This window comes from Roseibium sp. SCP14 (assembly GCF_040329475.1).
Lineage (GTDB): Bacteria > Pseudomonadota > Alphaproteobacteria > Rhizobiales > Stappiaceae > Roseibium.
Map to the genome: position 1 here is coordinate 743,427 of NZ_JBDZYH010000001.1, position 57,223 is coordinate 800,649.

53 protein-coding genes and 2 tRNA genes (2 of these 55 only partly in view) are annotated in these 57,223 nt (G+C 56.3%); 27 read left to right on the forward strand and 28 right to left on the reverse strand.

The window, feature by feature from the left end; translation table 11 throughout:
• The 6 genes in view from ABLQ08_RS03430 to ABLQ08_RS03455 are tightly spaced (at most 10 nt apart) and all read left to right on the forward strand, a layout consistent with a single transcriptional unit that may run on beyond the window.
• Window positions 1-330, forward strand: the final stretch of a protein-coding gene (locus ABLQ08_RS03430) for a phage tail tip lysozyme (RefSeq protein ID WP_352939618.1). It extends 2,868 nt beyond the left edge of the window; only the last 330 of its 3,198 coding nucleotides appear in the window; its start codon lies beyond the left edge, outside the window; the stop codon is at window positions 328-330.
• Window positions 327-746, forward strand: coding sequence for a hypothetical protein (locus ABLQ08_RS03435; RefSeq protein WP_352939620.1), 420 nt, complete (start codon window positions 327-329; stop codon window positions 744-746). The genes ABLQ08_RS03430 and ABLQ08_RS03435 overlap by 4 nt, the downstream gene beginning before the upstream one ends.
• Complete coding sequence (locus tag ABLQ08_RS03440; RefSeq protein WP_352939622.1) at window positions 743-1,267, forward strand: hypothetical protein; 525 nt, start codon at window positions 743-745, stop codon at window positions 1,265-1,267. Before ABLQ08_RS03435 ends, ABLQ08_RS03440 begins: the two co-directional genes overlap by 4 nt.
• Window positions 1,264-1,686, forward strand: coding sequence for an NlpC/P60 family protein (locus ABLQ08_RS03445; RefSeq protein WP_352939624.1), 423 nt, complete (start codon window positions 1,264-1,266; stop codon window positions 1,684-1,686). The genes ABLQ08_RS03440 and ABLQ08_RS03445 overlap by 4 nt, the downstream gene beginning before the upstream one ends.
• Window positions 1,679-4,675, forward strand: coding sequence for a TipJ family phage tail tip protein (gpJ, locus tag ABLQ08_RS03450; protein ID WP_352939626.1), 2,997 nt, complete (start codon window positions 1,679-1,681; stop codon window positions 4,673-4,675). The genes ABLQ08_RS03445 and gpJ overlap by 8 nt, the downstream gene beginning before the upstream one ends.
• Before the next feature lie 10 nt (window positions 4,676-4,685).
• On the forward strand, window positions 4,686-7,283 hold the full coding sequence (locus tag ABLQ08_RS03455; protein ID WP_352939628.1) for a hypothetical protein: 2,598 nt from the start codon (window positions 4,686-4,688) through the stop codon (window positions 7,281-7,283).
• A 43-nt stretch (window positions 7,284-7,326) separates the two neighbouring features.
• On the opposite strand, the gene ABLQ08_RS03460 is transcribed toward ABLQ08_RS03455, so the two are convergent.
• Window positions 7,327-8,004: a hypothetical protein gene (locus tag ABLQ08_RS03460; protein ID WP_352939630.1), complete on the reverse strand. Its 678-nt coding sequence runs from the start codon at window positions 8,002-8,004 to the stop codon at window positions 7,327-7,329.
• A gap of 44 nt (window positions 8,005-8,048) precedes the next feature.
• Window positions 8,049-8,591: a hypothetical protein gene (locus tag ABLQ08_RS03465; protein ID WP_352939632.1), complete on the reverse strand. Its 543-nt coding sequence runs from the start codon at window positions 8,589-8,591 to the stop codon at window positions 8,049-8,051.
• A 164-nt stretch (window positions 8,592-8,755) separates the two neighbouring features.
• Here ABLQ08_RS03465 and ABLQ08_RS03470 point away from each other — a divergent pair, with 164 nt between their 5' ends.
• The 3 genes from ABLQ08_RS03470 to ABLQ08_RS03480 all read left to right on the forward strand — a co-directional run bounded on the left by ABLQ08_RS03470 (window position 8,756) and on the right by ABLQ08_RS03480 (window position 11,475).
• Entirely contained in the window at window positions 8,756-9,439 is a 684-nt protein-coding gene (locus tag ABLQ08_RS03470; RefSeq protein WP_352939634.1) for an SOS response-associated peptidase, read from the forward strand.
• Window positions 9,440-9,594: 155 nt separating this feature from the next.
• Window positions 9,595-10,383: a hypothetical protein gene (locus ABLQ08_RS03475; protein WP_352939636.1), complete on the forward strand. Its 789-nt coding sequence runs from the start codon at window positions 9,595-9,597 to the stop codon at window positions 10,381-10,383.
• 303 nt (window positions 10,384-10,686) lie between these two features.
• Window positions 10,687-11,475, forward strand: a complete 789-nt coding sequence (locus ABLQ08_RS03480) for a hypothetical protein (protein ID WP_352939638.1) — start codon at window positions 10,687-10,689, stop codon at window positions 11,473-11,475.
• Between the two features lie 164 nt (window positions 11,476-11,639).
• On the opposite strand, the gene ABLQ08_RS03485 is transcribed toward ABLQ08_RS03480, so the two are convergent.
• Window positions 11,640-11,714 (reverse strand) — tRNA-Gln (locus ABLQ08_RS03485).
• Between the two features lie 350 nt (window positions 11,715-12,064).
• Between ABLQ08_RS03485 and ABLQ08_RS03490 the strand changes: the two genes are divergently transcribed.
• Window positions 12,065-12,141 (forward strand) — tRNA-Pro (locus ABLQ08_RS03490).
• A gap of 195 nt (window positions 12,142-12,336) precedes the next feature.
• Here the strand turns inward: ABLQ08_RS03490 and ABLQ08_RS03495 are convergent.
• From ABLQ08_RS03495 to ABLQ08_RS03515, 5 genes are all read right to left on the reverse strand, one after another.
• On the reverse strand, window positions 12,337-12,954 hold the full coding sequence (locus ABLQ08_RS03495; protein ID WP_352939639.1) for a ferric reductase-like transmembrane domain-containing protein: 618 nt from the start codon (window positions 12,952-12,954) through the stop codon (window positions 12,337-12,339).
• Between the two features lie 21 nt (window positions 12,955-12,975).
• Entirely contained in the window at window positions 12,976-13,464 is a 489-nt protein-coding gene (locus ABLQ08_RS03500) for a twin-arginine translocation pathway signal (RefSeq protein WP_352939641.1), read from the reverse strand.
• 363 nt (window positions 13,465-13,827) lie between these two features.
• Complete coding sequence (locus tag ABLQ08_RS03505) at window positions 13,828-14,205, reverse strand: hypothetical protein (RefSeq protein WP_352939642.1); 378 nt, start codon at window positions 14,203-14,205, stop codon at window positions 13,828-13,830.
• Entirely contained in the window at window positions 14,202-14,456 is a 255-nt protein-coding gene (locus ABLQ08_RS03510; RefSeq protein ID WP_352939643.1) for a hypothetical protein, read from the reverse strand. Before ABLQ08_RS03510 ends, ABLQ08_RS03505 begins: the two co-directional genes overlap by 4 nt.
• Before the next feature lie 187 nt (window positions 14,457-14,643).
• The gene (locus ABLQ08_RS03515; protein WP_352939644.1) at window positions 14,644-15,660 is read right to left on the reverse strand and encodes a LacI family DNA-binding transcriptional regulator; all 1,017 of its coding nucleotides are present in this window, start codon (window positions 15,658-15,660) and stop codon (window positions 14,644-14,646) included.
• Between the two features lie 132 nt (window positions 15,661-15,792).
• Here ABLQ08_RS03515 and ABLQ08_RS03520 point away from each other — a divergent pair, with 132 nt between their 5' ends.
• From ABLQ08_RS03520 to ABLQ08_RS03535, 4 genes are all read left to right on the forward strand, one after another.
• Window positions 15,793-16,350: a gluconokinase gene (locus tag ABLQ08_RS03520; RefSeq protein WP_352939645.1), complete on the forward strand. Its 558-nt coding sequence runs from the start codon at window positions 15,793-15,795 to the stop codon at window positions 16,348-16,350.
• A 34-nt stretch (window positions 16,351-16,384) separates the two neighbouring features.
• Window positions 16,385-17,407: a TRAP transporter substrate-binding protein gene (locus ABLQ08_RS03525; protein WP_352939647.1), complete on the forward strand. Its 1,023-nt coding sequence runs from the start codon at window positions 16,385-16,387 to the stop codon at window positions 17,405-17,407.
• Window positions 17,408-17,475: 68 nt separating this feature from the next.
• A complete protein-coding gene (locus tag ABLQ08_RS03530; RefSeq protein WP_352939649.1) occupies window positions 17,476-18,027 on the forward strand; it encodes a TRAP transporter small permease subunit in 552 nt (183 codons plus the stop codon).
• 53 nt (window positions 18,028-18,080) lie between these two features.
• The gene (locus ABLQ08_RS03535; protein ID WP_352940507.1) at window positions 18,081-19,343 is read left to right on the forward strand and encodes a TRAP transporter large permease; all 1,263 of its coding nucleotides are present in this window, start codon (window positions 18,081-18,083) and stop codon (window positions 19,341-19,343) included.
• Between the two features lie 116 nt (window positions 19,344-19,459).
• On the opposite strand, the gene ABLQ08_RS03540 is transcribed toward ABLQ08_RS03535, so the two are convergent.
• Entirely contained in the window at window positions 19,460-20,011 is a 552-nt protein-coding gene (locus tag ABLQ08_RS03540) for a cytochrome b (protein WP_352939650.1), read from the reverse strand.
• 268 nt (window positions 20,012-20,279) lie between these two features.
• Entirely contained in the window at window positions 20,280-20,984 is a 705-nt protein-coding gene (locus ABLQ08_RS03545) for a hypothetical protein (protein WP_352939651.1), read from the reverse strand.
• 23 nt (window positions 20,985-21,007) lie between these two features.
• Here ABLQ08_RS03545 and ABLQ08_RS03550 point away from each other — a divergent pair, with 23 nt between their 5' ends.
• Entirely contained in the window at window positions 21,008-21,187 is a 180-nt protein-coding gene (locus tag ABLQ08_RS03550) for a hypothetical protein (protein ID WP_352939652.1), read from the forward strand.
• 13 nt (window positions 21,188-21,200) lie between these two features.
• Here the strand turns inward: ABLQ08_RS03550 and ABLQ08_RS03555 are convergent, their stop codons facing one another.
• From ABLQ08_RS03555 to hmgA, 9 genes are all read right to left on the reverse strand, one after another.
• A complete protein-coding gene (locus ABLQ08_RS03555; protein ID WP_352939654.1) occupies window positions 21,201-23,492 on the reverse strand; it encodes a methyl-accepting chemotaxis protein in 2,292 nt (763 codons plus the stop codon).
• Between the two features lie 401 nt (window positions 23,493-23,893).
• Entirely contained in the window at window positions 23,894-24,103 is a 210-nt protein-coding gene (locus tag ABLQ08_RS03560; RefSeq protein WP_352939655.1) for a DUF2783 domain-containing protein, read from the reverse strand.
• Complete coding sequence (locus tag ABLQ08_RS03565; protein ID WP_352939656.1) at window positions 24,100-25,713, reverse strand: FAD-dependent oxidoreductase; 1,614 nt, start codon at window positions 25,711-25,713, stop codon at window positions 24,100-24,102. The genes ABLQ08_RS03560 and ABLQ08_RS03565 overlap by 4 nt, the downstream gene beginning before the upstream one ends.
• A gap of 22 nt (window positions 25,714-25,735) precedes the next feature.
• On the reverse strand, window positions 25,736-26,260 hold the full coding sequence (locus ABLQ08_RS03570) for a DinB family protein (protein WP_352939657.1): 525 nt from the start codon (window positions 26,258-26,260) through the stop codon (window positions 25,736-25,738).
• Entirely contained in the window at window positions 26,257-26,862 is a 606-nt protein-coding gene (locus tag ABLQ08_RS03575; RefSeq protein WP_352939659.1) for a hypothetical protein, read from the reverse strand. Before ABLQ08_RS03575 ends, ABLQ08_RS03570 begins: the two co-directional genes overlap by 4 nt.
• 86 nt (window positions 26,863-26,948) lie before the next feature.
• Entirely contained in the window at window positions 26,949-27,899 is a 951-nt protein-coding gene (locus tag ABLQ08_RS03580; protein ID WP_352939661.1) for an MBL fold metallo-hydrolase, read from the reverse strand.
• Window positions 27,900-28,097: 198 nt separating this feature from the next.
• Window positions 28,098-29,105, reverse strand: coding sequence for a fumarylacetoacetate hydrolase family protein (locus tag ABLQ08_RS03585; protein WP_352939663.1), 1,008 nt, complete (start codon window positions 29,103-29,105; stop codon window positions 28,098-28,100).
• Window positions 29,106-29,111: 6 nt separating this feature from the next.
• Entirely contained in the window at window positions 29,112-29,990 is an 879-nt protein-coding gene (locus tag ABLQ08_RS03590; protein WP_352939665.1) for an MBL fold metallo-hydrolase, read from the reverse strand.
• Complete coding sequence (gene hmgA / locus ABLQ08_RS03595) at window positions 29,990-31,291, reverse strand: homogentisate 1,2-dioxygenase (protein ID WP_352940508.1); 1,302 nt, start codon at window positions 31,289-31,291, stop codon at window positions 29,990-29,992. The genes ABLQ08_RS03590 and hmgA overlap by 1 nt, the downstream gene beginning before the upstream one ends.
• A 272-nt stretch (window positions 31,292-31,563) precedes the next feature.
• On the opposite strand from hmgA, the gene ABLQ08_RS03600 reads away from it, so the two are divergent.
• Both ABLQ08_RS03600 and ABLQ08_RS03605 read left to right on the forward strand, forming a co-directional pair.
• Window positions 31,564-33,597, forward strand: coding sequence for a methyl-accepting chemotaxis protein (locus ABLQ08_RS03600; protein WP_352939666.1), 2,034 nt, complete (start codon window positions 31,564-31,566; stop codon window positions 33,595-33,597).
• Between the two features lie 172 nt (window positions 33,598-33,769).
• Window positions 33,770-34,087 carry a hypothetical protein gene (locus tag ABLQ08_RS03605; protein WP_352939668.1) on the forward strand — a complete coding sequence of 106 codons (318 nt, stop codon included), beginning with the start codon at window positions 33,770-33,772 and terminating at the stop codon, window positions 34,085-34,087.
• Window positions 34,088-34,356: 269 nt separating this feature from the next.
• On the opposite strand, the gene ABLQ08_RS03610 is transcribed toward ABLQ08_RS03605, so the two are convergent.
• On the reverse strand, window positions 34,357-35,832 hold the full coding sequence (locus tag ABLQ08_RS03610; protein WP_352939669.1) for an ATP-binding protein: 1,476 nt from the start codon (window positions 35,830-35,832) through the stop codon (window positions 34,357-34,359).
• 248 nt (window positions 35,833-36,080) lie between these two features.
• Here ABLQ08_RS03610 and ABLQ08_RS03615 point away from each other — a divergent pair, with 248 nt between their 5' ends.
• Window positions 36,081-36,737, forward strand: a complete 657-nt coding sequence (locus ABLQ08_RS03615) for a cupin domain-containing protein (RefSeq protein WP_352939670.1) — start codon at window positions 36,081-36,083, stop codon at window positions 36,735-36,737.
• On the opposite strand, the gene ABLQ08_RS03620 is transcribed toward ABLQ08_RS03615, so the two are convergent.
• Window positions 36,734-37,267 (reverse strand): DUF2867 domain-containing protein, encoded by a 534-nt coding sequence (locus ABLQ08_RS03620; protein WP_352939672.1) that lies wholly within the window; start codon window positions 37,265-37,267, stop codon window positions 36,734-36,736. The two genes, ABLQ08_RS03615 and ABLQ08_RS03620, sit on opposite strands and share 4 nt — an antisense overlap.
• A 216-nt stretch (window positions 37,268-37,483) precedes the next feature.
• Here ABLQ08_RS03620 and ABLQ08_RS03625 point away from each other — a divergent pair, with 216 nt between their 5' ends.
• Entirely contained in the window at window positions 37,484-38,587 is a 1,104-nt protein-coding gene (locus ABLQ08_RS03625; protein ID WP_352939673.1) for an efflux RND transporter periplasmic adaptor subunit, read from the forward strand.
• A gap of 15 nt (window positions 38,588-38,602) precedes the next feature.
• On the forward strand, window positions 38,603-41,752 hold the full coding sequence (locus ABLQ08_RS03630; protein WP_352939674.1) for an efflux RND transporter permease subunit: 3,150 nt from the start codon (window positions 38,603-38,605) through the stop codon (window positions 41,750-41,752).
• Window positions 41,753-41,828: 76 nt separating this feature from the next.
• On the opposite strand, the gene ABLQ08_RS03635 is transcribed toward ABLQ08_RS03630, so the two are convergent.
• A complete protein-coding gene (locus ABLQ08_RS03635; RefSeq protein WP_417714887.1) occupies window positions 41,829-42,419 on the reverse strand; it encodes a nitroreductase family protein in 591 nt (196 codons plus the stop codon).
• A gap of 84 nt (window positions 42,420-42,503) precedes the next feature.
• A complete protein-coding gene (locus ABLQ08_RS03640; RefSeq protein WP_352939677.1) occupies window positions 42,504-43,433 on the reverse strand; it encodes a DMT family transporter in 930 nt (309 codons plus the stop codon).
• A 78-nt stretch (window positions 43,434-43,511) separates the two neighbouring features.
• Between ABLQ08_RS03640 and ABLQ08_RS03645 the strand changes: the two genes are divergently transcribed.
• The 4 genes from ABLQ08_RS03645 (at window position 43,512) to ABLQ08_RS03660 (ending at window position 49,038) form a co-directional block, all read left to right on the forward strand.
• Entirely contained in the window at window positions 43,512-44,465 is a 954-nt protein-coding gene (locus tag ABLQ08_RS03645; RefSeq protein WP_352939679.1) for a LysR family transcriptional regulator, read from the forward strand.
• 88 nt (window positions 44,466-44,553) lie between these two features.
• A complete protein-coding gene (locus ABLQ08_RS03650; protein WP_352940509.1) occupies window positions 44,554-45,909 on the forward strand; it encodes an MFS transporter in 1,356 nt (451 codons plus the stop codon).
• 146 nt (window positions 45,910-46,055) lie between these two features.
• The gene (locus tag ABLQ08_RS03655; RefSeq protein ID WP_352939681.1) at window positions 46,056-47,417 is read left to right on the forward strand and encodes an MFS transporter; all 1,362 of its coding nucleotides are present in this window, start codon (window positions 46,056-46,058) and stop codon (window positions 47,415-47,417) included.
• Window positions 47,418-47,676: 259 nt separating this feature from the next.
• A complete protein-coding gene (locus ABLQ08_RS03660; RefSeq protein WP_352939683.1) occupies window positions 47,677-49,038 on the forward strand; it encodes a DHA2 family efflux MFS transporter permease subunit in 1,362 nt (453 codons plus the stop codon).
• A gap of 9 nt (window positions 49,039-49,047) precedes the next feature.
• Here ABLQ08_RS03660 and ABLQ08_RS03665 read toward each other — a convergent pair whose 3' ends face one another.
• Window positions 49,048-50,559: a malonate--CoA ligase gene (locus ABLQ08_RS03665; protein WP_352939685.1), complete on the reverse strand. Its 1,512-nt coding sequence runs from the start codon at window positions 50,557-50,559 to the stop codon at window positions 49,048-49,050.
• Window positions 50,560-50,811: 252 nt separating this feature from the next.
• On the opposite strand from ABLQ08_RS03665, the gene trhA reads away from it, so the two are divergent.
• On the forward strand, window positions 50,812-51,465 hold the full coding sequence (gene trhA / locus ABLQ08_RS03670) for a PAQR family membrane homeostasis protein TrhA (protein ID WP_352939687.1): 654 nt from the start codon (window positions 50,812-50,814) through the stop codon (window positions 51,463-51,465).
• Between the two features lie 11 nt (window positions 51,466-51,476).
• On the opposite strand, the gene ABLQ08_RS03675 is transcribed toward trhA, so the two are convergent.
• Both ABLQ08_RS03675 and ABLQ08_RS03680 read right to left on the reverse strand, forming a co-directional pair.
• Window positions 51,477-52,010, reverse strand: a complete 534-nt coding sequence (locus tag ABLQ08_RS03675; protein ID WP_352939689.1) for a hypothetical protein — start codon at window positions 52,008-52,010, stop codon at window positions 51,477-51,479.
• Between the two features lie 78 nt (window positions 52,011-52,088).
• Window positions 52,089-52,820, reverse strand: coding sequence for a L,D-transpeptidase (locus tag ABLQ08_RS03680; protein ID WP_352939691.1), 732 nt, complete (start codon window positions 52,818-52,820; stop codon window positions 52,089-52,091).
• A gap of 160 nt (window positions 52,821-52,980) precedes the next feature.
• Here ABLQ08_RS03680 and ABLQ08_RS03685 point away from each other — a divergent pair, with 160 nt between their 5' ends.
• A complete protein-coding gene (locus ABLQ08_RS03685) occupies window positions 52,981-54,048 on the forward strand; it encodes a dipeptidase (RefSeq protein WP_352939693.1) in 1,068 nt (355 codons plus the stop codon).
• Window positions 54,049-54,437: 389 nt separating this feature from the next.
• Window positions 54,438-55,205: a GntR family transcriptional regulator gene (locus tag ABLQ08_RS03690; RefSeq protein ID WP_352939695.1), complete on the forward strand. Its 768-nt coding sequence runs from the start codon at window positions 54,438-54,440 to the stop codon at window positions 55,203-55,205.
• 24 nt (window positions 55,206-55,229) lie between these two features.
• On the opposite strand, the gene ABLQ08_RS03695 is transcribed toward ABLQ08_RS03690, so the two are convergent.
• Together ABLQ08_RS03695 and ABLQ08_RS03700 are read right to left on the reverse strand one after the other, a co-directional pair.
• On the reverse strand, window positions 55,230-56,855 hold the full coding sequence (locus tag ABLQ08_RS03695; protein WP_352939697.1) for an ABC transporter ATP-binding protein: 1,626 nt from the start codon (window positions 56,853-56,855) through the stop codon (window positions 55,230-55,232).
• A 10-nt stretch (window positions 56,856-56,865) separates the two neighbouring features.
• Window positions 56,866-57,223, reverse strand: the end of a protein-coding gene (locus ABLQ08_RS03700) for an ABC transporter permease subunit (RefSeq protein ID WP_352939699.1). The gene runs 767 nt beyond the window's last position; 358 of the gene's 1,125 nt are visible here — the last part of the coding sequence; its start codon lies beyond the right edge, outside the window; it ends in the stop codon at window positions 56,866-56,868.

Below are 57,223 nucleotides of genomic sequence, written 5' to 3' on the forward strand. Positions count from 1 at the left end.
CGGATCGGCGTGAAGACGCTGGAAGCCCTGCACCGCGGTTCCCTGAAAGGCTACAAGGAAGGCGGTTTCGTCACCTCCTATGCTTCACCGTTTATGGCCGTCAACACTGGGAACAGCAATGCGGCCGGAGCAGCTCCGGTCAGCATTGCTGTTCATAACTATTCCGGTGCGCAAGTGGACGTCCAGGAGCAACGGGATGAGCGCGGCGGTCGCAACATTCGGTTTGTCATCGCCGAGCAGATCGCGGACGGCATCAACACGCCGGGCGGTGCAGCTCAGAGAACACTTCGCAACAACTACGCCTTGAGAAAACGGAGGGTGCCCCGATGATCCTTCGTTGGCCTACAGAGCTGCCATTGCCGGAGCGCAATGGCTACCAGCGGCAAGCGCAAGACTCTCGTATTCGCCGCCGTCGCGAGGCGGGTCCTCCCCGATCGCGCCGGCGCTTTTCGTCTGTTGCCCGGTTCGTCTCACTAACGATCGATGTGGACCGGAACCAAAAGGCAGTCTTCGACAACTTTTATGAGCACGACACGGCGGAAGGGTCCTTGCAGTTCATCATGCCGGATCCGACCACCCATGGCTGGCCCTTGCTGACAACAACAGGCGCAGCGCTCCTTGATCCCGATGGTGAACCATTGCTGATCGCTGCTTTCTGGCTTTGCCAGTTCGGTGAGCAAACGCCAGCGGAAATTATCCGTGGCATTCGCTTCCAGATTTCCTTTCCTGTGGTGGTGTTGCGATGAGACGGGTCTCTCTCAATCAACGTCTCTCGTTCGAGGAGGGCTCGACGGAGGAGATCGAGGTAGCGCTGTTTGTCTTTGAACACGAGGACCTGGACGAACCGGTCAGGATTTCAACCGACCCAACCGAAGAGCTTTCCCTTGACCCTCTAATTCGCGGAACGCGTTCGACCTTCAATGGTGCCAATCCGGCCCACCAACCTTATCAGTTCGCGTTGGTCTCGACCGATCTTCCAAGCGACATGGAAGATGCCCCGGCAGCGGCAACGTTGACACTTGAAAATGTCGACAGCGACATGGCCGAACTCCTGCAATCGATCACGACACGGGCAACCGTCCACATGGCGATCGTGTTGGCCTCTTCTCCCGACCTGATCGAGGCAGAGTTTCGAGGCATGAAGCTGCTCAGTGCCGAAGGCGATGCGTCTGAAATCACGCTTTCCATCAGCCGCGAACCGATCGAGGAAGAAAGCTTTCCGGTCGATCGCATGACCAAACAACGTTTTCCTGGGCTGCACAGATGAGCTGGAGCAACAAATACATCGGCGTGCCATTCGAAGAATTCGGCCGGGATTGGTCGGGGGCTGATTGCTATGGGCTCGTTGTCCTTGTTTATGGTGTGGAGCTCGGTATCGAGCTGACGTCCTATGTCGGTGAATATGTCAGCTGCGAAGAACGCGCGGAGATCAACGGTCTGTTCAATCAGGCAATCGATTTCGGCCCCTGGAACGAGGTCGAAGGACCGGCGCAAACCTTCGACGTTGCTCTCTTTCGCAGAGGTCAAACCGCTGCACATTGCGGGCTTGTCGTTGGCCATGGTCAACTCTTGCATGTCTCCGGAGAGGATCAGGCGAAACATGAACGTTATGCGCCCGAGCCCGGAAAAAATCGGCTGATCGGTCACTTCCGGCACAACAGAATGATGGGGATGCTTCATGACTGATTGCGTCCCTGTTCTTGCAGCTCCCCTGTTTGATCCGGGCGAAGGCCGGATCAGCATAGAACTGCCTTGCGGTCTGACCCTTGCCGATATCGTTGCGACTGCGCTCCCTGCTGCCGTCAACGAAGATCTGCCGATCCGAGTTGTCCTGGTCACCGACAGCGGCTCCGCTGTCATTGATCGAAAGAACTGGCAATTCGTGCATCCCAAAGCGGGCGTGCGCGTGGTCATCCGGGTGCTTCCCGGCAAAAACGCCTTGCGCACCATCCTGCAGGTGGTTGTCACAATCGCGGCTGTTGCCCTTGGTCAGATTTGGGCCGTGCCGATTGCCGGGGCTTTGGGCATCTCTGCCGGTATCGTTTCTGCGGGCCTGACGCTTGGCCTGTCGGCGCTTGGAAATCTCCTGATCAATGCACTTGTCCCACCGGCGTCGGCAAACCCGGCATCGACAGGCGACAGCGAAACGAAACAGTCTTACACGATCACGGGCTGGAGAAACCGGCTGGCACCCGATGCTCCCGTACCGGTCGTGCTTGGCAAGACCCGGTATGCGCCACCGTTTGCGGCGATCTCATACACAGAGGTTGTCGGCGACCTTCAATACATCAGGGCAATCTTCAATTTTGGCTACGGCCCGCTCGCCCTTTCGGACTTCAAGATCGGTTCAACGGATCTCGATGAATATGACGAGGTTGAGATCGAAGTCCGCGAGGGGCGGCCGGATGACGAGCCCGTGTCTCTTTATCCAAGTCAGGTTATTGAAGAGCCGGTCGGAACGGATTTGACCAGGCCGCTGCCGCGCAGTGACGCCGGCAACGTGATCTCCGGTCCCGCCATTGAAGAACCGGTGGTGCGTTATTCGGCATCGAACGCGACCGGGTCTTCGGTCTTGATCCAGTTTCCCTCGGGCCTCTTCCACATAGATGGCAACGGTAATCGTAGAAACATCACCGTCTCGGTCAGGATACGGTATCGCGCAGTCGGCAGTAACGATGACTGGACTACTGTCACAACGCTCAACATCAGGGCATCCAAGCAGGAGTCCTTTTTTCGTCAGCACAGCTGGGAATATCCGGAGCGCGGTCGCTACGAGATAGAAGTGACCAGGATGACGGGTGAACGGACAAACAGCCGCAGTCAGGACCGGTCCGTCCTGATTGCGGTTCAATCGTTCCGGCCGGAATATCCGCTCAATACGGACAAGCCGCTGGCGCTGGTGGCGGTCAGGATCAAGGCGACTTATCAGCTGAATGGCGCTCTGGACAATCTCAGTGCGATTGCCTCTCGTATCTGTCTGGATTGGGATGCTGCGTCCGAAACATGGATCGAGCGGGAGACCAGAAACCCGGCCTCTTTGTACAGGTGGGCGCTTCAATGTGGAGCCAATGCCTATCCTGTTCCTGACAGCGCGATCGACCTTGATCAATTGGCCGAATGGCATGAGTTCTGTGCCGACAAGGGACTGGAGTTTGGTCATGTCCAGGACGCGGATCTCTCCCTGTCTGAAACGCTGCAGTTGATTGTGGCTGCAGGACGGGCAACTCCCCGTCACGACGGGGTCAAATGGGGTGTTGTCATCGATCGGCCGCAAGACCTGGTTGTTGATCACATCAACCCGCGCAACTCTGCCGGCATCAGGTGGGCGCACACCTATCTGGACCCGCCGCATGCCTTCCGCATTCCGTTTTTTGATGAAACCAACGATTACGAGCCTGCCGAGCGGATTGTCCCGTGGCCCGGCTTCGGTGGTGACATCACGCTGACCGAAGAGGTCGAGTTTCCCGGCAAGACCAATCCGGACGAAATCTGGATCGAAGCGCGCCGGCGCATGTATGAATTGCTTCATCGTCCCACGCGGTACAACGCACAACAGGACGGAGCTGCCAGGGTTGCCACCCGTGGCGACCTTGTCATGGCATCCTTCGACGTCCTGAGCCGCTCTCAGACGGCCGGTCAGGTTCTCAGATCTGAAGACAATCTGATCGAGCTGGATGAACTGGTGAAGATGAAGGATGGCGGCGATTATGCCGTTCGCTTCCGCGCGGGGCTTTCAGAAGCCGACACGATCGGCAAATCCGTTGTTCGGCGCGTGATCTACGAAGAAGGCGAGACCTCGCTTCTCCGGTTCAAGGAAGGCGGAGAAATGCCCGGTGAAGGCATGATCGTTCACTTCGGTCCGGTGGCATCTGAAAGCCGGCCCCTGGTTGTTCATGCCGTTGAGGCCGGCGAAGACTTCACCGGCAATTTCACGCTTCTGGACGCTGCACCGATCATCGACGAGCTGACAGACGCCGAAGTCCCACCGGCATGGTCCGGCCTGGTCGGCAGTGAAATCGAAAACCCGCTTGCCATCCCGGCCGCACCAAATTTCACGTCCATTCAAACCGGCCTGACCGGCACGGGGGATGTTGACGGCCTGGAGGTGCTGCTGGAGCCCGGTTCCGGCAGTTCTGCCGTTCTCGGCACTTTCGAAATCGATCATCGTCAATCCGGTACATCAGACTGGGATACAATCACAATCCCGGTCGCGGAGGGAGGTGTTTCGATCGAAGGCTATGCCAACGCCGATACCGTCGATCTGCGCGCCCGAGCCTTAACACCGAACGGAACGCCTGGGCCTGACACCACTGTGATCGCCGTTACGATCGGCGATGAAGATGCGGGGCTGCCGCTCGCCTTGGGCAGCGGCAGCGGTGCCAACGGTGACGTAGCGCATGTGCAAATAACCATCGTTACCCAAAACGACCCCAACGTGGTTCAGGTCGAAATCTACCGGGCTCCGAACGGCGTTGCGCTTGACCGCGAGACCCATTCAATCGGTGCTCCGGTCGCAGTATCGAAGTCGTCAACGCTGGGGCTGATCGACGGCGATGCCACCGGCCAGGACCCAAGCCTGCTACCGGCAGGCACTTACGACTACTACCTCGAACCACAGAACGAAGACGACATGGCCGGCCCGCTATCCGGCCCGTTCACAGTCACTGTCACCTAGGAGCCATCGCATGGGCATTCGGACAAATAATCTATCGCCTTCGGCCTCGGTCGATGAAGTGGTCGGTCATGTCGATCTGGATGGCGAGAAAAGTCTTGCCGTCGTTCCGGTCAGCAAACTCGCGGCGCAGATGGAAGCAAAGCGCGGACCAAAGTTCGAACTGCAATCCGAGCTCTTCGCCGATCTTGACTGGGTGGAAGGTTCTGAAGCACGCGTCTGGGGCGATCCAACTTTGGAGAACCGGGGCGTCTACACGAAATCGGGAGCGCCTGGTACCGGTGCCTGGACGCGGATCGGGCCTATTCCCGAAACCGACGTTTCTCATGCGCTGCGCGTTCCCGAAGACGAGTTCGTAACACCGTTTCCGGACGCCGCCACACGCGCCGGCACCGTGCCGATCTTCGATGAAGAAGGCAACCCGAAAGCCGGACCAACAGCGGCGGATATCGCCAACGCGCAGACCAACGCGTCAGATGCTCAAATAGCTCGCAACGAGGCTGTAGCTGCCGCCTCTGGTCTGCATGTGCCGACCTATGACACGCTGGATGACGTCTCCAATATCGATGTCCCGCAGGGCCGGAACCGTTTTGAGGTTGGCGGTCACAGCACAGAAGGCGACAAGGGCAACGGCCGTTATGGCCGGGAAGCAAGCGAACCCTCGCACCCGGCCAAAAAACAGGACCAGAGCGGGGCTTGGTTTGCGCTCCGCGAACCGCGTGTACGGCTCCAGCACCTGGGCGGCGTTGCCGACAGTATCGACCCGTATCTCTTTCATGACGCGGACAGCTATCTTGCCGCACGCGCGGCGCTGAACGGTGGCGCTGGTCCGACCGACAACGCCGCCGCCTGGCAGGAAGCAATCTTGACAGCCTATGCCCTCAAGATCCCGGTTGAGATCGACGGGCACTTCTACGTGTCCGAGGGGGCGTACATGCCCAAGGGAACGGGCGGCGAAGCCTTTTCCCGCGATGACGGCATGGTTGTTTACGGGGCAGGTCATTCAAGCAAGCACAATTCGATTGCCACGGGTGGCAAGGCGGTTCTGTACCAGGAGGGGCTTGATTTCAATCCTGACGGCTCCCTTGATCCGGGCAGCTCGATTGGTACCCAGCACGTTGGACATACGGTCAAGCATTTTACTGTGGTTGGTGCCTGCGATTTCGAAACACACTGCAACGGCATCATTCTGGCAAACACGCGCACTTGCGAAGTTAGTGACATTCGCGGATACGGCTTTGCACGGGGCGCTCCGGTCACCATCTTCGGATTTTCCAAGGGTGGCTCATTCGGTGCGCATATCACCAAGGTCATCTCCGGCCATGATGCCTGGGAACCCGGCACGCAAAATCGTTCCTTTGCAATGATGGCCTACAACAGCTGCCGCTGGGGTGTCCGACTGCTGACCCGCGAGCATGACATCGGCAAGGTCAACGATCCGGAGGTTTACGCGATCCATTGCAACAACGCCCTGGAATGCGCGATCTCGACCAGACCGGCGGATTTTGGCGGAGCCGGGTCAACCAACTACGGGCCGGGCAACATTCGCGTTTATGGCGGCTTTGTCTTCGCGGAGCCTGTCCGAAAGTTCCGAACCGGCACACTCACGCAAGGCGGCGACAATCTCAATTGGATACTGGCTTTCGACGGCGCGCCGCCTGACGAAAATCTTGCGCCTGGCGGGAATGTGCAATGCGTGCTTCGTGCCGAAGCGGATGGCCGTATCCAATACCGCGAAATCACCGCGCACGAACAGGGCACCGGCACCGTCACCATTGGTTCCGCCTTCAACACGGCCGATCCGGCCGACGGGTCAGACTTCCGGGTCATGCTGACCACTGACGAGATCGTTGCGGACAACAATTCCCGCGCGACCTATCCGCGTGCGATGGATTTTCATTCAAACGAAAACATCCTGCTCAGCGGCTTGAATGTTGAAGAGGTGGAATGTCCGTTTGTCGTGCCGGATGAGGTTCGCCGCGTAACTGGTGTCGCCTGCCGGATAAAGGTAACCGATGGCGTCTATTTCCTGAAGGAAGATGGGACGCCGGCGGATCGTCACATCCGCTGGGTGGGCGACGGAGATACGATCAACTTTGGCAATGCCAAGGTCAACGAAGTCATTCCGGGCCTGATCCTGCATGGCGGGGACGACAAAATAACAAACCAGTCTTTCACCGGCGATGTGGAATTTGTGAAATTCGACGGCTTTGACACCATCACCCAGGTTCGCAATGGCATGTGCATTGTGCAGAACGCGGCTGCGGAGAAAGATGATTTCGGGTGGCCGGGTCATCGCGGTTCGACCGGAAACAACCTGGACTTTCCACGCCTCGTCATCGATCCGACTGACAGCGTGGCCAACCCGGTCTGGATGGGTCCTGGCTACGTCCCGGTTGGAAAGTCGGGATCGAGAGGGGAAGCCATGGTGGCTGAAACCGAGGTTGTTAATCTCGACGATACGCTTGCCAGCGCTCCGGGCGGCATTTGGCGGAAAGCAGACCCGACAGACACCTTCAAGGACGCGCCGCTACAAGCTTGCAGCGCCCATGATGGTTCACCGGACCCAAGCGGCTTTGTTTGGATCAAGGTGCGGGTGCGTGCGGGGTAACTGACGGACGGTCCGGATTGCGGGGCTTCGCTGAACTCGAAATCTATGATCGCTTACGTTTCCGCTTAACTAATCGAACTTTGATTTTCGGATTTGCCTCAAGTTTTTGCCGCAAAACTCTGCTGGCTGGATGGCCAGGAATAAATGCAAAGTGAAGGTCATTGGCGAGTTCTTGCCGGTCTAGCGCATCATTCGCCAATGAAATTAATTCATCTTCACGGTATTTATGAAATACATCAGAACGTTGAAGAGGAGTTTGCGAGAAGGGAGCATTTCGATCTTTTTTGCGCCTCTCACGATCCGCATTATCAATCGCATACGACTGGGTCCAATGGCGTGGATCTAGGAGCAGTAAAGTGTCATCTCTACGAGCGTCATATCCCCATAAATGATGGGTAAATTTGTTTCGAATTTCTTTTCCGCTTCCTTCAAAGATTGCCTCCTTTGAGGCGTGATACAAATCGTATTCATCAACGGTAAGTGTGCTTTCAGCCAAAGCCGATATCGCACTATAGCGAGTTGTTGGATTTATGATTGTTTCAAGCATCGAGGCAACGGCAACATGCTCCGACTTTAGGAAGTTAGATGCGAGATTAATGAAAGTACAATCGATCCAGGCCCAGGTTGAAATAACTGTGTTTACGTATTTGGCTAACCCCGGTCTCTCGTTGAGAGCTCCTGGGTGAAACACTGCACTGGGCTCATCAGATCCAGTTGTCATACGAATATACCCCATTGGCAATTTAGGTCGGCTTAGAATGGAATCTAAGTGCGAGGCGGTCGGTATGGCGGCCAATCTTTCCGGATCTTTCTCTTTTTCTCTTGGTTGTCGATCCAGGCATCGTATCTGGGAAGTTCAGCCTCCAGCCTCTCCGTAGCTGCCTTCAAGGCGGAGATCAGCTCACGTGCGAAGTTTCGCCGGTCTTCCATAAGGTCGATAGGATCTAGCGGGGTGCCGTAGTAGAAGTAGCTCGGATTTGTGCCTTCCTTGTAGCCGTCGTAGACGTGCTCTGAGAGCTCCCTGGATCTTTCGAAATCAAGGTATTCGTGGAAGGCAGCCATCAACTCTGAAATTGAAAGTGACATGGCTCCTGTCGGCTTGCCTTCTGTGCCACGGTTCACATGAAGAAGGAAATTATTGTCGCCCTCTTGATCGGTCATTGGAAAGAACTCGACGGGGCCGACAGCGGGTTCTGGAGCCTTGTCTTCCTCACGAGCTTCATAATATGCGTTGATATCGAGATCTTGCTTTTTCAGCTCAGCTCTTCTTTCACGAAGATCCTTAGGTTCAAAAAATACAATTGCCATGTTTGGTGCCCCAAAACTTCACTGAGGTATTAGGACCATTTGACGTTCACCGTTGTCAATAATGGGGTGACAAAGCGGCCTGCATCCAGATCGCCCAACAAGAGGCTTTTAGTGGCGGCTTAAATGGCCTCTAATTCCACTTTCAAATGAGGAGCTGAAATACAATGTGTGGCCGCTTCACCCAGGTCAGACCTTGGCGCGAGATCCATGCGCTCTACCGGCTGACGGATAAATATGCTGAGCGAAACACGGCCGCCCGCTACAACATTGCTCCCACACAAGACGTGCCGTTCATTCATCTCGACAGGGACGGCAATCAGGCGGTCTCAGACGGCCGGTGGTGGCTCGTGCCGCATTGGGCGAAGGAGTTGCAGTCCAAATACCCGATGTTCAACGCGCGGTCCGAGGACGCTGAGAAAAAGCCCGCCTTCCGGGACGCCTACAAGTCGCGCCGCTGTCTTATCCCCGCAGACGGCTGGTATGAGTGGACTAAGGGTGAAGACGGCGGCCGGGATCCGTGGCTTATCCACTTGCCCGATATGACCCCGTTCTCATTCGCTGGCCTCTGGGCCTACAACACCACGCTGGATGTGACGTCCTGCACCATCCTGACCGCGCCCGCCGTCGCGCCGATTGATCAGGTCCACACCCGCATGCCGATCGTGCTTGATCAGACCGAATACGATGCTTGGTTGGATCCGCACACGCCTGTTGTCGACGCGAAAGCACTGCTCGGTCATAACCTCGGCTCACAGTTTGAATTCTATCGGGTCGGCCGGGAAGTAAATTCCTCCAGGACCGAGAACGATCCGAGGTTGATTGCTCCGGTTACGCCAAAGCTAGGATGAGGTTTCAGTCTCCGGAGCGCATGCGCATGAGGTCGCATATCATTTTGGGCATAAGAGTGTGCTCAGTTGGAATGTGCAGGGCTAGTTGAATCAACCTATGATGCTCCCAATGTATTTTCGCGCGGTTTCCGCGCCGTTTTTTGTTGGGGGCCAAAATGAATGAGAATTCCGACAGTCGTGACTGGGGCAAGAAGCTTTTTAAGTACGGGATTCCTGTTGCAGCCGTCTTGTCACTCGGTTGGTTCGTTTATGCTGTGTTGATCGCCTATCCTCAGGTGACAGCATGTACAGCTAGCTGGATGACAGTGAATGCAATCGGGCCATTTCCTGAACAAGAAATTGCACAGTTTAATTCCTGCTTGAAGCTAAATGAGTTTGGCGACTATCTAGCTGGCAGCTTTGCGCCGCTAGCTTTCTTATGGTTGATCATTGCTGTGCTAATTCAGTCCCGAGAACTGAAAGCCCAGCAAGATGCACTAATGGATCAGCTAGTAGAAAGCAGGAAACAAACAAACTTCCTTCATGCTGAGCAAGCGACGGCAAGAGCAGAAACAAACTCAAAAAGGTTTGAAAAGTTTTTGAAGCTAGTAAGGCTCGCATTGCAAGACGTCAATCGTGGCTCACCATATACCCGAGACGCTGACGATGTGACTTTCATGCGATATATGGCGAAGAAAAACGCGGACAGCATTGTCAAAGCGATTGCAGTTTTGAAAGGAGACGCCAAACCACTCCACGGGTTCCACCCTGAAAGCATCGTAGAATATGCCAAGAAAATCTATCCATACATAGACGAGCTAAGATCGCTGGAACGCATACTTTCCGCACAGGATCTTGAGACCTATAGGGCATGCCATATGCCGGAGGTTTTGGAAGCTCTGGACGAGTTAGACAGGTTCATCGCTCAACAGGCCGCGCAGAATGAAAGAGAACCAGCGACATAGGGAAACAACGTTAGCCACTCTTAGAGACCTGAAGCGCGCCGGCTACCGGCTCTATGGCAACTGCTATTGCGGTCATGGCTGCGAGTTGGATCTTGATCTGCTGATTGCGAGATACGGCGCAGGCTATGTCTTTATTAATGAGCATCGCATTGAGCGGTCGCTCGTCTGCACGCGCTGCGGTCGACCCGGTGGCAAGCTCACACTGCAGCCGCGCTAACTGTCAAATCGAAACAGTTTCTCCTTGCCAACGTCTACTTCGAAATGACAGAAATTCATCGAGAGTATTAGGCTAAAGGGACCAATATGTCGGCCGATTTTCTACTAGGGGTATTCCAGACTGCCATTGGATCGGGTCTTGGCTTTGGGTTAGGCATAATCGCGTTCCACTATCAGCAGGAGCGACAAGCAGAAATAAAGAAAAGTGATGATTGGAAGCAAGCGCTTGATGCTCTCAACCGTTTGAACATTGCCGCCGGGTCAAACATCGAAGCTCTTGCAAATACGAAGCTGCAGTTTGTCAACGACATGCGACCCGAAATCGAGGCAATGAAAGCGGCTGTCAATAATGTGTATGGCTCACCTTCAGCGGATCGGTCGGAGAGAACCCGAGAACTCCATCGCCTGTCCGAGACCATGCGTTACTTTCATATGAGTTTGCAAAAAACCTCAGTCATGGTGCCACCTGACACACTGGAGTACTCTGCTCTCATTCGAGAGATGCCTGCATTACCGTTGTTCGTTCACCGTGCTATGGGCATGATGCAAGAGCTCAACGAGCGAATTACATCAAGAAACGTCCTAATCCATGAACATGCTCGCGAAGGAGGGACCGGCGCCGGAATGAACGCGGAGCGAGTGGTTTATTTTGCTGCGATGCTAGCAGATGAAGGTATAGCGATTTGTGAGCATGTCGACTTCGCACTCTATTTTTGGATGTTGGTTCGCGAGCAGGTCGCGGCCTACATGTCGAAGAAGGCCAAAGGCGAAGATTTCGTTCAATACCAACTCCTGCCCAGGGCCGAGGAAGCCATGCCCAATGAGGATCTGTTTCCACTCATGCGGGGGCAGCTAGTGACTTTTGAAGACACTTAAAATCTGTATGCCAAATGAAGTTGCGCGATTTGCCAAATGAAGTTGCGCGCTACACCTCCCGCGATACTGCAACGGGTGACATGCGCGCTACAGCAAAGCACAAATCCCCAACCCACAGGCAACTGAGTCAGGCACGAATTCAAATATCAGGAAAGAAGGAAAATTGGCTGGGGTGGCTGGATTCGAACCAGCGCATGGCGGTACCAAAAACCGCTGCCTTACCGCTTGGCTACACCCCAAGGCCGTGGGAACGCTGTATAGCGATCTCGTTTCAGAAGCGCAAGCCTCTCCTGCCCCATTCTTTTGATCCTTCCCCCCGGTTTTCCCCAGTTGCATATCGAGCATTGAAAAATCGGCGATTTCCCGGGTTTATTCCTTCGCGACAATAGCCGTGGGGCTCGCGAATTCTGCCGGTTTCACGGGCTTTGCCGTTGCTATCTGCCTGAGCTTGTTCACAGTTTCAAAAAAATGCCGTTCGCCGAGGTAATTCTCTTGCGGGAACAGATCAGCTTTGCTAAATGACCCTCCACGCAGCGTGGGCTTGCCCCGCTGTTCCCGATGGGTTTACCCTTAAACCCAAACATATAGTCGGAGTGTAGCGCAGCCTGGTAGCGCACCTCGTTCGGGACGAGGGGGTCGGAGGTTCGAATCCTCTCACTCCGACCATTTCCTTCCCCTTCTTGAAGCAAGCTGTTTCCTGTCGCTCTCAACGCGCGATGATCCTTTGCGGATGCCGGGTTGTTCGGCTTGCCGGGACCGCCCTCTCCTGTTTTCACCCTCGGTTGGAACGGGGCTTACTTCCAGGCCCTTATGCCCCGCGCCATTTGTCCTTTCCGGCTGCGGGACAAGTGCAGAAGTGCCTTATCTTTCAGCTCTTCTTCCGGGCCTGATGTCCCACACCCTGAGGTCCGCCAGGACCTTCACGGTCGCGGCCAGAACAAGAAGGCACAACGCTGCTTTCGTCATCGTTTCCATGGTTCCTTCGATCAGGATGGCATGGACCACGCTTCCGACAACGATGACAAGAGCAAGCGATGTGTGCGCGAGGCGCCAGGTGCGATGGCGAAGGTGCAGGCGGCGGCGGAACAAGGCCAGAAGCGCAGCGGCGAAGACCGCCCACATGGCGACCACGCCCCAGACGGAGAACGGTGTTGGCGAGCGGAACAGAAGCACGTCGATCACGTCCGGCGGACTGGTGATCCAGAGAGCGCCGACATGGATAACCACCGCCGCGACCAGGGCAGCACCGATCCAGCGGTGAACGCGCCGTCCGCGAATGGCCGGAAGGCCGGGCAGAAATCCCCCGGCCAACAAAGGCTGGAGCAGCAGAAGCGTCATGGCAACAACGCCCGCGAAACCCGCAGCGATATAGATTGGGCCGCGCCACTGGAGGAGCGGACTGGCCGCGGCGGCGGCAATCGGCACACCAATGACGGTCGCGAGGCCGACCCAGGTCAGGATCGCGCGGAAGCGGCTCATTCGCATTGCGATCAGGTCAGGTCAAACGGGCTGAAGGACGAAATGGGCCTCCAGGCTGGTGTCTCGCGCGCTCGGCATCACCGGGCGCAGGAAGACGGTTTCGAAGTCGCCGCTGTCATAGGCAAGATGACCATGGGGCTGGCCGAAAGCGGGAACGATCTGCGGCATCTCGAGACGGAAAATGCCGTTGGCATCGGTGAGCGTGGCGCCATGGCTTTGCGGTTCACGCTCATGTCCTTCGGTGGTATGGGCCCAGATCTGAATGCGCTGGCCCGCGAGCGGCTTGCCGTCTCCCGCGCGGCGCACTGTGCCGAACATCCAGAAGCCACCACCCCCGATCCGGTCGACAATCGGAGCGCCGGGACGATAGTTGTTTGCCCCGCCGCGCATGGTGCGCGTCGGTGCCAGCCCTTGCGCCCTGGCCGGAACCAGAAGCCTGGAGACCCCGGCCACCGCAACAGCACCGCCAGCGGCCAGCAGGGTACGGCGGGAAAGCAGGTCGGTCGTCATCTCGATATCTCCTGTCAGGCGCGGGAGTGCCCGATCGTCCGAAAAGACCGGGCGTCACCGTTACCGGATTATAGCGCGTTTGCGGCCATTTCCGAGCTTGCGGCGGCGAAGAGCCTGAAAACAACTTTCACGGTTGCGTGAAGTTTTGACTTCCTTGGAGATCAAATCTGCCACCGGCCACTTGCATCCCTCAATCAAGGGCAGCCTCACAACCTGCAAACTGTTGCCGGTACGGCCCTTCGATAGGTTCAAGCCCTTCGTAGAGAGCTTGTCCTTCTTTTAGATTTTTTGGATTTTCCGAACTCAATCGCAAACACAAGACACAGCACCTAGGCGCAGGTCCAATTTGCCTATCGACATGGTTCAAACCCGGCCGTCTTTGTTTTCGCCGGGGTCCGTAACAGTGTTGCTTGCAAGAGTGGCACCGGGTTCAAAAGTTGCATACATGCCCGCGTCAGAAACCGGTGCAGATGTTGGCGTACCTGCGTTCTGTTTCGCCGGCAATTTCTGCTCAGCAACACCCTTCGGGTGTGCAACACCTGAATGATTCTCACTCGGGTCTTTCCCAGCGCTACCGGGATCAACCTTCGGGGCTGTTCGATGAATACGTCGGCCAAGCTTAAAACCCAGTTCATTGGCAAAGAGTGCACCGGCCACGCCGATACCCAGCGTCAACAGAAGCCACGCCATCGTCACGAATACAGGGCTAACGCCAAAGTTCTCTGCCAATGTTTCTGTCATTCGATTTCACTAAGTTTCAGCCCACCCAAAAGCTGCAACACAAAGCAAATCACAAACCCAGTCAGGTAAATGAGGATTGCCTGCGTCGCAGCGACCCCATCTAGCGACCCTCCGCCATTCATTGACGGATCAAGTATACCATACCACACATTCAGAATAGGAACCAAAGAACCGGCAACAATTGCCCCTGCGGCAACAATGTTGATGAAACTTGAAAAGTGTTTGATCTTTTCCTTTTCCGCCTCAGACATTTGCGCACCTTTTCGTTTACTTGCGCACGACCACCAAAACTGAACCCTCAGGCGATAGACAACTATATCAGATTTTCGTGTATTCGAGGAATCCTTCAACCCAAGATTAGAAAATGAGGTTGATTTAGCAGGAAACAGGAGAACTGAACCTGACGGAGAAGAATGGACTTCGTTTGCACGTCGAAACTCAGTTCGCAGAACCACCATCCCTTGCGGTGCTCTGTCGCACAATCACCTGGTATCCGAGATCGGCGACCGCACTTTCCGGCTCAATCCCTGAGAGTGCATTTCCCATCCAGCGCATGGCTTCGCGCCCCATATCCAGGCGGAAGGTGCGCACGGAGGTGATGGACGGGTTGGCCGCTGCCATCATTTCAAGGTCGTTGAAGCCGCAAATTCCGAACTCTTCCGGAATTTTCAGCCCGCGCCGCTGGCACTCGAACATCGCTCCAAGGGCAAGGTCGTCATTGTTGCAGAGGATCGCATCCGTCTCGGGCGCCTTTGAAAGAAGGTCGGCGACCAGCTCACCGCCCAGGGTCACGGTGGATGGGCGCGGCGTCGTCACGATCCGGCTCGCGGAAAACACCCCCGCCTCTTCCGCTACTTTCTGAAATCCCTGCAAGCGGCGCTGACTGCGCGGGTCGAGCCGGGCCGCAATGTAACCGGGCCTGCGGTATCCGGCTTCCAGTAGATGCCGGGTGGCCGCCATGGAGGCTTCCACATGGGAAAAACCGATCATCATGTCATAGGGATCCGGACCGCATTCCATGATCTGCAGGATCCTGCAATCGGCTGACCTGAGGAGATTTTCCGTCGCCTCGGACTGATCGAGACCGGACAGAATCAGTCCGGCGGGTTTCTGACTCAGGAAGGTGCGGACCAGGTTTTCTTCTTCAATCGGAGAATAACGCGAGTTGCCGAGCTGGATCTGCCACTTGGAACCTTCCGCTTCTTCATAGATCCCGCGCATGACATCGGAAAAAACGTTGTTCGTGACCGAGGGCACGATCACACCAATGACGTTGGTTTTGCCCGCCGCCAAGGCACTTGCGGCCGGATCAGGCACATAACCCAGCCGTTCGACAACGGCCTTTATCTTGTTCAGTGTCTTGACGGAAACCTTGTCCGGGTTTCGCAATGCCCGCGACACAGTCATAGCGCTAACACCCGCTTCCCGGGCAACATCAGTAATTGTGACTTTCAAATTACTCAGCCATTACAGATAGTTAAACGACAAAGATCCGCACCCTGAATACTACACCAGAAGAATCTTATTGACAAATGTTAGCGCTATCATTTTGATTGGCAGCAATTCGAAACCTGCTTGAGGACACAAATGCAAGACTCCATGCCATCGGATGACGGGAAAACGACCATCATCGTGATGGGCGTGTGCGGCGCGGGCAAAAGCGCGCTTGCAGAACGTCTTTCAAAGAGCCTGGACGTCGGTATGGTCGAGGCGGATGACTTTCACAGCCCGGAAAACAAGCGCAAGATGTCGGCAGGCGACGCCCTCACCGATGCCGACCGTCTGCCGTGGCTGGATGCCGTCAGCCTGGCCGCGCGCCTGCAGATCTATTGCAAAGGCGGAGCCATCGTTGCCTGCTCCAGCCTGAAACGGACTTACCGGGAGCGGCTGCGTGCCTCGCTCACGTCCTGTCGCTTCATCCACCTGACCGGTTCGCGATCGCTGATCAAGGAACGCCTTGCCAACCGGAAAGGGCATTTCGTCGGAGAAACGCTGCTGGACAGCCAGCTGGCGATCCTGGAGCCGCTGAATGACGATGAAGACGGCTTCACACTCGAAATTTCATCGCCCGTCGACCAGCTGGCCGACCGCGCCTTGAAAGAACTGCGGCAAGCCCCGCCGCCTGTTGAAACCATCGCCTCATGAACCATTGCGATGATGATATGAAAGGGAGGTATTCATGCTCAAGACATTGACAAAAACAGCCTTGGCAGCCGTTGCGGCCACCGCGCTGGTCGCTTCTGCGGCAGCACAGGAATTCTCGTTGCGCTTCCAGTCGTCCGACCCGGCAGGCAACCCGAATTTCGAGTTGCAGCAGGGCTGGACGGAAGCTGTGAAGGAAAAGACCGGTGGCCGTGTTCAGATCGAACTTCTGCCGGTGGAATCCATCGTGGCGCACACCGAAACCCAGGACGCCATCGCTGCCGGCATTCTGGACGGTCACATCACCGACACGTCCTATTTCGCGGGCAAGGATCCGGCTTTCGGTCTGATCGCCAATCCGGTCGGAGCCTGGTCGTCACCGGACGAAATGTTTGCCTTCATGGCAACGGGTGGTGGCAAGGAGTTGATGAACGAACTGCTCGAGCCCTACGGCCTGCATTTCATTGGCGCCACCACGCCGGGCCTGGAAGCCTTCGTCTCCAAGGTTCCGCTGAACGGCGTCGGCGACCTGAAGGGCCTGAAGATGCGTGCGCCTGAAGGTCTGGTACAGCAGGTGTTCGCCGCAGCCGGTGCCGCACCGGTCAACCTACCCGGCTCCGAGGTCTTCACCGCACTCGACAAGGGCGTAATCGACGCTGCCGATTACACAGTCTTTTCCACCAACCATGCGCAGGGCATGCATGACGTGGCTCCGAACCCGGTCTACCCGGGCTTCCACTCCATGCCGCTGGTGGAAATCTCCATGAACAAGTCCAAGTGGGATGCCCTGCCCGCCGACCTGCAGGCAATTCTTGAAGAAAGCGTTGTCGAGTTCGCAGCTTCTCAGGTTGCCGCTCTTGCGGCACGTGACCTGAAGGCTGTCGAAGAAGCAAAGGCAGGTGGCAAGGTAACCGTAACGGACTGGCCGGCAGAAGAGCGGGCCAAGTTCCGCACAATCGCCACCGGCGAGTGGTCGAAAGTTGCAGAACGTTCCGCAAATGCACAGCGTGTCTACGACGTTCTGACCAGCTACCTGAAAGAAAACGGCTTGATGCAGTAATCTGCCTCAAGCACCATCTGAGCGGGCGCCAATGGCGCCCGTTTTCATAAAGAGCGGGGGAAGTTGACGTGCCGGAAAAAACCGAGGGACCGCAAAAGGAAGAAGACCCGGGTCCAATCCCGGAAGCCGGATTGATCGGCAAATGGATCGATCGCGGCGGCCTGTTGTTCGCAGCCGGAATTGTAATCTCGATGCTGGTTCTTCTGAACGAAGTCCTGTTGCGTTATCTCTTCAACGCGCCAACGATCTGGGCACATGAAACCACGATTTTCCTGTGCGGTGCCGCCTTCATCTACGGTGGACTTTACTGCACCGCGCGAAACCGGCACATCCGTGTTGTCCTGATCTATGACGCTCTGCCTGCGTCTGTCCGGCGGGTGTTCGATATCGTCATCTCGCTGATCTGCGCCCTGGCAAGCGGCACCTTCGCCTGGGCCGCCTGGCTGATGGTTCAGCGGGCCGCGTTCCGCCCCGACGGTTCCTTTCGGCTGGAACGATCCGGCAGCGCCTGGGACCCGGTCTTCCCGGGAACCATCAAGGTCTTTCTTCTCATCATTCTTTCCGTAATGGCCGTCCAATTCCTGGTTCTCGCCTTCAATTACGCGAGGGGCCGGAAGTGATTGATTTTTTCGGATCTTTTCAAGCCATCGGCATCGAGGGCGGCACTCTTTTGATGTTCGTCATGCTTTTGGCGCTGCTGGTCTCCGGCATTCCGCTCGCCTTCGTCACTCTGCTGGTCGCGCTGATATTCGCTCTCGGCTGGTTCGGACCGATGGTTGTGCCGCTGATCACCAGCCGTGTTTACTCCTTCGTTTCGTCCTTCGTGTTCGTCTCTGTACCGATGTTCGTGCTTATGGCAGCGATACTCGATCGCTCGGGCATTGCCCGCGACCTGTTTGACGCCATGAAGCTGATTGGCGGGCGCCTGCGTGGCGGAGTTGCCATCCAGACCATCATTGTTGCCGTAATCCTGGCTGCGATGAGCGGGATCATCGGCGGCGAAGTGGTCCTGCTCGGCCTCGTCGCCCTGCCCCAGATGCTGAGGCTCGGATACGACAAGCATCTGGCGATCGGTGTTGTGTGCGCCGGTGGTGCACTCGGCACAATGGTACCGCCTTCCATCGTTCTGATCATCTACGGGCTGACCGCCAACGTTTCCGTTGGTGACCTGTTCACGGCCGCTTTCGTTCCCGGCCTCATGCTGGCGGGCTTCTACGTCACCTACGTTCTGGTTCGCGCCTATCTCAATCCGGCGATCGCTCCGATCCCGGAAGGCGAACAGACCTCCAACGCCGAGAAGCTCCGTCTGCTCAAGGGACTGATCCTGCCGCTGACCGTTGTCGCGGGTGTCCTGGGCTCGATCTATGGCGGGATTGCCAGCGTGACGGAAGCTTCCGCCGTCGGTGTTGCGGGCGTTTTGTTGTCAACCGTGGTGCGCGGCGAGTTCACGTTTGAACTGCTCAAGGGAGCGGCCCTTCAAACGCTTCAGACCGTTGGGATGATCGTCTGGATCGGCATCGGAGCGAGTGCACTTGTCGGTGTCTTCAACCTGATGGGCGGCATCAAGTTCGTCTCCGCTCTCATTTCCGGCATATCCGAGAACCCGACCATCATTCTGCTCTTTATGATGCTGATCCTGTTCGTGCTTGGCATGTTTCTGGACTGGGTCGGCATTGCGCTCCTGACCATGCCGATCTTCGTACCGATCATCAAGGAACTCGGTTATGACCCGGTCTGGTTCGGCGTGCTGTTCTGCATGAACATGCAGGTCTCATTCCTGTCGCCGCCATTCGGGCCCGCGGCGTTTTATCTAAAGAGTGTAGCTCCCCCCGGGATCACCCTGGCGACGATCTTCCGCTCGCTGCTGCCTTTCATTGCAATGCAGATCCTGGCGGTTGCGATTCTGATTTTCGCTCCATGGATCACGGGCCGGTAAGGGAAAAGGACAAAGGCGAGCGAGAAATTCCCTTTGTTAAAAGCTCGCCTAATCAAAGAAACCACCGGTAACTCCACCGGTGGTTTTTTGTTGGCTGACACTGCGTTCAGATGCGCCTATCCGGCCCGGCCGGAGACCATTCGCGACAAGGTCGCGTCGCGATCTATGATCCTGTGCTTCAAGGTACCGACAATGTGAATGACCACAGCCGCCAGCAATACTTTTCCGCCGATGCCGTGAACGGCACTTGCAGCTTCGTTGATCGCCGGAAACTCACCCGGTGCCGGTATCGTCACGATGTTGAAGATACTGACAGCGTGACCGCCGGACAGTGACATGACAAGACCGGAAAGCGGCAGGACGATGATACTTGCCAGCAGGATCCAGTGAACGGCTTTCGCTGCGGCTTCCTGCCAGGCCGGTGCCTCGCCAACCGAAGGCGGAAATCCCTGCACGAGCCTGTAGCCAACGCGCCAGGCGCCATAAATCAGAACAAGAACGCCAAGCGCCTTGTGCAGCTGAATCAGGGGAAACAGCGTCGAGCGTTCAAGTTCGGTGTTTTCCAGAAACATGCCGAAACCGAGCATTCCGATCATGGCAATTGCGATGATCCAATGGTTGATGCGTGACACCGCATCGTATGTCAGGAGATTCTTCGCTTTGGTCATGAGACCCTCACATGAAGTTTGAATTGCCTTCAAGGCGCACCGGTTCCCGCTCTCAACCATTGCGCCCAGAAAAACCTCACCGGCCTCGCCCCCGGAAAGTTATGATTTTTCGAATATTCAATCGGTCAGACTGTTGCAATCCGGCATTTGTCAGCAATTGTCTCCGGTTATCGCCACGATACAGTCTGTTACAATTTCCCAGTCTCAAGCCTGCCGAAACTGCCGTTTTTGACTTTCGTCAGCAGTGAGTTGACTGGAAACAGAGTTGCTATCTGGAACGCGCCCAACGCGCGAGAGACTGCCTTTGCTCAAGTAGATTGGTCGCCAATATTCGTCTGAGAATGATGTCTTCGCACTGTTGGCGGGCACGCCAGTCCATGTCCTGATGCTGACCCGTGAAGCCCGTTTGCAAAAAGATGTAGAGCAACGCCTGTTTCGAATAATGCCCCCGCCTGTCATTGACTGGGGTGACTGCGTCCATTTCCTGGGCGACAGACCAGGCGGCTTCGTACCCTCGGTCATAGGCCTCTCGCCGCCAGGATGAAAAGAGATCGCCAAGCCTCATGATATATTCCGGCACTCGCGGTTCAGGTCGTCGTATGTAGGGGACTTGATCCCGCATCGCGCTGATACACAAGCGTGACAGGGTTGTCGTATAGGCAGTCATTCCCAGCAGGTAGCCGACCATTTGATCAGACCGGTTCAGTGACTGGTAGGCTCCGCGCAACAGTTCGATGCCGTTGCCGACGATCAGCCCACCGGTTGCAGACCCTGCAAGAGCAGAGACCGCTCCAGACTGAGCAGCGGACTGCAAGGCGGAAAGAGGGTCTTCAGACGTCATCAAAGTGACGGCGTTGTCCAGACCACCGGGTAAGGAATGCCCCAGGGCAGATACAAGCGTTCCAAGAACCGCATAAGCATCAGCGGCGGCTTGCCGATCCCTTTGCAACTGCGTCTGTCCAGTCTGCGGCATGGCCGGGCACCGGGTTTTGACAAGTGACAAAAACCGTGACCAATGTGGCGGCGCTTCATGTTGCCAGGACATCGTCGATAGCTCCCTTCTACCAGTTGATGGCATTCACTCCGGAATTTCTACCCAGAGCTGAAGCTATCAGGAGCCACTCCCTGACTTATGATGCAGATCACAAAAAGGCGGACAAGACCGCCCTTTCGTAAACAATTGAGGCTGTTACGCCGCAGCGACGCGGCTTAGGAAGGTTTCAACCCCTCGTTTCAATGCTTCGCTTCGTGTGATGAGATCGCCGGAGGCGGACAGAACGTTTCCGGATGCATTCTTCGTTTCATCCACTGCCTCCGCCAACCGAGACATGTTGGATTTCACTGCCAGAGTGCTTTGTGCCGCGCGTTGAACATTGCCCGAAATCTCATTGGTGGCGGCACCCTGTTGTGAAATTGCGGTGGAGATGCCTTGCGTATAGCCGTTGACCTCTTCCATCGTGTCGGAAATCGCTCCAATTGCGGTCACGGCCTCGCCGGTAGATTCTTGAATTGTCTGAATCTGCGATGAGATTTCTTCTGTCGCCTTGGAGGTCTGGTTGGCCAGTTCCTTGACCTCTGCTGCCACCACGGCAAAGCCCTTGCCCGCTTCACCTGCGCGGGCGGCTTCAATCGTGGCATTGAGAGCAAGCAGATTGGTCTGTTCTGCAATCGCCTGAATAAGCGTCACCACTTCCCCGATCTTTGATGCGGCCTCCGCCAGTCCCTGAACCTTGCCATTGGTCTCATGAACTGCTCCGGTTGCGGAGGTGACGATTTCGGAAGACCTGCGAACCTGGTCGCCAATTTCCGCAATAGATGCGGTGAGTTCCTCCGCAGCCCCGGCAACATTTTCGACACTCATGCTGGCATCCTCACTGGCTCGCGACGTATCGCCAGCCTGGGCAGTGCTGTTATCCGCGATGCCACCAAGGGCTTTTGCTGTCCCCGTCATGTCTTCGGCCGTCTCGTCAAGAGCTCCGAGAAGTTCATGGATTTCTTCGCGGAAGTTCTCGATCAGCCGTTCCACTTCGTTCTGACGCAGGTTCTGTTCCTGCTGATGCAGACTGGCTTCTTTCTCCAGACGAAGGCGCTCACGGGCATTTTCCTGAAACACTTGAACGGTGCGGCTCATATCGCCGATCTCGTCGCGTTGATCGATGGAAGGAATGACTACATCTGTATCCCCATTTGCCAGACATCCCATGGCTTCAGTCAGAACACGGGTCGGTCTCGTGATGACCAGTGACAGGACAAAGGCAAGAAGTCCGCCAACAACCACTGCCGCTGCAAGCGCTGCCGCAATCAGTCCAAGTGCAGTGTCGGCCCTGGCGGAGGCGCTCGCCGATTGGGCTTCGGTCAAAGCGGTGATAACCCGGCGGACTTCGCCTGATGTCGCTATCAAAGCCTCCCGCTTGAGGTCGAACGCCTCCTTTGCGGCGACCATGCCTGCAAATTCCGTTTCGTATGCCATGACCTCCAGTTCAATCGCAGCCACGGCATCGGTGATTTCAGGAAAGGCGGCACTGTCGGCCTTCAGCGTGCTTGCCAGGTTCTGAAGAATGCCAACACGGGTGAGAACGTCATCAGCGCCCATGGATTCAAACCCTGCAAAGAACTCCATGGTTGCCGAGCGAATTTCCAACGAAGCTCTCAGGAACTTCATCGCATTCACATTCACAAGATCAACAATGCCGAGTTTCGACTGCGCCTTGCCTGCAATCTTTTTCGCATCGTCCGTGGCCACATAGACGACCTTGCGCAAAGCCGAGGCACGGCTATGCAGAACGGCCAGTTCTGCTGCCACTTCCGCGCCAAGCACCGCAGGCAGAGCGGCATACTCCGCCCCCTCACCTTCAGGTACGGGCAATTTCTCATTCAAGGCCTTCGCCAGACCGGCCAGCTCTTTCATTTCAGACTGATCAAGACCGGCAACTTTTAATTTTGCCGCCTTTTTGGCCGATTTAACGATTTTTGCGGTTCCCTCACCAATCTCCTTTGCCGTCAATGGCGGCAGGTCCATTCCCTCTCCATCCGCGATCAAACCGACGATCACTGCGGACTTGTCTTCAATTTCAGAGAGCATGCGACCGACCTTGTCAGCCCGATTGCGGGTTCCCGACGCCTTCTTGGCCGCTGCTCCGGCGTCTCTTTGAGTCTTTGTCATCTGATCGGTGATCTGCGCAGCAAGCGTTTCGAGCCCTACCGCCGAGCGCAAGAGCTTTTCGACCTGTGCCTGCCGGTTTTCAACCGCGGCGACGACCTCATCGAATTCACTGTCCAGATGATCGACAAACCCGATCGCCTCAACGATTACCGCGCGGCCTTGTCCGGCATCTGACACCTGATCAAGAGAGACGAGAGAAGCCTTGAGTTGCGCAATCCGCTGGCTTGCTTGGCCGGCCAGTTCAGGACTGCTCCTGGATAGGAAGGCCTCCTGGGCCTGGGCAACCTGCTGAAGATCTGCCATGGATTCGGTTGCCATTGAACTCACTTCCGCCTGGGACCGTAACCCAAGGATCGCAAAAATTCCGACAGCGCCGACTGCAGCTGCAACTAGGATCATAGTAGCGAAGCCACCACCGACCTTCGCAGAAAATCGCGTATTCTTTAGCGGTGTAAGTAAGCTGGACATGTTTCCCCCACACTTTCGTCAATTGAAGGTGCGAGCGAATAAACAATTGATGAACGACTTTCTTGAACAAACTCGTTCTTTTACGCCGAATTAAATGGACGTCATTTTCCTCTTAACATGCAATGGCATATACTTGATTTGCGACGCAACTTTTTTTGCCCAAATTAAATCAACTACCCTCAACAGGGATTGAAAACTGCACAAATACCCTCTTTGAGCGAGTTTCCTTTCCCTGTTTCTGTAGCCTTCAATCAGGCGCCGGACGCCTTGGGATCTGCCGCTTCCAGAAGCTGCTTCAGCAGTTGACGGTCACCGATCTGATTGGCCATCAAGAGGATCAACCGGGCATTGAACGCATCGCTATCTTCCTTGCTGAGCCCCTCGTGAGCCGCAAGCAGATCTGCATAAAAGGCATCCGGCCGATCCAGATTCGGTTCGGTTTTGACGCTCTTCGTCATCATGAATTCCCTTTTGCAAGCACAGTTGCCATTGCCGCTTCAATTCCTTCCTGGTCCAGCCTGGTCCAGCGGGCTGCAACATGCTGATCCGGGCGGATCAGATAAATGGCCTTTGTTGCCTCCCCCAAATATCGTGCTTTCAACTCTGCTCCAACTTCGGATCTTGGAATGGAGATGCCTGTGACATGAACGCCATGGAACTCGCTATCAGCAGGAACTTCGCAACCAATTCCGAGGAGATGAAATTCTCCTCCATGCGTGTCAAGCAGCCAGCCATTTCCGACAGGCGCATCAACCAAGGGACTTCCGGGACGCGTGCGCTGAGGCAAAGTATCGGCATCAGGCCCGTTGAGCGGCGACCCGTCGTAGACGCAAGGCACTGACAGGCGGCCGGAATTCACCAGCGGGCGCGCAAACTCGTAGTGCTCTGAAAGGTCCAGCACAGCATCTCGGAAGATGCGGCTCGTTTCGGACTTCGGAGTGATGAAATCCGTCGATCTGGAACTTTGCAGAATGTTTTCGTCTGCCCCCAACTCTCTCTCGAAAGTATAGGAGTCCAATAGCGTCTCAGGTGCTTTACCAGAAAGAACCAGCTTCAGTTTCCAGCCGAGATTGTCGATGTCCTGGAACCCGGAATTCGCGCCCCGCGCACCAAACGGAGAAACCTGGTGCGCGCTGTCACCGGCAAAAATCACGCGTCCATGGCGGAACTGTTCCATTCGCCGGCACTGGAACGTGTAGATCGACACCCATTCCAGGTCGAACTCGACTTCGTCACCGAGCATCTGCTTCAGCCGCGGAATGACGTTTTCCGGTTTCTTTTCTTCTTCCTTGTCGATGTCCCAGCCAAGCTGAAGATCAATCCGCCACACCCCGTCCGGCTGCTTGTGCAAAAGCGCGGACTGATCCTTGTTGAAGGGCGGATCGAACCAGAACCAGCGTTCAGTCGGAAAATCCGCCTTCATGATCACATCGGCAATCAGGAAGTTGTCTTCAAAGACCCTGCCGACAAAATCCTGATCCAGCATCTTCCGGGTTGGCGACCCGGCGCCGTCACAGGCGATCAGCCAATCGGCCTCAAGATTATAAGTGCCATCGATGGTCTCCACCGTGATGACCGTGTGATTGTCCCGCTCAACGAGGTTTGCGACCTTGTTGCCGCCCCGAATTTCGATCGGCTTGCCTTCTGCCTGAAGAGCACGGATGCGTTCAACCAGATAGAGTTCGCAGTAATACTGCTGCAGATTGATGAAGGCCGGTCGCTTGTGACCGTCTTCCGGCAGCAGGTTGAATTCATAGACCTGACGGTCACCGAAAAAGACCTTGCCGACGTTCCAGACGACACCCTTGTGCACCATCTCGTCACCGCAGCCGAGGCGGTCGAAGATCTCGAGCGATCGCTTGGAAAAACAGATCGCCCGCGAACCGACACTGACCTTGTCATTGTCGTCCAGCACGACAACGGGGATATCGGCCTGCGCGAGATCGATCGCCATGGCCAGCCCGACGGGCCCTGCTCCTATGACGACAACCGGGTGACGCACCGGTGTTGAGGCATCCTGATCGGCAGAGCGCTTATAGGGGTAAAGCGGTACCTCGAATAATTTGGTCACAGGTTCTCTCCCTGCTTCTGGCTTATAAGTATTTCATGGCCGACTTGTGCCTGTCGAATTCCAGAAAGAACTCGTCCAGCTGCGGCGGTGCCACTTTTGTTCCGGCCAGCATTGCGTGTACTTGACCTCTGTGATGGATCTGGTGCTGAAAAAGATGCAGCAGCGTGTTGGCGACCGATTCGTGAAAGACGCCATTCCGGCCACGGTCCTGCGCAATTTTCCTCTCATGATCCTGCTCGTTCAAGCCATCACAGAAGGCAATCAGCTGCCGATCAGACTTTTCCTGCGCAGCTCGCAGTGCCGCTGCCGTTTTAAGATGCGGCGTTTCGAACACTGCAAGTCCCTGCCCGTCTTCCTTCAAGGCATCAAGATAGTACCGGTCTACTTCCCAGTTGTGGTTGAGCGTTTCCTGGATCGACGGAAAGAAGCTAGTCCGCTCGGCCTGGAATTCCTCCTGGCTGAGCTGACAACAGGCTTCGTAAAGGCGCTCGTTGGCATAGGCATTGTTGCGGGCCATGAGGCGGAGGTGGTCAAGCGCGGAATTCATTGTTTGCTAGCCGGGGCGTTTCCGGGATCGGGATTTCCCGTTTCATCTTCAGCCTGGTCTATCTTTCGTTCGGCAATTGAAGTCCTAATTTTCGCTAGATAACTAGCTTTTTGCTCATCCGACATCTCACCAAGATTCACCTGATGAATGAACCAACATGACGTAATAGCCGGTCTATATTCCGTCTGTGAGAGAATCGGAGGAACCGCACTTACAGGAGTTGCCTTGGTTAAAACTGCCACTACTTCGGCACCTTCGTAATTTCCGGTTACACGATTCATCTCAGCTTGGTTTTTCGTCCATTCTGCCATTTGCTCGTCGAATGAACGTGTATCTTCTTCACCTTGATAACAAACTTCGACTTCGAGCGGACCATTGTATGCTCCGGTAAGATTTTCACGGATGTCGTAATCTGTCTTGACGCAAATTCCTCGCTCCGAAATTTCAAAATTGAAGGCTGTCACTTTTCCAATGATGGCTAACGCCTCCGGAGCGAATGGGTCGTCGTACTCAAGCCCCATAGGCTGACAAGCGTGGGCCGGCAGGACAAATCCGCCACCTCCCAATATTGCAAACACGCAAAACTTCAGCAGAGATTTCATGAGTGACCTCCCTTAAGAACAGGAAGTGTCAGTAACTGCATGAAATTGCGTCACAATCATGAGGTGTTGACCCACGCAGCTCAACCTTACCCCTGCAGGTCTGCCCACATCTTGGCATCGCGCTCAGCGGTCCAGATGCGCGGCGTGTCGATGTCCTGGGCTTCATCGTAGGCACGGGCGACGTTGAACGGCAGGCAATGCTCGTAGATCGCGTAGTCCTTGAACTTCGGATCACAAGCAGCACGGCAGGCGTCCCAGGCTTCCTTGAGCGATCCGCCACGCTTGGCAACCTTGGCCACCGGGTCATATGTCGAGCGGATGAAGTCGGCGGTGGAATCCAGCGCTGCGTTGACCATCTCGGAGCCGACCAGTGCGTCTCCGCGGCCCGGCGCAATGGCATCGAGATTGAACTTGCGGATCTGTTCCAGCGTGCCCGGCCAGTCGTTGAAGTGGCCGTCGCCGCAATAACAGGCGGAGTGATACTCGACGATGTCGCCGGTGAACATCACGTTCTCGTCCGGCACGTAGGCAACAATATCGCCCGCGGTATGAGCGCGCCCAAGGAACATCAGGTCAACACGGCGCTTGCCGAGATAAACGGTCATGCGGTCGTTGAATGTCGTTGTCGGCCAGGTCAGGCCCGGAATGCTTTCATGTCCCTGGAACAGGCGCGGGAAGCGTTCGAACTCACTTGCCCAGTCTTCCTTGCCGCGTTCGGCGACCATGGATCGCGCTTTTTCGCTCATGATGATGTTCTGAGCCTGGTAAGCAGACGCACCCAGAACGCGAACGGCGTGATAGTGGGTCAGCACCAGGTGGCTGATCGGCTTGTCGGTGACAGAACGTACTTTCTCGATCACCTTCTGCGCCAGGCGCGGTGTTGCCTGTGCTTCGATGATCATGACGCTGTCGTCACCGATGATGACACCGGAATTCGGGTCGCCTTCGGCAGTGAACGCCCACAGGTCACGACCGATTTCGGTGAAGGAGATTTCCTTTTCAGTCATATCTCCAGCGGATGCGAATTGTTTGCTCATTTGTCCTCCTAAGGCGAAGCCGCCTTGTGAAAATCGTCATTGCCGGGGCTGATCCGGCAATTCATTCCGTGACGTTTCTCCAATCACTCACATGCCCGCTCGATAAAGCGGCAGCATGGATGCCGCGGTCGGGCCGAGGCATGACTGACTGGCATTTGTGAAAAGCAAAAGGGCTTTCATTCGCCCCAAAGCTTCGCCTTAGCTCTTCTCAACTGTTTGCTCGATGGCACCGAAGATCGAATGACCTTCGCCATCCTGCATTTCGATGCGCACCGTGTCGCCAAACTTCATGAACGGGGTCTTGGCCTGGCCTTCATTGATGGTTTCGATCATTCGGATCTCGGCAATGCACGAATAGCCCACACCGCCTTCGGCGATCGGCTTGCCCGGACCGCCATCCAATTTGTTGGAGACGGTCCCCGAGCCAATGATGGCCCCAGCGGCGAGATCGCGTGTCTTGGCGGCATGGGCAATCAGCTGACCGAAATCGAACGTCATGTCGACGCCTGCCTCGGCCCGGCCGAACGGCGCACCGTTGAGGTCCACATGAAGCGGCAAATGCAATTTGCCGTCCTTCCAGGCGTCTCCGAGCTCGTCAGGCGTTACTGCAACTGGAGAAAACGCAGAAGACGGTTTTGACTGGAAGAAGCCAAAGCCCTTGCCGAGTTCTGCCGGAATGAGACCGCGAAGGGAGACGTCGTTGACCAGCATCACGAGGCGAATGGATTTCAGTGCCTCTTGTGGGCTGACACCCATCGGCACATCACCGGTGACAACGGCAATCTCGCCTTCCATGTCGATACCCCAGGCCTCGTCGCGCATCCGGATCGGATCGCGAGGTGCGAGAAACGTATCCGAACCACCCTGGTACATCAGCGGATCGGTCCAGAAGCTGTCGGGCATCTGGGCACCGCGCGCCTTGCGCACCAGTTCAACGTGATTAACGTAGGCAGAGCCATCCGCCCACTGGTAGGCACGCGGCAGCGGCGACAGGGCGTCATGTTCATGAAAACGGATGGTAGGTACCGCTTCGTGAGACAGGCTTTCGGCCAGAAGTTTCAGTTTCGGCGCAATCCGGTCCCAGTCGTCGAGAGCGGCCTGAAGCGTCGGGGCAATATGGCTTGCGTCCGTGCAATAGGTCAGACGGTCATTCACCACCACCAGCTTGCCATCGCGGCTACCGTCTTTGAGCGTTGCCAGTTTCATTGGTTCTTAACTCCTTGTGATCGCCAAACCGTCGTGGCTGATTATGGTTTCGCCTGAAAAGGCTTCGGTGGCTTCGAGCCACTCCGACTTTTCGAACCCCGGCAGGTCCGCCGGGATCAAGTGATTGAGCACGAGTTTCTTCACACCAGCAGCTTCGGCGATCTTGGCAGCATCGGGCGCCATCGTGTGGCTGGCCAGAAGATGCTGGCGCAACCGATCGCCATTGCCGGTTATCTCCACAATCCTGTCGACGCCGCGTGCGAGCATCGCCTCGTGAACCAGGACGTCGGCATCCTTGGCGAATTCTGCAAGTGGCGGGAAATAAGCCGTGTCGGCAGAAAAGACGACCGACCATTCCTGGACAGAAAACTTCAAGGCAAAACAATCGACTACCGGCGGATGTTCGACCCGTAAGGTCGCAATCGACAGTTTCTCGTCTTCAAGTGGTACTTCCCCCTCCTGAAGAAGGTGAATTTCCACCAGGTCTCGCAAATCCGGACGGCCTTCATCCTCAATTCGCGTATCGATGTCATAGCGCATCGAGCTCAGGAAACCGTCCCAGTATTCGATCAGGTCTGCCGGGCCGTAAACCCGAATCCGACGTGAAAGACCGGTGCACCAGGCAGTGTGCAACAGCGGACCAAGTTCCAGTACGTGATCAGAGTGCATATGCGTGATGAAGACCAGGTCCAGTTCCTTGAGAACGACACCCGCGTCCACCAGCCCCCTGGTCACCCCCAGACCGCAATCGACCACGCAGCGGCGTCCGCCGATCTCGATCAGAGAGCTGGTCGGTGACGGTCCGCCCGGGCGGATTGCCGGTCCGCCCTTGGAACCGAGGATGACCAGACGATCTTTCAGGCCCGGCACTTTGGCATTGCTCATTACTTGTCCCACGTTCCTTCCGGTGTACCGTCGAACTTTTTCTCAAGTGACTCCCAACAGTCAATGTAGTCATCCTGCAAAGGGGCTTCTTTTGCAGCAAATTCAGTCAGATGCTGCGGGAACCGGGTCTCGAACATGAAGGACATTGTGTTATCAAGCTTTTCCGCCTTCAGGTCGGCATTGGACGCCCCCTCGAAGGCATTGTTGTCCGGACCGTGCGGCAGCATCATGTTGTGCAGGCTCATGCCGCCGGGCACGAAACCCTGCGGTTTGGCATCATACTGACCGTAGATGTTACCCATAAGTTCGGACATGATGTTCTTGTGGTACCAGGGCGGACGGAAGGTATTTTCCGCGACCATCCAGCGTTCACGGAACAGGACGAAGTCGATATTCGCCGTACCGGGCACACCCGACGGCGCAGTCAGAACCGTGAAGATCGATGGATCGGGGTGGTCGAACAGGATGGCCCCGATCGGGCAGTAATTGCGCAGATCGTATTTGCACGGTGCATAGTTGCCGTGCCACGCAACCACATCGAGCGGTGAATGACCGATCTTGGTTTCATGGAACTGACCGCACCATTTGACCGTCACCGTTGACGGCGCCTCCCGGTCTTCGAAATGGGCAACCGGCGTCTTGAAATCACGGCGATTGGCCATGCAGTTCGCGCCGATCGGCCCCCTGCCCGGCAGTTCGAATTTCTGGCCATAGTTTTCGCAGACAAACCCGCGCGCCGGTCCTTCGACCACTTCTACCCGGTAAACCAGACCGCGCGGCAGGATGGCAATTTCCTTCGGTTCCAGCTCAATGATGCCGAGTTCGGTACAAAACCTCAAAATTCCTTCCTGAGGCACGACCAGAAGCTCGCTGTCGGCGGAGAAGAAATACTCGTCTTCCATCGACTTGGTGACAAGATAGATGTGGCTTGCCATTCCCACCTGGGTGTTGACGTCCCCTGCAGTCGTCATGGTGCGCATGCCGGTCAACCAGGTCAGGTCTTTGTCGGAATGCGGGACCGGATCCCAACGATACTGGCCGAGCGAAATCACGTCTTCACAGACATTCGGCGCGCTTTTCCAGTGAGGCAGGTCGATTTTCTGAAAACGATGCGTGTGCTTGACCGACGGGCGGATACGGTAGCACCAGGTGCGCTCGTTCTGATGGCTCGGCGCGGTGAAGGCGGTGCCGGAAAGCTGTTCGCCGTAAAGACCGTAAGCGCATTTCTGCGGGCTGTTCATTCCCTGCGGCAGGGATCCAGGCAGTGTTTCGGTTTCAAAGTCATTGCCAAAGCCCGGCATGTACTCAAGCTCGGATGAATTCCGATCGTTATTGTCTGTTGTCCGGGTGTTTTCCGTTCTCTGATCCATGACGTCCTCCGGCTTCAGAGATGAATTTAGTTTCATATGTAACCAAATTCATCTCACACTTCAAGCGGCATCGTCAAAGAGATTCCAGATTGCAGGATGGGAATGAAAAAATCCGACCAAGGCAAGAGAAAACAAATGCAACTGTAAGCTTTGCTTTACTCAACCTACGTAAGGTCCGACCAGACACACTATTGGAGCCTTGCATGTCTCTTAGAAATCGAATCTTTTTTGCCTCAAGTGGTGTATTTCTGGTCGGCTTCCTGACGCTAATCCTTGCTGTAACTTTCATGGCGCAGGGAACATCGCAAAAGTCGGGTGAAGAACTTATCCGTAAAACTGCCGAGGCACTTGCGCTTGATGCGGGCAAGACACTTGCAGAAGCCCAGCTGACGGCCCGTGCGGCCTCAGATGCGCTTGAGGGTCTGCAACATGCGGGCGTCACCGACCGCAATGCCTATGGCGCGGTGATGCTGCAGCAGATCAGCCAGAACAAGCACTTCGTCGGCGGTGGCGTGATCTTTGAACCGGATATGGCAGGACCGGACGCAGACAACGCAGGCTCCAATTACTCGGACGAAAAAGGTCGCTTCATTCCTTATTTCTATAATGATGGCGCAAGCGTTGCCTGGGAACCGCTGATGTTCGGCGGCGATAGCGGCTCCGAGGAATGGTACGACAAGCCGAAAAATCTCGGCCACGACACGGTGACAGAGCCTTACATTTACCCGATCAACGGTGTCGACGTTCTGATGGCAACAGCCTCTTCGCCGATCCTGGATAAGTCGGGGCGCGGCATAGGCGGAGCAACGATCGACGTCTCCCTTGAAGGGTTGCAGAAGGCCGTCAGCGCCGGACAGACCTATGAAACAGGTTATGTCGGTCTCCTGAGTGAAGCAGGCGTCTGGGTCTCCCACCCCGATTCATCGCTTCTCGGCAAGCAGGCGGACCCTTCCCTGGTCGGCAAGATCAAAGCCATGAAGGGTACTCTTGCCTATTCAACGGACAACGGCACCGCCGAAGCCATTCAGGCCTTTGAGCTGGATGGCACGGGTCAGAACTGGTTCGTTGTCCTGGCGGTCGACGAAAGCGAACTTCTAGCGAGCGCCAATTCCACGATGCAGCTGAGTCTGCTGCTGTCACTTGGACTGCTGGTTGCCGGCACGTTCCTGATGTGGATGCTCGGTTCCACGATCGCAGGTCCTGTCCGCGCGTTGACAGAACGCATGCGTAATCTGGCGGAAGGTGATGTCGACACGCCAGTCGCCTACACGGGCCGCAAGGACGAGATCGGCCAGATGGCAAGCGCCCTTGAAATTTTCGTTGAGAACGAAAACGAACGCCGGTCTCTGCAGAACGATACCGAACTTGCACAACAGTCTCAGCTTGACCGGCAACAGGAAATCGAAGCGCTGATCGAGGCTTTCGAGACCGACGTCAACGCAGTTCTGGAACAGGTCAGTGGCGACAGCGAGAAAATGGAGCAGACTGCCGCCTCTCTCGATGCCATCGCACGGGATACATCAACGAAAGTGTCTTCCGTTGCAGGGTCTTCAGACGTCGCTCAGGGCAGCGTTCAGACGGTTGCCTCGGCAGCGGAAGAGCTGTCCGCGTCAATCTCGGAAATCGGACGGCAGATCGATCAGACCAAGGACATCGTGGTCAGCGCAACTCAGGCAGCCAACGATTCAAATGACAAGGTCGGTAGCCTCGACAGCGCCGCACAGAAGATCGGTGAAGTCGTCAGCCTGATCCAGGCGATTGCCGAGCAGACAAACCTGCTCGCCCTGAACGCCACCATTGAAGCGGCGCGTGCCGGTGAAGCCGGCAAGGGCTTTGCGGTGGTTGCCTCCGAGGTCAAGGAACTCGCGACCCAGACCGCGAAGGCAACCGAAGAGATCTCCGCGCAGATCACCGGCATTCAGTCCTCGACCCGTAACGCTGTCGGGTCGATCCAGGAAATCGCCAGCACCATGGAAGAGGTCAATCAGTTCACCGCAACGATTGCAGCGGCCATTTCACAACAGGGCGATGCCACCAACGAGATCAGCCACAACGTTCAGCAGGCTGCAAGCTGCACCAGCGATATGAGCAACAGTGTAGGTGACGTCATGCAGGCCGCCGAAGAAACCAGCAACTCGGCTGCCGACGTTCTGTCTGTTTCCCAGTCTGTCTCGCAACAGGCACACGGGCTGCAATCGACCGTTGCCGATTTCCTGGCAAGGGTAAGAGCGGCTTAAAGCGAAAAAAACATTGAGCAGGAAAGCCCGCGCAAGCCATTGCGCGGGCTTTCTCTTTTCAGCCTTTCACACGATCAAATAATCATCCAGCTGAAGTCCCGGGAACCACAAGACTTGATTGATCGACAAATTTGAATAAAATAGAACAAAACATGAACATATGAGGTTGCCGATGCAGTTTGCTCATCCAGCTCAAGCGCAGTACTCCGTCGCCCTGTCGTCTTCATCGTCTCTTCTGGAAGCGCAGCGACCGACCGATGTGACACCTGACGAGGTCCGCACAATGATTGTCTATCTGCAAAAGGCACGGGACCGGGCAATGCAGATCCGCGACCGCTCTCCGGCAGGAAGTTATATGGAAAATGTCCTGAGCCGGACAATTGATGGCATCACCCTGGAACTGTCGCAACTGGACTACCTACTGGCGCGGCGACCAATGGAAACCTCCAAAGCAATGCTTGCGCGCAGCCGCATGCGTCCTGCGATCTGACGGCCAGTGAACTTTTAAACGAGGATCAGCCTCTCACTTTTTAGGAGCGATAAAGCCGACTGTCAGGCAGGGCATTCCCAAACTCAAACTTCAGAAACGGGTTGCTCGCAAACTTCTGGCCGTTTCAGCTGGAAGTCTGAACACCTGCCGGATCAAGGTGCCAGACGCACACATCTTTGTTGCCAGAAGAGCAAGCTGGAACCCTTACCACAACAGCTTGCTCACCCTGGAGACCAACTCAGGCTGACCATAGCTTTTGTTCAGGTGTTTCAGGCAGCAGCTTCGTCGCCCGGTGCCGTTTGCCAGCCGAGATCCGTCAGCGTGACGATCCGGTTGCCGCGCAGGTCCGTTGCGCAGACCAGAAAACCGCGTTCTTCCATATGGCTCAGCAACCACCTGGCGCGGCCCGGCGAGCGCGTCCCGTAGGCTGTCGCGATCTCCAGGTTTCCAGGACATGGCGCCTTTGCCAGAGCTGCCTTTGCCAGCAGCAGATAGACGCCGCGCATGTCGTCCGGCAGTTCCGAGGCAATCAGCTCCGCCTGGGCCCAGGCGCCGTCATCGACCTCGCCCTTTTCGACCCCGGCTCTTGCCACGGAAAGTTTTTCACGGAACGCCTGCAGATCCGGCGCTCCGCCCGGAAGCTTGGCGATCCGGCAGCGGACCTGGAAATCCTGGTACAGGGTTGCGATCGGTTGAAAGGCGGCTTCTTCGTCTTCCAGAATACCGGCAATGATTTCGGAGATCCTTTCCTCGCGCTCGCCAAAATCGAGCAGGCTCTCCGGCTGAGGCGTGGCCCCGTCACTGGCGCGTTCCGCGCTTGTCAGCTGATCAAGCACTTCTCCGGTGGAGACGACCGGTTCGACAAAGCGCTGCCGCACTACCGGAGCCTCGCCTTCGGCCGGGGTAAAGATCAGGTCCTTGGCTTCTTCTTTCGGCTGTTCCGGCAGGGGCATCAATTTCGGGCTGCCGCCCCGGCCCATGGTTTCCACCGGTCCGATCTTGACCGGGACCGGACGGCGCGACATCGCCGGCCCAAGGGCAATGAAATGCCCACGATCCAGATTGCGGAAACTCTCTGCCTGACGGCGTTCCATCCCGAGCAGATCCGCTGCACGGGCCATGTCGATATCGAGGAACGTCCGGCCCATCAAAAAGTTCGAGGCTTCCGCGGCAACGTTCTTTGCAAGCTTGGCCAGACGCTGGGTCGCAATGACCCCCGCGAGGCCTCTTTTACGACCACGGCACATCAGGTTGGTCATCGCCCCGAGAGACCGGCGGCGCGCCTCCTCGGTGACTTCGCCAGCAGCAGCAGGTGCAAAGAGCTGCGCTTCATCTACGACGACAATCATTGGATACCAAAGATCCCGGTCTGCATCGAAAAGCCCGTCCAGAAAGGTCGCCGCGGCCTTCATCTGACGGTCAGCGTCAAGACCTTCAAGGTTCAGAACGACAGACACACGATGCTGGCGAACACGACCGGCAATCATCTGGAGATCTTTTTCTGTTCCCACGGCATCGACGACGACGTGACCGAACTTGTCGGCAAGTGAAACGAAATCGCCCTCGGGGTCGATGATGGCCTGCTGTACCCAGCTGGCCGACTGTTCCAGAAGCCTGCGAAGCAAATGCGATTTGCCGGAACCGGAGTTACCCTGAACCAAAAGACGCGTAGCCAGGAGCTCTTCCAGATCAAGCCCGGCCCGCGCACCGCCTGTCATTTCTCCGATATCGATCTGTACCGTCATGCAATCACTTCTAGTGCAGCGGCGGTGCTGCCGTATCTCCGTCCGTTGTAACCGTGCAGGGCGGTAGTCAGCACGATTCCGGAAGACTTGCAAAGCCACGCTCGCCGGAAACGGGCTTTTTCCCAGCATTCCACCGCTTAGGTGCCGGCTCAACGAGCCGATCACTTCTAATTCATGTTCCGCCTCTTCAAATACGCGTCCTATAGTCCATTTTAGTTGGAAACAACCCGTCAAGAGGGAGAGACTTGATGAAAATTCACGCCGATCTGACAGAACGCGCCGTTGTCGACAGCGCAACGCTCAATTGGATCCCCTCCCCGATGGCCGGTGTGGAAAGGCGCATGCTGGAACGGGACGGCGACGAGGTTGCACGCGCGACCAGTCTGGTCCGCTATGCGCCTGGCTCTGCCTTTTCAGCCCATACCCACGATATGGGCGAGGAGTTTCTGGTCCTTGACGGTGTTTTTTCCGACGAGAGCGGGGATTTTCCCAAGGGCATGTATGTGCGTAACCCTCCCGGCTCCAGCCACGTGCCATCCAGTGAACCCGGTGCAGTAATCCTGGTGAAGTTGCGGCAGATGCAGCCAGAAGACGACACATTTGTCCGCGTCAACACGCTTGACCCTGCCGGTTGGCAGGCAGGCCGTGCCGGTGAGCATATTCTTCCGCTGTTTGTCCGCCCGGACGAGGAAGTCGTCATGCTGGATTGGGAACGCGGTTCACACTTCGACGAGCAGGAGTTTCCAGGAGGCGCCGAGTACTTCGTCATTGAAGGCAGTTTCGAAGATGCGGACGGCCGGTACGACCAGGGAACCTGGCTGCGGCTGCCTCCCGGGAGCCGGCAAGCCATCAGAACGGCGCAAGGCACCCGGGTCTGGCGAAAGACTGGACATCTTGAATCCTAGGCAGCCGTCAGTTCCTGAGCAGTGGCGTTCTCCAATACCGCCACCGCGATTTTCTTGTGTACCGGCAGGATGAGCGCCAGGTAGACATGGCCGAACAAATTGTGACGTTTGCAACATGTTGACGTGAAAACGCCCGGCTTCGGTCCTGTCTTCCGGAATATCGACATCCGGAAGTCCTGATGCCAATCGTCTTCCCCGAGAATGATTTCGTGTTCTGTCACCCGGTAGACCCTGAAGAATCCGATCCGGTCGCCGGGCTGCTTCGCCTCCAAAGGCACTTGCAACTGTTCCTGCGCAAGATCGCTGGTCGTCTTCATGCCAAGTGGCCGGACGATGACATCGCGCACCTTTAAAAGGGCGTTTATCCACCCGATTTCGGCATTCAGAATATGAGCGGCCAACACCCGGATGTCGGCTGTCTGCAAATCCTGCCTGTCTTCCAGAGAAGCCGAGAATGTGTCCATGTAATCCCCGGGCGCGTAATAGCTGTTGAGAAAACTTTCTTCTGGCAACCTGTCTGATTTGCTCATGCCGGCCTCTGACAGTTTCTGGGGACACCTGACAATATAGGCTGCAACATCGTGAGGAAGATCGTGCAGATTGCCGCAGGCGAGATCGCGGCCCAGTGAAGTTGCCGGGCGAGAAAATAAAATCTCAAATTGTCCCTAAACCCCTCGCATCGCTGATAATTCCGGTTATGATACGGTTTGTAATTTCCAGATTTTTGATTGTTGGCCGGAGGGGACATGAAATCGGCGAAAGTGTTTCTAGGACTGGCGTCAGCTCTTTTGACCGCGTTTGCAGCGAATGCGCAGGACACATCGACCCAGCCGCAAAAAGTCACCGTGGCAAAGGTTTCGACGATCACGGCGAACAATTCGTCACGCTACGTCGGCCGTGTGGAAGCAGTCAGCACGGTCAACATCGTTGCGAGGGTCGAAGGTTATCTGGATAAGCGCAACTTTACCGAGGGCGGCACGGTCAAGAAGGGTGATCTTCTCTATGTCATAGAGAAGGACCTCTATCAGGCAAGCGTCGATCAGGCCAAGGCAACCCTTGAAGGAGCGAAGGCAACTCTCGAAAATTCCCAGATAGAGCTGGAACGCCAGCGGCAACTTCTGGCAAAGGGTGACATCTCTCAGGCGAACTACGACAAGCAGAAGGCAACGACCGCCACGGATCAGGCCAACGTCGATGAAGCACAGGCCAATCTGGACACTGCCGACATCAACCTCAGCTACACCAACATCTACAGCCCGATCGACGGCCGTATCAGCAAGACCAATGTCAACGTGGGCAATCTTGTCGATTCAAACACCGGCACACTGGCAACCGTGACCAGCGTCGATCCGATCTATGTGTCGTTCTACATGGGCGAAAAGGACCTCATCGAAGACAGGGAAGCCGGACTGATCGGTAATGACAGCGCGACTCTCAAGGTCAATCTCACCATGGCCAACGGATCCCGGTATCCGTCCGCGGGAAAGGTGACTTATGTAGGGACGACGGTCGATCAGAGCAGTGACACGGTCGAGCTGCGCGCGACCTTCGACAATCCCAAGAACCTCCTCATTCCAGGCCAGTTTGTGAACGTATCGGTGGAGGCTGCCGATCCGGCCAAGCTGGCGGCGGTTCCACAAACAGCCATTCAGCTCGATGCAAAGGGGCATTTCGTCTATGTCGTTGACAGCAACAACAAGGTGAAACGCCAGGATGTCGAGCTGGGCCGACAATCCGGTTCCCTCTGGGAGGTCAAGTCAGGCCTGACGGAAGGCGAGCAGGTCATCGTACAGGGACTGCAACGGGTCAAACCCGACATGACAGTCGCTCCGATTGAAGCGAAAAGCTAGGAGAGTTTTCCAGCCATGCTCTCCAGATTTTTTATTGATCGCCCGAACTTTGCGCTGGTGCTGTCGCTGATTGCCTCGCTGGTCGGGATCATCGCCATCGTGTTCATTTCCATTTCGGAATATCCGAACGTCACGCCGCCACAGGTTGTCGTCACGGCACAATTTCCCGGGGCTGATTCAGAGCTGATCGAAAAATCGGTGGCAATCCCGATCGAAGATCAGGTGAACGGCGTCGAGAACATGATTTACATGTCATCGATAAGCTCCAATGCCGGCACCTACACGTTGACCATCACTTTCGAGGTCGGCACGGACCCGGATATCGCGGCTGTCAATGTGCAGAACCGGGTCGCGCTGGCGGAGCCACAGTTGCCGCAATCGGTGAAAAATCTGGGCGTCGCCACCAAGAAGCAATCCGCCAACATGCTGCTCGTGGTCAATCTGGTTTCACCTGATGAGAGCCGCGACGCTATCTATTTGAGCAACTACGCCACGATCCACGTGCAGGATCGCCTGTCGCGACTGCCAGGTGTCGGCAGTGTCTCCCAGTTCGGTCCGCTCGACTACAGCATGCGGGTCTGGATGCGCCCGGACCAGATGACGGCGCTCAACCTGACCGCAACCGATCTTTCCAACGCCATTCAGGCGCAGAACGCACGCGCAACCGCCGGTCAGATTGGCGGGGCTCCCTTTGCCGGCCCGACCGACTTCCAGTTCTCACTCAAGGCCGAAGGGCTGCTGGAAACGGCGAAACAGTTTGGCGACATCATTGTCTCAGGCTCCTCTTCCGGCCAGCTGGTGCGCCTGCAAGACGTCGCGCGGGTCGAACTCGGATCGAGTTCCTATTCGGCATTTGCGACACTCAATAACAAGCCGTCCACGGCGATCGCCATCTATCAATCCCCCGGGGCGAATGCTCTTGATGTCGCAAACAGCGTTTATGCCGAACTGGACAAGATGCAGGCCGGATTCCCAGACGGGGTCGAGTACAAGCTGCTTTACGACATCACCAAAGCGGTGAAGGCGTCGATCGAGGAAATTCTCACGACACTGGCGATTACCACCTGTCTTGTTGTCTTCGTGGTGTTCATGTTCCTGATGAGCTGGCGCGCTGTCATCATCCCTGCCGTTGCCATTCCGGTGTCCTTGCTCGGAACTTTCGCCATTCTCTTCCTCATCGGGTTTTCAGCCAACCTGATCACGCTGTTCGGGGTCATTCTGGCAATTACGCTCGTCGTCGACGATGCCATTGTCATTATTGAAAACACCGAGCGGATCATGGAGGAAGATGGTCTAGCGCCGCGCGAGGCCACGCTCAAGGCGATGGATCAGGTGACAAGCCCGATCATTGCGACCACTTTCGTGCTGCTCGCAGTTTTCGTGCCTGTCTGCTTTTTTCCCGGCATCACAGGAGAGATCTACCTTCAATTCGCGCTCACGATCACGATTGCCTTCTGCCTGTCGGCGGTGAATGCACTGACGCTGTCACCCGTCCTGTGTTCGATGCTGTTGCGGCGGTCAGGCAAGAAACGGCATGGACCGCTGTACTTCTTCGGCGCCCTGGTCGACAAGGTGCGCAACGCCTATGTGGCGCTGGTGCGGATCATGGTTCGCAACATCGCAGTGTCGCTGCTCATTCTCGTTGCCGCCTTTGCCGCGACGGTGTTCATGTTCCGTGAAACCCCGACAGGGTTCATTCCGCTTGAAGACAAAGGCGTGCTCTTTGCCAATGTCCAATTGCCGGAAGGCGCCTCGCTGCAACGTACCGAAGCCGTGGCCAAAACCATGACGACGATGATACGCGAGGTCGAAGGTGTTCAGGATGTAATCGCCGTACCCGGCTTCAGCATCATCGCCGGTAACGGTTCGAACTTTGCGACGCTCATTCCGATCCTGGCACCCTGGAGTGACCGCAAGACCAAGGAAACCCAGTGGTACAACATCCTGAAGACACTTAACGAGAAGCTCGCCACCGTCGATGAAGCGGTTGCGTTTGTCTTTCCGCTGCCTCCCATAGACGGTCTTGGAATTTCAGGCGGGATTGCCGCGCAGATTCAGGATGACGCCGGTGCCAGTGTGGTTGATTTGGGTGCTGTGACCAATGCAGTCCTGTCGGCCTCCAATACCAACCCGGTATTCCTCCAGGTCTTCAGCTCGCTGTCGGCAAGTTCGCCGGAGTACCAGATCGACCTCGACCGCGACAAGGCGGAAGCCCTCGGTGTGGATATCAGCGATATCTTCACCGTGCTTCAGGCAAATCTCGGCACCTATTACGTCAACAACTTCCTGCTCGACGGCAAGGTATTCTGGGTGATCCTGTCATCGGAAGCCGAATACAGACAGACGCTTGATGACATCGGCTCGATCTATGTGAAAAGTTCTTCGGGCGACATGATCCCGCTCAGCACCCTCGTCAACCTGGAAGCGGTGGTCGGACCGCAAAGCGTGACCCGTTACAATCTTGAACGCTCTGCCGCCGTTCAGGGCCTGACCAACATCGGCTACAGCACAGGCGACGGCATCGCGGCATTCGAGCAGATTGCCAAGGAATTGTTGCCTGAAGGCTATTCCATCGAGTGGACGGGCATGTCGCTGCAGGAAATCGAGGCAGGTTCATATGTGATCTACATCCTGCTGCTGGCGTTCCTCTTCGCGTATCTGTGCCTGGTTGCCCAGTACGAAAGCTGGATGTTGCCGATTTCGGTGATGCTGTCGGCTGTCTTTGCCGTTTGCGGGGCCATGATTCCGCTCTATCTGATCCCGGTTCTGAACAACAATATCTATGCGCAAATCGGCATGGTGCTTCTGATCGGACTTGCAGCCAAGAAGGCCATCATGTTGGTTGAATTCTCGCGCAATTGCCGGGACGACGGCATGAGCATCGTTGATGCGGCCATCAGCGCAGCCCATACGCGCTTCCGTCCTGTGACCATGACGGGTCTGTGTTTCATTGTCGGCGTTCTGCCGCTGGTATTCGCCACCGGCGCAGGATCTGCCAGCCGCGTTTCAATCGGTCTGCCGGTATTCGCCGGCATGATCCTGGACAGCACCATCGGTCTTCTGATGATCCCGGTTCTCTATGTCGCCGTTCAAAGACTGCGTGAGAAGTTCACCAGAAAACCCGCCAAGACCTCTGCCGAGGCGCCGGCGGACACACCAGCGTAAGCGAGCGACCAGGTGTCACAAAAAAGGCTGCAGGCGACACCTGCAGCCTTTTTTGATGTTCTTGGATGACGGGCGTTCACCCCCAGGAGCCGGAAAAGGCAATCTCGCACAGCGGCATGCGGGCGCTTGGCGTTTCCCTTGCCTGAAGACTTTCGTCAAGCTGCGAAGCGTCCCCTTGCTTGCCGATAGCAATTGCAATCTCTGGCTTGAAACGTTCCGGCACGCCCAGAACTTCGTGAACCCTGTCCTTGTGGATCCCTGCCATGCCATGGGTGTGATAGCCAAGCGCGGTTGCCTGCAGCGCAGCGTGAGCCCAGGCAGATCCAGCGTCAAATGAATGACTGCCGTTGGCCCGGTTCGGTTTGCCTTCCTTGCCGTCGACTTCTGTGTCTGAGAACAGATAGACCAACGCCGAGGAATGCTGCGCCCATTCCAGGTTGAATGGGTTAAGCAGATCCACGAGCTTTTGCCAATGTGCGTCATCCCTCAACGCATAGACAAATCGCCAAGGCTGGATATTGAAAGCTGACGGCGCCCAGCGCGCAGCTTCCAAAATTGTCTTCAGATCGGCTTCCGACATTTCGGAACCGTCAAAAGCACGGGGTGACCACCGATCGACAAACAGGTTCTGGACCGGATGATCGGGATTACGAGCTGTCATTTTCATCTACTCCAAATTCGTTCCGGGCTTTTACCCTCCCGGGCGATCTGGAGATAGTGACTTTTTATCTTTATATCAAGATACTTCTTATCAAGACACTTCTTTTGGACCTCCAACCCAGCCACTTCTCTTGGGTTGAGCTCCAATTGACGGCGCAAGCAGGATTGCGGACAGGACCAGAACAGCAGACACCGCCTCTCGGGCTCCGACGCTTTCACCAAAGACAAAAAATCCGACGAGGAACATGGTCGGCAGTTCAAAACTGCCGGCGGCCGCGGTGCGAACAGGGCCAACTTTCTGACACGCAAACGAGAACAGAACCTGCGGGATGAGGGCAGTCATCAACCCCATGACGATAATCAGGCCCCATTGGGAAGAAGAGGCCGGCAACAGCGATCCCTGCCCTTCCTGAAGGGCAACCGGCGTAAGCCCGACAAGTGCCCCGACAAGGCCGCAAGCGGTCCTTTCCAGCGAATTGAGCTGCCCGGCCAAACCGCTCAGAACCACAACAAGGAAACCGAAGGCGACCGGAGCCGGTATCGCCCACAACAGCGAGGATAGAACTTCAGGTGACAAAAGCGATGGATCGAGGAGCAGTGCCGCGGCGCCAAGAACAAGTCCTGCCGCTGCAAAAGATCGCAAGGTCGGCGCTTGTTTCAACAAGACCCAGGCAAACAGGGACGCAAAGACAGGATAGGACATGTAAACGACCCCGGCTGCTGCCACCGGCGCATTTGCAATGGCCTCAAGATAACCGATCAGACTGAGCCCCAGCACGGCACCAGCCCCGACAAGCAAGAGGGCTCCGCCTCTCTTGTGCCTTTCCAGAGGCAGGAACGGCAGCAACACAAGCGCCGAAAATCCATAGCGGTAAAGAGCAATGGAAGCAGGCCCGGCTCCAAGTCCCTGCAATTCGCGAACGAACACAGGGACAAGACCGAAACAGACTGCACACGCAACGATGACAAGAGTTGCCCCCAGAGGGCTCAAACTGAATTTTGGCAGAGATGAAATCGACATAACCAGTCGATACCGCGTCGACGAAAGTAAATAAAATTCCTAGTTTTCATTCTCACCATGAAATGATTTCATACGCTCATGATCCCAAGATTAGCCATTCATCATCTCACGCTTCTGTCGGCGCTTGCCGAGACCGGAAGCATGACAGCATCGGCCCAACGGCTCGGTGTCACGCAGTCCGCAGCCTCCCACAGATTGCGGGAAGCTGAGCGGCGACTCGGTCTGTCGCTTATCCAGCGGGCTGACACGGGCCTGGAACTGACGTTGGAAGGAGAGCGCCTGCGGCGCTTGGGCGAGACGTTTCTGGCGGAACTGTTCCGTCTGGAACAGGAACTGGAAGCGTCCGCGCGCGACGCACGTGTCCTGGTGCGCCTCGGCCAAGCGACCTACAGCCGGTATCACTGGTTTCCCGCCTTTCTCGATTATCTTGAAACGGTGGATTCCGGTCTTTCGGTTGACCTTTCCGGGCGCGCCACCGCGCATCCCCTCGCCTCGCTTCTGGACGGTTCCGTGGATGTCTCGCTTGTGTTCGGGCGGGAGCCGACGCTGTCGAAATTCCGGTCGATCAAGCTCGGCTCACATCCGCTTGTTGCGGTTTTGTCGAAGAGCCATCCGCTTGCTACAGAGCCGATTGTCAACAGCCTGAACATGGGTGACGAACGGTTCTTCATCTATCCATTGACTGCAGAGCCGGGCTTCGACTGGACCACGCTGCTTGGCGAGCCGACCGTCCCCTTCCGTCGGCTTACGCCGATGCCGACACCGGAGGCCGTGATCGATCTCGTGCGGGCAAATTTCGGCGTAGCCCTTTTCAGCAAATGGGCGATTGAGCCGGAATTGGCCGACGGAACACTCGTCGCCAGACCGATCAGCGAAGAAGGCGTGTCACTCGACTGGTGGTGTGTCAGACGCGCTTCGGACCCGGATGACGGTCCCTCGGCACGCCTTGCCAAGGTACTTTCGTCCTGGAGCCGGCAAACCGACGGAGCCCTTTCCACACTCGCATTTGGCACCCATCCCTCAAGTCTTTGAAGAAACTCGCAAGAATTGTGTATTCTGCCGCCATACAATCGATTCTTGAGATCGAATCATCAAAGCCGTGGGAGAAGTCGGGCAATTGGTGATCTCCGAAAAGAAACGGCAACGGGGTCTGGTTCTTGCCATGGGCGGCCTCGGCGGCCTTGTCATGCTGGACGAGAGCATCTTTGGCGTCGCATTGCCGTCCATCCGCACCGAGCTGGATCTGTCCCCGACAACCGCTCACTGGATCATCAATTCCTACATGCTTGCCTTCACTTGCCTTGCGGCAATCGGTGGTAAGGCGATTGACCTTTTCGGCCTGCGGCCTGCGTTGATCGTCAGTGCTTCGGTATTTGCAGTTACAAGTCTGGTCGCCGGATTTGCCGAAAATGCCGCCATGCTGATTTCACTGCGAGTCGTTCAGGGGCTTTGTGCAGCGATCATCTATCCAATGTCACTGGCAGCTGCGACACTCACCTACGGTGAGAAAGAGCGCGGCAAGGCGGTTGGGATCTCCGCCACAATCGCGACGGTTTTCCTGGCGGCAGGACCATTGCTTGGCGGCGTTCTGACCGAATTCCTTTCCTGGCGCTGGGTCTTCTGGATCAACATCCCGGTTCTGGCCGTCTGCGTTTCACTTACCCTCCTGCTGTGGAGACCACCGGCAAGGATTGCGAAACGTCCCAAGGTTGACCTGATGGGCTTGATCCTGCTCCTGGCCGGCCTCACCACATTCATATTCGGACTGATGGAAGGCCCGGATTTTGGGTGGAGTTCTCCGTTCATCCTGGGGCCTCTCGTCATCGGAGCGCTCGGCCTCGGTGGCTTCTTTCGCTTTGAACTTAAGCAGAAGACGCCGCTGATCGACGTCCAGCTGTTCTTTTCAAAGTCTTTTCATACCGACGCGCTCATTGTGCTGCTCACACAGATGACCAAGATCGTCGTTGTTATCTTCGTGCCGCATTTTCTGCAGCTGGAGCTATCGTTTTCCGCTCTTTGGGCCGGCTTCGGAATTATCGTCGCGGTCTTGCCGTATCCGTTTCTGGCGGAACCGGCGGGCAGGATCGCCGACCGATATGGCACCAGGCGCCCCGTCCTGACCGGTCTGACCGTACTTGCGCTGACAAACGTACTGATCGGAGTCGCCATCCACTTTGAAAGCTATTGGGGTCTAGCCCCTGCACTGCTCGTCTGGGGCGTTGCGGTGCCTTTCACCATGCTTCCGGCGACGCGTAGCATCGCAAATTCCCTGCCCCTGGAGAAACAGGGCGAGTTCGGAGGGCTTGTCATGACCGCCCGTCTTCTCGGTGGTACGCTCGGCGTGACTTTGGGCAGTGTATTGCTGGCAATGGAAACAGGGTCTACCTGGTTGTTCTGGGTCATGGCAGCCATAATCGCCACCTGCTGCGCATATGGGGCGGTTGTGCTGGAAAAGGAGACCGAAGCGCGAGCATAAGATGCCGATCCGACACGCTCGGCACATTAGAACTGATTAGAATTCATCCATTTGGAAGAGCGCAAAGGCTTTCGAGCTGAGCAATCTTATGTCGGGATTTCAGCCTCATGTCCGGTTCAATTTCGCCGCCGTCCGGGAAACGGAATTTGTTTGTACTTTCCGAAAGCGCAAGGAAGCGCGGGCTTATCCTGGCGATGGGATGCTTCGGTGGACTTGTGAACCTTGATGAAACGGTTCTCGGCGTCTCCCTGTTCACCATTAGGCACGATCTGGGATTATCTTTGACGACAACCCACTGGATCGTGAACTCCTACCTGCTCGCCTTTACCTGTTTTGCCGCAATTGGCGGCAAGGCACTGGATTTGTTCGGCTTGAGACCGGCGCTAGTGGTTACCTGCCTCGTGTTTGCAATCTCGAGCGTCGTGGCCGGATTTTCGAACAGCGCCGCAATGCTGATCTCGATGCGCACTATTCAGGGCCTTTGCGCCGCCATTCTGTTTCCCATGGCGCTGGCGGCCACAACGCTCACTTTCGAAGAAGAAGAACGAGGCCGCGCAATCGGCACCCTGGTCGGAATGGTGACGGTCTTTTTGGCCCTTGGTCCACTTGTCGGTGGGGTTCTGACGCAGTTCCTCTCCTGGCGGTGGGTGTTCTGGATAAACGTGCCGATCGTGCTGGCGAGCGGTTTCATCTCCTTCCTGCTCTGGAGAGAGCCTGACCGGGAGGTCAAACGGCCCAAAGTTGACCTGGTCGGCCTGGTTCTGCTGGTCGTCGGCCTGACCTCATTTATTTTCGGTGTGGTGGAGGGACCGGATCTTGGTTGGACTTCACCGGCAGTCTTCGGAACTATCCTATGCGGCGTAGTCGGTCTGGCGGCCTTTGCAATCTTTGAACTCAGGCACAACGAACCTTTGATCGATGTTCGACTGTACCGCTTCATGCCCTTTCACACAGGCACACTCATCTACATTCTGACCCAGATGAGCAAGATGATCGTCGTCATCTATGTGCCGCGCTTTCTGCAAATGGAATTGTCCTATTCGGCACTCTGGGCGGGTATGGGAACGTTGTTCGCCGTCTTCCCATTTCCATTCCTCTCTGCCCGCGCCGGAAAATTTGCGGACAAACATGGACCTCGCACACCCGTCGTGGTGTCCTTGGCGGTTCTTGCACTGGGCAATCTGGCCATCGCGGGGGCCGTGATACTCAAGAGTGTCTGGATGCTTGTTCCAGCCCTTCTTTTATGGGGAATCGCGCTTCCATACGCCATGGTTCCCGCAGGCCTAATTTCTACAAGCTCGGTTCCGAATGAAAAACAGGGAGAGGTTAGCGGGCTGGTCATCACCGCCCGCCTTCTTGGCAGCACGCTCGGCATGGCCATGAGCGGTTTGCTGGTGGCCATTGGCGCAGGCTTTGCGTCGGTTTTCGTGGTGCCAGCCGTCCTGATTGCAATTTGCTCTGCGTATGGAATGGTCGCACTAAAAAGGAAGAGATCCGCGCAGGTTTGACCGGCTGACACTTGCGTGACAGCGCAAACCTGGAACAACCTCTTTCCGGAACCTCGGCGCCTGCGGATCCCGAAAACGGCCCGGCTGCCCGCCTTGCGAATTCGTTCTCGTCGTGGAGCGGACAGACCGACGAAGCACCTTCCGCGCTTGCCTTCCTCCCCTTAAACCTTTGATACAAAATCACAGAAACGACTATGCTTTCACATTGCAGCTGACCTATGCTGCAACCTGTGGCCAAGGGCAACTACGGGGGAAGCTGATGCTGGCACTTTCCGAAAAGGACCGGAAACGGGGGCTCGTTCTCGCGGTTGGTATTCTTGGTGGACTCGTGATGCTGGACGAAACCGTCCTAGGCGTCTCCCTGCCCGCCATTCGGTCCGAATTGGGAATGTCGGCCACGACAGCGCACTGGATCATCAACTCCTATATGTTGGCCTTTACCTGCCTGGCGGCGATTGGCGGCAAGGCGATCGACCTGTTCGGATTGCGGCCTGCAATGATCGTCAGCTGTTCCGTATTTACCGTCGCCAGTCTGCTGGCGGGGTTTGCCGACGGTACGGCAATGCTGCTCTCCATGCGTGTCGTCCAGGGCCTTTGTGCCGCTATCATGTTCCCGACAACGCTCGCAGCGGCAACACTCACATTTGATGAAGAAGAGCGCGGTCGTGCAATCGGCCTTTTGGCCGGAATGGCGACGATTTTTCTGGCCATCGGACCGATGCTCGGCGGCATACTGACGGACTTTCTGTCATGGCGTTGGGTATTCTGGATCAACATTCCGGTCGTCGTGGTCGGCGGTATCTTTACCTGTCTCTTATGGAAAGAACCGGCCAGAGACCTCAAGCGTCCAGTGGTTGACCGCGTCGGCCTGGTCCTGTTGCTGGTAGGCATGACATCGCTCATATTCGGGCTGATGGAGGGTCCCGACTTTGGCTGGGCCTCTCCGGTGATCGTTTCGACCCTGATCGTTGGCGTCATCGGTCTTGCCGGTTTTGTCCGTTACGAAGCCAGACAGAAACTTCCGCTGATCGACATCAGGCTGTTTATTCTGAAGCCCTTTCACGCAAGCTCCCTTGTTATTCTGCTCACGCAGATGAGCAAGATCGTTGTCGCGATTTTCATTCCGCACTTCCTGCAACTGCAGATGGGTTTCTCGGCACTGTGGGCGGGAATTGGAACCGCTGCCGCGGTTTTACCATTTCCGTTTCTGGCTGCGTTTGCCGGTAGATATGCAGACCGAAAGGGCGCCAAGCAACCAGTCCTTATCTCACTGGCGCTGGTCGCGCTTAGCTGCGGACTACTGGGCGCCACATTTGCCTTTAAAAACTATTGGGTACTCGCCCCCATGCTGCTGCTGTGGGGCGCAGCGCTGCCTTTCTCGATGGTTCCCACAGGACGCATTACGGTCAATTCGGTGCCGCTTGAAAAGCAGGGAGAAGTCAGCGGTATGATCATTACGTGCCGCCTGGTCGGCGGCACGCTTGGGGTGACACTTGGTAGTGTCCTTCTGGCCATGCACGCCGATTTCGCGTCGATATTCTATACCATGGCCGCGATGCTCGGAGCCTGTTGTGTTTATTGTATTGTTGCTCTGGAAAACGACGCTCCCGCGCGGGGTTGATCGAACGGTTTACGCAAAATCGTTCTGATACCGCTCCCGAAGTACATTCTTCTGGATCTTGCCCATTGTGTTTCGTGGTAACGCCTCCAGAACATGGAATTTCTTCGGCTGCTTGAACTTGGCAAGCTGGTTCGCCAGAGAGGTTCGAATTAGTTCGTCACTCAGAGTTTCACCCGGTTTTGGCGCCAGCACCGCGATCACGCCTTCGCCGAAATCCGGGTGCGGTACACCGATGACTGCACTTTCTGCAACGTCTTCAATACTGTCCAGGATCGCTTCCACCTCGGCCGGATAGACATTGAAGCCGCCGGAAATGATCAAGTCCTTGGCTCTCCCGACAATTGAGATGTAGCCATCTTCATCCTTGCGTCCCATGTCGCCGGTGATGAAATAGCCGTCGACGCGAAACTCCTGTGCCGTTTTTGCCGGCATTCTCCAATATCCCTGAAAGACGTTCGGCCCCTTGACCTCAATGATCCCGACTTCGCCCGGAGACACTTCGCGGCCTGTTTTTTCATCGACGATACGCAACCCAACTCCTGGCAGCGGAAACCCGACGCTGCCCGGTCGGCGTTCTCCGTCATACGGATTGGAGGTGTTCATGCTGGTCTCGGTCATGCCATAGCGCTCAATGATCGAATGGCCTGTCCGCTGCGAGAACTCCTTGTGTACTTCGGCAGACAACGGGGCTGATCCGGAAATGAACGCACGCATATGCCGCACCAGATCGCGGTCAAAGGCATCCGAACCAAGCAGTCTGGTATAGAAAGTCGGAACGCCCATCATCGCAGTGGCCTTGGGCAACAGTTCCAACACCTGCTCGAGGTCGAACTTCGGCAGGAAAAGCATGGAACCTCCTGCCATCATCAGGCAATTGGTGGCCACGAACAGTCCATGTGCGTGAAATATCGGCATTGCATGCAAAAGCACGTCGTCTTCGGTGAACCGCCAAACTTTCTTCATCGTCAGCGAATTGGAAACCAGATTGTCGTGGCTGAGCATCGCTCCTTTCGAACGGCCCGTCGTGCCCGACGTGTACAGAATTGCTGCAAGATCTTCGCCGTCTCTCGGCCTGGTTTCGAAGTTGGTCGGCATACTGTCCGCCAGACCGCTCAGACTCCCTTCTCCCGAGGCATCGAGCGTTTGCAGCTTTGCACCTTCCTTCTGAGCAATTCCGGCCAAGCTGTCGGCATTGACGGGATCGCACACGAACAATGCCGGTTCCGCATCCGATATGAAGAAGCTCATTTCGGACGGTGTATATGCGGAGTTAAGTGGAACAAACACCGCTCCCGCCCGGATGACACCAAGGTAAAGCATCAGGGCGTCGGGGGTTTTCTCGACCTGGACCGCTACCCTGTCGCCCGGCCTGACACCCAGCTTCGCCAGTGCCCCGGCATACTGTGATGACCGGGCAAGCATTTCCTTGTACGTCAGTGCAGAGCCATCCGGGTTTATCAGAAAGTCTTTGCCAAGATCGAGAATGAAAGCTGTCAAAGTGTCGAAGAGATGGTTGCTCATGAAGGAATTCCAGATTGCGGGTGTAAATCAGGTGAAAAATTCCAAGATGAAATTTTAAAGCAACTTTGGGCAATTAGGGCAAGATCAGGGAAAACGCTGACTCCCCGATTACTACTTTAGAATAACCCGTCGTCAATCAAACCGTATTCTATCGTTTGCTTGGCTACTCTCCAGTGTTTCAGTCCGGAAACCATTTCGTGACTCGCCTTGCCACAGAGGCCGTGTCACACTTTCCGTGAAGGAGTTTCGAGAATGACCACAATCAGGCCTCCGACCCTGGCGGAATTCATTGCAGATGGCGCCATTCACATCATCGGCATTTTCCTTGGCCTGACTGCGACGATCATTTTGGCCGTTACTCTTTGGAATGCAGGCGATCCCGCACGTCAGGTCACCGTCATGATTTATGCGGCCTGCCTTATGACAATGCTAATTTGTTCCGCGCTCTACAACATGTTCGCCACAGACCACAAAGCCGGTCTTCTTCGGCGACTGGATCACGCGGCAATCTTCTTGATGATCGCAGGAACCTACACGCCTTTGGCAGCGATTATTGTCGGCGGCTGGACAGGGGGCATTCTTCTGGCCGTTGTCTGGACAGGCGCGCTTGCCGGGGCAATCATGAAGCTGGCTCATCTGAAGGGACTGGAAAGGCTATCTGTCCCAATTTATCTCGGTCTCGGCTGGGTTGTTGTTTTCGCCGCCAAGCCGCTGATCGAAAAAGCCTCCACCTTCAGCTTCTACATGATCGTTGCGGGCGGATTGCTCTATACGGTCGGCACTCTGTTTTACGCCTGGAAGCGTTTGCCGTTTCAGAACGCCATATGGCATGCATTCGTTCTTGCCGCGGCCGTTTGCCATTTCGGGGCCGTGTTTTACGACGTCGCCCTGATTACCACCATCTGAGCAACCTGGCCTCAGGTCGTGGGGCTCTTTACCCCTGCCAGCTGATCTTCCGTTTCCGGCGGCACACCCGTGCTGTCCGCAAAGCGTGACAGCCAGTTGAACCAGGACATGACAAAGATCGCCCGTGTCGCTTGGTTGTAGCCACCGTAATGTTTCACAAGATCGTCTACCGACGCGGGCGAAAGCTCGGTTTTCCGGGCCATCTCATCACACATTTCACAAAGCCGCCTGTGCCATGGATCAAGGCCTTCCAGGCTATCTGAAAGAACTGCCTCAACGAGACCTGCAGGGAAAGAATAGACCGCTTTGTGAAACCCGATCTCGTATGGTGAATTGTTGGCGTGCGCGGTTCGGAACAGCATGATTTCCCGGTCCAGTGCGGGAAACCAGTCGTCTTTGAAAATCGCTGAAACGCTTTGATAGATTTCCGGCGCAATGCCGGTGCGCGCCAGCATGCGGACCATGTTCAGATCCGGCAGTTTGCTGATGAACGCCAGCGTGCGCTCATCCAGCTCATTGTCCTCGGGAACCGGTATTCTGCTCATAAGGCGTCTCCCGCGCGTTTCAGGAATAGATGCAACTCAATGAATTTGAGCTGCATCCAACCTGATTTGCAAACAGAATCACGCAGCCTGATTGGGATCTTCGCTGAGCACGATAACCTTGGTCCGAAGTGGAACCCGGTTAAACAGGTCGATCACGTCCTGCTGCCACATGCGGATACAGCCGGATGAAACGCTCTTGCCGATGGAAGACGGCTTGTTGGTTCCGTGGATCCGAAACAGGGTGTCTGTGGAGCCTTGCCAGAGGTCCATGGCTCTCGCACCGAGCGGGTTCCTCAATCCCGGAGGAAAGCCTTTTTCCCAGTATCGTTCCAGGGAGGGTTTACGCGCGATCATTTCCCGTGGAGGGCGCCAGATCGGATGTTCGCGCTTTACGCGGATCAATGCTTCGCCGGACCAGGCAAAGCCTGCTCGTCCGACGCCGATGCCATATCGCAACGCCTTGTTGTTTCCGAGCGTCCAGTAGAGGAAATTGTTGTACGGATCGACGATGATCGTTCCCGGCCGTTCCCTGGTCTTGTAATCGACGACCTGACGCCAGTATTGCTCATCAAAACTCGTATAGTTGATCGCCGGCCAGGTGTAATCGCCATCGGGCAGAGCGGCGTAGGCAGTCGCGTAATCAAAATCCTCGTCAGGCAATTCCGCCTGATCCGGCAGACCTACAACCGTTTGACATCCAGCCAGGGCACCCGCAGCGAGCACGATTCCGCCGGCGAGAAATGTACGCCGGCCAAGTGGGCGGGCATCCGGCGAGGATGGCTGGTCGTTCAACGAATCTTGGCGCTTCATAGGACCTCCCAAATTGGAAGCCCCTTCTTGAGCCAGCTTTTTAACACTTGCAAGTCACATTCGGCCAAAGTGCCTTACATTCTTCAAAACAACCACTAGATTGGGAAAACTTGAGGCATCCTGCCATCCTGTCCCGTGATTCTTCTTTCAAGGAAATTCCGTGTCCGACGCCAACGTAAAATCCCCCTTTCCCGTTTTTGATGGTCACAACGATACGCTGCTGAAGCTTGAAATCGACGAACTCAAAGGAACGAAGCGCAGCTTTTTCGACCGGTCGGAAACCGGACACCTTGATCTCGTCCGCGCCCAGGAAGCAGGCTTTGCAGGGGGCCTGTTCGCAATGTTCGTTCCTTCCAATCCGGATCAGGACTTCAGCAAGTCTTTCGATCCGAAAGACCCGGCCAATTATCAGGAAGTCGAGCAGAAACAGGCTCAGGACTTCACCTACAGACTGCTTGAGCGGGCCGAACAGATCGAAGCGGAAGCGGACGGAGAGGTGGTAATCTGCCGATCTGCAGAAGAAAACCGAGCTGCCGTCGAGGCAGGAAAAATGGCCATCAGTCTCCACATCGAAGGGGCTGAGGCAATCGATACCGAATTCTATGCTCTTGAGGACTTCTACAAGCGGGGACTGCGCTCGCTTGGGCTGGTCTGGAGCCGCGAAAATGCCTTCGGCTATGGCGTCCCGATGGCCCATCCAGCGTCTCCCGACATCGGCCCTGGACTAACGGGTGCCGGCCGAGATCTGGTCAGAGCCTGCAACAGGCTCGGCGTTTTGCTGGACGTTTCCCATCTGAACGAAAAAGGCTTCTGGGACCTCGCCCGAATTACTGACAGGCCTATCGTTGCCAGCCATTCGAATGCCCATTCCATTTGCCCAAGCAGCCGCAACCTCACCGACAAGCAGCTGGATGCGATCAAGGAAAGCGAAGGGCTGGTCGGGATCAATTTCCATGTGCCTTTCCTTCGGCCTGATGGGGCCTATGCACGCGACACCCACCTGAACATCATCGCCGATCACGCGGCATACCTGATGGACAGGCTCGGCGAAGACGGTGTTGCGCTCGGCTCGGATTTTGACGGCTGTATCGTTCCGAATGAACTCAGCGACGTCACCGGCCTCTCCCGGCTGCTTGACTTGTTCGATGCCAGAGGTTTCAGCGAAGCGGTCATTGAAAAGATCGCTTACAAGAACTGGATTTCGGCACTGGAAAAGGCTGCGGCCTGAGACACCTTCACTTCCCGGCAGAGGTCACAGGGGGCCGGACTGTCAACCGGACCTCGCAAGTTTGTGACTGGATCTTACACTTTAGCGATTGCAATTGCTCATGCGGCACGAAACAATGAATCCATTGTTATTTTTTGCAGCCGTCCACGTATCCATTCGGCGCTCTGTCGGGCCACCGTAATTCGTCTCTCGCAGCTTTGAGAAGTGTCATTGACAGAGAAAAGACCGGATCGATGGTTGCAACTCATTGGTGAGCCCCATCGTCCCTTCCCTCCGTCCCGGCAGGCCGGTTGGTGTGGAAAGCGGAAATGTGAGCGGATCGTTCGTTTTCTGGTGGCAGTATTGTTGGGTGAAACCGGTCGAACTCAATGCCAGCAGGAGGCAGTGCCGTGAATGGTCAATTCGCAGAAGACACCGATCTCCATGTCGAATCCACAACTGGCCGCAAAAGAGCGCGTAAGTCCGATGCGGTCTACCAGGATCTGAAAAGGAAGATCCTGACGGGCGAATTCAATTCAGAAAGCCCGATTACCGAGCAATCGCTGGCTCAGGATTACAATTGTTCCCAGGGAACAATCCGCGAAGCCTTGATGCTGCTGCAGGAATTCGGCCTGGTGGTCCGCCGTGGCTATCAGGGAACATTCGTCACCGATCCCAGTATCGTTGAAGCCATGTTGATGCTGAAGCTCCGCATCGACATTGAAGCGACCGGGATCACGGAAGCTGCAAAAAATGTTGAGCCCCGGCAACTGGAAGAGTTGAAGGATCTCGACCGGCAGTTCGAAGAGTGCCGGCTGCGCAGGGACGTTTTCGGCTGTGCGGAACTGGATCGCAATCTTCACCTGAAACTGTTCAAGGTTGCGCAAATGCCGACATTGGAACCTGTGCTCATCCGGACCACCATGGTGTTGCAAAGGGTCATGCTTCCCACTCCGAGATCGGAAGCCGCGTGGCAAAGGCGCAACGTCACGCCGCACCAGGCCATTCTTGAAGCTCTGGAACAAGGTGACGTGCAGGGTGCGAAGGACGCGGTAAAGGCCCATATTCTTTCAAGTGCGGTGGTTCTTGCCCCCCAATTCTATGGCACCGATCTGGAACAACTGCAGAAGAACTACGAAAAAGAGCCCGCCCAGATCGTCGCTCTGGCCGGGCTCTGATTTTCTTCGTTTGCCGGAAACCGCCTAGGCCGTTTCCATCATCTGCTGCTGCGTCAGCATCGCCGCTCCGATCAGCTCCTTGGTATAGTCGCATTTCGGAGATTCAAAGATCGCATCGGCGGTTCCCGCCTCGACCACCTTGCCTCGCTGCATCACCATTACCGTGTCGGACAGAGCCCGGACAACGGCAAGGTCGTGGCTGATGAACAGGTAAGTCAGGTCGTGCGCCTTCTGAAGATCGCGCAGAAGCTCGACAACCTGTTTCTGGATGGTGCGGTCCAGAGCCGATGTCGGCTCGTCCAGCACAACCAGCTCGGGTTTCAGCACCATGGTCCTGGCAATCGCGATACGCTGGCGCTGACCGCCTGAAAACTCGTGCGGATAGCGGTTGCGCATGACGGGATCAAGCGACACTTCTTCCAGCGCCTGGCAGGCCCGTGCATCACGGTCCTTCGCCGTCAGCGACGGCTCATGCACCAAGAGCCCCTCGGAGATGATCTGACCGACGGTCATGCGCGGGCTAAGTGAACCGAACGGATCCTGGAAGATCAACTGCATGTCCTTGCGCAAGGCGCGCATCTGCTTGCGGTCTTTTCCCGATATCTGCTGTCCCTGGAAAACCACCCGGCCTCCTGCCGGCAACAGGTTCAACACCGCCCTTCCAAGCGTGGACTTGCCCGAACCGCTCTCGCCCACGATACCAAGGGTCTGACCTCTGCGGAGCGAGAAACTGATGTCGTCGACGGCACGCAGAACATGTCTTGGTTTCAGGAAACCTGAATCCAACTCGAATTCGACTTCCACCTTCTGCGCTTCCAGCAGTACCGGAGCCGTGTCCGGCACCTGTGGCTTGTGTCCGGTCGGTTCTGCGTCCAGAAGCATCTTCGTGTAGGGATGCTCCGGCTGATTGAAGATCTGCTTCGTTTCGCCGCTTTCCACCACTTCACCGGTCTTCATGACGTAGACGCGGTCGGAAATACGGCGAACGATGCCCAGATCGTGGGTGATGAAAATCACCGCCATGCCGAGCCGCTTCTGCAGATCACGCAACAGGTCAAGGATCTGGGCCTGTGTCGTCACATCAAGAGCGGTTGTCGGCTCGTCCGCGATCAGAACATCCGGATCGTTGGCAAGAGCCATGGCGATCATCACGCGCTGACGCTGCCCGCCGGACATTTCGTACGGGTAAGCTTTGATCTTGCGCTCCGGCTCGGGAATGTTCACGAGCTTCAGAAGTTCGAGCGCCTTGGCCGTGGCCGCTTTCCAGGACAGACCGCCGTGAACGACCATGGGTTCCGCCAGCTGACGGCCGATGGTGTAGAGCGGGTCCAACGACGTCATCGGCTCCTGGAAGATCATGGTGATCTTCGCACCACGCACGTCGTTGAGCTTTCTTATCGGAAGCCCGAGGATATTCCGGTCTTCATAGACGACTTCCCCTTGAGTGCGACCGTTTGAGGCCAGAAGCCCCATCGCGGCCATCATCGTCTGGCTCTTGCCGGAACCACTTTCGCCAACAATGGCAACGGTTTCACCGGCTTCGACGTGGATGTTGACACCACGCACGGCATTCACCGTGCCTGTTGCAGTCTCGAAATCGACCTTCAGATCCTTGATGGAGAGGACCGTCTTGTTTGTTGTGCTGGTCATGGTCATCTCCTTACCGGTCTTTCGGATCCAGGGCATCGCGCAATCCGTCGCCGATGAAGTTCAGCGCGAACAGCGTCGATGTCAGGAAGATCGACGGAAAGATGAGCATCCAGGCGGCACCCTGAAGATTACGCGCACCTTCAGAGATCAGAACGCCCCAGCTGGTCATCGGCTCCTGAATGCCAAGTCCCAGGAAGGACAGGAAGCTTTCCAGCAGGATGACCTTCGGCACCAGCAGCGTCATGTAAACAACAACCGGTCCGAGTGTGTTCGGAATGATATGCCGACGCACGATGCCACCATCTTCCACACCCATTGCCTCGGCCGCCTGGACATATTCCTGACGTTTGATCGTCAGGGTCTGACCG

Bases quoted from the DNA above. Each gene is read 5' to 3' on its own strand.
- ABLQ08_RS03535 (WP_352940507.1), top strand. From the start codon at position 18,081: ATGTTCGTCATGCTTTTGGCGCTGCTGGTCTCCGGCATTCCGCTCGCC.
- ABLQ08_RS03615 (WP_352939670.1), top strand. From the start codon at position 36,081: ATGAAAATTCACGCCGATCTGACAGAACGCGCCGTTGTCGACAGCGCA.
- ABLQ08_RS03675 (WP_352939689.1), bottom strand. From the start codon at position 52,010: ATGAGCAGAATACCGGTTCCCGAGGACAATGAGCTGGATGAGCGCACG.
- ABLQ08_RS03635 (WP_417714887.1), bottom strand. From the start codon at position 42,419: ATGAAAATGACAGCTCGTAATCCCGATCATCCGGTCCAGAACCTGTTT.
- ABLQ08_RS03560 (WP_352939655.1), bottom strand. From the start codon at position 24,103: ATGATGACGAAGAGCGTCAAAACCGAACCGAATCTGGATCGGCCGGAT.
- ABLQ08_RS03510 (WP_352939643.1), bottom strand. From the start codon at position 14,456: ATGTCTGAGGCGGAAAAGGAAAAGATCAAACACTTTTCAAGTTTCATC.
- ABLQ08_RS03570 (WP_352939657.1), bottom strand. From the start codon at position 26,260: ATGAATTCCGCGCTTGACCACCTCCGCCTCATGGCCCGCAACAATGCC.
- ABLQ08_RS03630 (WP_352939674.1), top strand. From the start codon at position 38,603: ATGCTCTCCAGATTTTTTATTGATCGCCCGAACTTTGCGCTGGTGCTG.
- ABLQ08_RS03610 (WP_352939669.1), bottom strand. From the start codon at position 35,832: ATGACGGTACAGATCGATATCGGAGAAATGACAGGCGGTGCGCGGGCC.
- ABLQ08_RS03470 (WP_352939634.1), top strand. From the start codon at position 8,756: ATGTGTGGCCGCTTCACCCAGGTCAGACCTTGGCGCGAGATCCATGCG.
- ABLQ08_RS03500 (WP_352939641.1), bottom strand. From the start codon at position 13,464: ATGACGACCGACCTGCTTTCCCGCCGTACCCTGCTGGCCGCTGGCGGT.
- ABLQ08_RS03645 (WP_352939679.1), top strand. From the start codon at position 43,512: ATGATCCCAAGATTAGCCATTCATCATCTCACGCTTCTGTCGGCGCTT.
- ABLQ08_RS03600 (WP_352939666.1), top strand. From the start codon at position 31,564: ATGTCTCTTAGAAATCGAATCTTTTTTGCCTCAAGTGGTGTATTTCTG.
- ABLQ08_RS03520 (WP_352939645.1), top strand. From the start codon at position 15,793: ATGCAAGACTCCATGCCATCGGATGACGGGAAAACGACCATCATCGTG.
- ABLQ08_RS03455 (WP_352939628.1), top strand. From the start codon at position 4,686: ATGGGCATTCGGACAAATAATCTATCGCCTTCGGCCTCGGTCGATGAA.
- trhA (WP_352939687.1), top strand. From the start codon at position 50,812: ATGACCACAATCAGGCCTCCGACCCTGGCGGAATTCATTGCAGATGGC.
- ABLQ08_RS03620 (WP_352939672.1), bottom strand. From the start codon at position 37,267: ATGAGCAAATCAGACAGGTTGCCAGAAGAAAGTTTTCTCAACAGCTAT.
- ABLQ08_RS03580 (WP_352939661.1), bottom strand. From the start codon at position 27,899: ATGAGCAAACAATTCGCATCCGCTGGAGATATGACTGAAAAGGAAATC.
- ABLQ08_RS03695 (WP_352939697.1), bottom strand. From the start codon at position 56,855: ATGACCAGCACAACAAACAAGACGGTCCTCTCCATCAAGGATCTGAAG.
- ABLQ08_RS03460 (WP_352939630.1), bottom strand. From the start codon at position 8,004: ATGACAACTGGATCTGATGAGCCCAGTGCAGTGTTTCACCCAGGAGCT.
- ABLQ08_RS03465 (WP_352939632.1), bottom strand. From the start codon at position 8,591: ATGGCAATTGTATTTTTTGAACCTAAGGATCTTCGTGAAAGAAGAGCT.
- ABLQ08_RS03575 (WP_352939659.1), bottom strand. From the start codon at position 26,862: ATGAAATCTCTGCTGAAGTTTTGCGTGTTTGCAATATTGGGAGGTGGC.
- ABLQ08_RS03640 (WP_352939677.1), bottom strand. From the start codon at position 43,433: ATGTCGATTTCATCTCTGCCAAAATTCAGTTTGAGCCCTCTGGGGGCA.
- ABLQ08_RS03440 (WP_352939622.1), top strand. From the start codon at position 743: ATGAGACGGGTCTCTCTCAATCAACGTCTCTCGTTCGAGGAGGGCTCG.
- ABLQ08_RS03585 (WP_352939663.1), bottom strand. From the start codon at position 29,105: ATGAAACTGGCAACGCTCAAAGACGGTAGCCGCGATGGCAAGCTGGTG.
- ABLQ08_RS03495 (WP_352939639.1), bottom strand. From the start codon at position 12,954: ATGAGCCGCTTCCGCGCGATCCTGACCTGGGTCGGCCTCGCGACCGTC.
- ABLQ08_RS03480 (WP_352939638.1), top strand. From the start codon at position 10,687: ATGTCGGCCGATTTTCTACTAGGGGTATTCCAGACTGCCATTGGATCG.
- ABLQ08_RS03545 (WP_352939651.1), bottom strand. From the start codon at position 20,984: ATGCCGCAGACTGGACAGACGCAGTTGCAAAGGGATCGGCAAGCCGCC.
- ABLQ08_RS03445 (WP_352939624.1), top strand. From the start codon at position 1,264: ATGAGCTGGAGCAACAAATACATCGGCGTGCCATTCGAAGAATTCGGC.
- gpJ (WP_352939626.1), top strand. From the start codon at position 1,679: ATGACTGATTGCGTCCCTGTTCTTGCAGCTCCCCTGTTTGATCCGGGC.
- hmgA (WP_352940508.1), bottom strand. From the start codon at position 31,291: ATGCCGGGCTTTGGCAATGACTTTGAAACCGAAACACTGCCTGGATCC.
- ABLQ08_RS03660 (WP_352939683.1), top strand. From the start codon at position 47,677: ATGCTGGCACTTTCCGAAAAGGACCGGAAACGGGGGCTCGTTCTCGCG.
- ABLQ08_RS03680 (WP_352939691.1), bottom strand. From the start codon at position 52,820: ATGAAGCGCCAAGATTCGTTGAACGACCAGCCATCCTCGCCGGATGCC.
- ABLQ08_RS03665 (WP_352939685.1), bottom strand. From the start codon at position 50,559: ATGAGCAACCATCTCTTCGACACTTTGACAGCTTTCATTCTCGATCTT.
- ABLQ08_RS03525 (WP_352939647.1), top strand. From the start codon at position 16,385: ATGCTCAAGACATTGACAAAAACAGCCTTGGCAGCCGTTGCGGCCACC.
- ABLQ08_RS03555 (WP_352939654.1), bottom strand. From the start codon at position 23,492: ATGGCAACCGAATCCATGGCAGATCTTCAGCAGGTTGCCCAGGCCCAG.
- ABLQ08_RS03590 (WP_352939665.1), bottom strand. From the start codon at position 29,990: ATGAGCAATGCCAAAGTGCCGGGCCTGAAAGATCGTCTGGTCATCCTC.
- ABLQ08_RS03475 (WP_352939636.1), top strand. From the start codon at position 9,595: ATGAATGAGAATTCCGACAGTCGTGACTGGGGCAAGAAGCTTTTTAAG.
- ABLQ08_RS03505 (WP_352939642.1), bottom strand. From the start codon at position 14,205: ATGACAGAAACATTGGCAGAGAACTTTGGCGTTAGCCCTGTATTCGTG.
- ABLQ08_RS03625 (WP_352939673.1), top strand. From the start codon at position 37,484: ATGAAATCGGCGAAAGTGTTTCTAGGACTGGCGTCAGCTCTTTTGACC.
- ABLQ08_RS03435 (WP_352939620.1), top strand. From the start codon at position 327: ATGATCCTTCGTTGGCCTACAGAGCTGCCATTGCCGGAGCGCAATGGC.
- ABLQ08_RS03540 (WP_352939650.1), bottom strand. From the start codon at position 20,011: ATGACCAAAGCGAAGAATCTCCTGACATACGATGCGGTGTCACGCATC.
- ABLQ08_RS03605 (WP_352939668.1), top strand. From the start codon at position 33,770: ATGCAGTTTGCTCATCCAGCTCAAGCGCAGTACTCCGTCGCCCTGTCG.